At 66.1% G+C, this 57671-nt stretch carries 45 protein-coding genes, 1 tRNA gene and 1 pseudogene (2 of these 47 cut by a window edge); 15 read left to right on the top strand and 32 right to left on the bottom strand.

The genetic code is table 11. The features are described from left to right. Both ASPHE3_RS03460 and ASPHE3_RS03455 read right to left on the bottom strand, forming a co-directional pair. Positions 1–406, bottom strand: partial view of a zinc-dependent alcohol dehydrogenase gene (locus tag ASPHE3_RS03460; RefSeq protein WP_013599850.1) — the start only. The gene continues 623 nt to the left of window position 1, outside the view; 406 of the gene's 1029 nt are visible here — the first part of the coding sequence; it begins with the start codon at positions 404–406; the stop codon falls past the left edge of the window. 175 nt (positions 407–581) lie between these two features. Continuing rightward, a complete protein-coding gene (locus ASPHE3_RS03455) occupies positions 582–2291 on the bottom strand; it encodes an HNH endonuclease signature motif containing protein (RefSeq protein ID WP_013599849.1) in 1710 nt (569 codons plus the stop codon). Between the two features lie 162 nt (positions 2292–2453). On the opposite strand from ASPHE3_RS03455, the gene ASPHE3_RS03450 reads away from it, so the two are divergent. Beyond that, positions 2454–2543: transfer RNA gene (locus tag ASPHE3_RS03450), tRNA-Ser, on the top strand. 85 nt (positions 2544–2628) lie between these two features. On the opposite strand, the gene ASPHE3_RS03445 is transcribed toward ASPHE3_RS03450, so the two are convergent. The 23 genes from ASPHE3_RS03445 to ASPHE3_RS03340 form a co-directional block, all read right to left on the bottom strand. Continuing rightward, a complete protein-coding gene (locus ASPHE3_RS03445; protein ID WP_013599848.1) occupies positions 2629–6291 on the bottom strand; it encodes a GH32 C-terminal domain-containing protein in 3663 nt (1220 codons plus the stop codon). A 99-nt stretch (positions 6292–6390) separates the two neighbouring features. Next, complete coding sequence (locus ASPHE3_RS03440; RefSeq protein WP_013599847.1) at positions 6391–7959, bottom strand: glycoside hydrolase family 32 protein; 1569 nt, start codon at positions 7957–7959, stop codon at positions 6391–6393. After that, positions 7956–9041, bottom strand: coding sequence for an ATP-binding cassette domain-containing protein (locus ASPHE3_RS03435; protein WP_013599846.1), 1086 nt, complete (start codon positions 9039–9041; stop codon positions 7956–7958). Before ASPHE3_RS03435 ends, ASPHE3_RS03440 begins: the two co-directional genes overlap by 4 nt. Further along, on the bottom strand, positions 9038–10000 hold the full coding sequence (locus tag ASPHE3_RS03430) for an ABC transporter ATP-binding protein (RefSeq protein WP_013599845.1): 963 nt from the start codon (positions 9998–10000) through the stop codon (positions 9038–9040). The genes ASPHE3_RS03435 and ASPHE3_RS03430 overlap by 4 nt, the downstream gene beginning before the upstream one ends. Then, positions 9997–10935 (bottom strand): ABC transporter permease, encoded by a 939-nt coding sequence (locus ASPHE3_RS03425; protein ID WP_013599844.1) that lies wholly within the window; start codon positions 10933–10935, stop codon positions 9997–9999. Before ASPHE3_RS03425 ends, ASPHE3_RS03430 begins: the two co-directional genes overlap by 4 nt. A 32-nt stretch (positions 10936–10967) precedes the next feature. Next, positions 10968–11945 carry an ABC transporter permease gene (locus ASPHE3_RS03420; RefSeq protein ID WP_013599843.1) on the bottom strand — a complete coding sequence of 326 codons (978 nt, stop codon included), beginning with the start codon at positions 11943–11945 and terminating at the stop codon, positions 10968–10970. A gap of 133 nt (positions 11946–12078) precedes the next feature. Further along, the gene (locus ASPHE3_RS03415; RefSeq protein WP_013599842.1) at positions 12079–13752 is read right to left on the bottom strand and encodes an ABC transporter substrate-binding protein; all 1674 of its coding nucleotides are present in this window, start codon (positions 13750–13752) and stop codon (positions 12079–12081) included. A gap of 80 nt (positions 13753–13832) precedes the next feature. After that, positions 13833–14294 carry a substrate-binding domain-containing protein gene (locus ASPHE3_RS22565; protein WP_254362975.1) on the bottom strand — a complete coding sequence of 154 codons (462 nt, stop codon included), beginning with the start codon at positions 14292–14294 and terminating at the stop codon, positions 13833–13835. Beyond that, complete coding sequence (locus ASPHE3_RS22560; RefSeq protein ID WP_254362973.1) at positions 14212–14904, bottom strand: LacI family DNA-binding transcriptional regulator; 693 nt, start codon at positions 14902–14904, stop codon at positions 14212–14214. Before ASPHE3_RS22560 ends, ASPHE3_RS22565 begins: the two co-directional genes overlap by 83 nt. Before the next feature lie 234 nt (positions 14905–15138). Next, on the bottom strand, positions 15139–17412 hold the full coding sequence (locus ASPHE3_RS03405; protein WP_041652529.1) for a gluconokinase, GntK/IdnK-type: 2274 nt from the start codon (positions 17410–17412) through the stop codon (positions 15139–15141). Between the two features lie 53 nt (positions 17413–17465). Next, positions 17466–18695, bottom strand: a complete 1230-nt coding sequence (gene manD / locus ASPHE3_RS03400; RefSeq protein WP_013599838.1) for a D-mannonate dehydratase ManD — start codon at positions 18693–18695, stop codon at positions 17466–17468. A gap of 56 nt (positions 18696–18751) precedes the next feature. Continuing rightward, entirely contained in the window at positions 18752–20182 is a 1431-nt protein-coding gene (uidB, locus tag ASPHE3_RS03395; RefSeq protein ID WP_013599837.1) for a glucuronide transporter, read from the bottom strand. A gap of 301 nt (positions 20183–20483) precedes the next feature. After that, positions 20484–21833, bottom strand: a complete 1350-nt coding sequence (locus ASPHE3_RS03390; RefSeq protein ID WP_049786107.1) for a mannitol dehydrogenase family protein — start codon at positions 21831–21833, stop codon at positions 20484–20486. 74 nt (positions 21834–21907) lie between these two features. After that, entirely contained in the window at positions 21908–23314 is a 1407-nt protein-coding gene (gene uxaC, locus ASPHE3_RS03385; protein ID WP_013599835.1) for a glucuronate isomerase, read from the bottom strand. A gap of 75 nt (positions 23315–23389) precedes the next feature. Then, the gene (locus ASPHE3_RS03380; RefSeq protein WP_013599834.1) at positions 23390–24451 is read right to left on the bottom strand and encodes a LacI family DNA-binding transcriptional regulator; all 1062 of its coding nucleotides are present in this window, start codon (positions 24449–24451) and stop codon (positions 23390–23392) included. A 120-nt stretch (positions 24452–24571) separates the two neighbouring features. Beyond that, positions 24572–25738 (bottom strand): Gfo/Idh/MocA family protein, encoded by a 1167-nt coding sequence (locus tag ASPHE3_RS03375; protein ID WP_013599833.1) that lies wholly within the window; start codon positions 25736–25738, stop codon positions 24572–24574. A gap of 27 nt (positions 25739–25765) precedes the next feature. Next, on the bottom strand, positions 25766–26626 hold the full coding sequence (locus tag ASPHE3_RS03370) for a sugar phosphate isomerase/epimerase family protein (RefSeq protein WP_013599832.1): 861 nt from the start codon (positions 26624–26626) through the stop codon (positions 25766–25768). A 61-nt stretch (positions 26627–26687) separates the two neighbouring features. After that, entirely contained in the window at positions 26688–27563 is an 876-nt protein-coding gene (locus ASPHE3_RS03365) for an ATP-binding cassette domain-containing protein (protein ID WP_013599831.1), read from the bottom strand. Continuing rightward, the gene (locus tag ASPHE3_RS03360) at positions 27560–29482 is read right to left on the bottom strand and encodes a dipeptide/oligopeptide/nickel ABC transporter permease/ATP-binding protein (RefSeq protein ID WP_013599830.1); all 1923 of its coding nucleotides are present in this window, start codon (positions 29480–29482) and stop codon (positions 27560–27562) included. The genes ASPHE3_RS03365 and ASPHE3_RS03360 overlap by 4 nt, the downstream gene beginning before the upstream one ends. Continuing rightward, positions 29479–30420, bottom strand: a complete 942-nt coding sequence (locus ASPHE3_RS03355; RefSeq protein WP_013599829.1) for an ABC transporter permease — start codon at positions 30418–30420, stop codon at positions 29479–29481. Before ASPHE3_RS03355 ends, ASPHE3_RS03360 begins: the two co-directional genes overlap by 4 nt. A 6-nt stretch (positions 30421–30426) precedes the next feature. Further along, entirely contained in the window at positions 30427–31962 is a 1536-nt protein-coding gene (locus tag ASPHE3_RS03350; RefSeq protein WP_013599828.1) for an ABC transporter substrate-binding protein, read from the bottom strand. Positions 31963–32164: 202 nt separating this feature from the next. Further along, entirely contained in the window at positions 32165–33175 is a 1011-nt protein-coding gene (locus ASPHE3_RS03345) for a Gfo/Idh/MocA family protein (RefSeq protein WP_013599827.1), read from the bottom strand. Beyond that, entirely contained in the window at positions 33172–34020 is an 849-nt protein-coding gene (locus tag ASPHE3_RS03340) for a sugar phosphate isomerase/epimerase family protein (protein ID WP_013599826.1), read from the bottom strand. The genes ASPHE3_RS03345 and ASPHE3_RS03340 overlap by 4 nt, the downstream gene beginning before the upstream one ends. A 219-nt stretch (positions 34021–34239) precedes the next feature. On the opposite strand from ASPHE3_RS03340, the gene ASPHE3_RS03335 reads away from it, so the two are divergent. The 7 genes and pseudogenes from ASPHE3_RS03335 (at position 34240) to ASPHE3_RS03305 (ending at position 42970) form a co-directional block, all read left to right on the top strand. Next, positions 34240–35256: a LacI family DNA-binding transcriptional regulator gene (locus ASPHE3_RS03335; protein WP_013599825.1), complete on the top strand. Its 1017-nt coding sequence runs from the start codon at positions 34240–34242 to the stop codon at positions 35254–35256. A gap of 125 nt (positions 35257–35381) precedes the next feature. Beyond that, the gene (locus ASPHE3_RS03330; RefSeq protein WP_013599824.1) at positions 35382–36983 is read left to right on the top strand and encodes a PucR family transcriptional regulator; all 1602 of its coding nucleotides are present in this window, start codon (positions 35382–35384) and stop codon (positions 36981–36983) included. Beyond that, a pseudogene (locus ASPHE3_RS03325) lies at positions 36980–37912 on the top strand (glutaminase). Before ASPHE3_RS03330 ends, ASPHE3_RS03325 begins: the two are co-directional and overlap by 4 nt. Before the next feature lie 123 nt (positions 37913–38035). Next, entirely contained in the window at positions 38036–38794 is a 759-nt protein-coding gene (locus ASPHE3_RS03320) for a LamB/YcsF family protein (protein ID WP_013599821.1), read from the top strand. Next, positions 38791–40491 carry a 5-oxoprolinase subunit B/C family protein gene (locus ASPHE3_RS03315; protein ID WP_013599820.1) on the top strand — a complete coding sequence of 567 codons (1701 nt, stop codon included), beginning with the start codon at positions 38791–38793 and terminating at the stop codon, positions 40489–40491. Before ASPHE3_RS03320 ends, ASPHE3_RS03315 begins: the two co-directional genes overlap by 4 nt. An 11-nt stretch (positions 40492–40502) precedes the next feature. Beyond that, positions 40503–42239, top strand: a complete 1737-nt coding sequence (locus ASPHE3_RS03310) for an ATP-binding protein (protein WP_013599819.1) — start codon at positions 40503–40505, stop codon at positions 42237–42239. Positions 42240–42271: 32 nt separating this feature from the next. Then, positions 42272–42970: a GntR family transcriptional regulator gene (locus tag ASPHE3_RS03305; RefSeq protein ID WP_013599818.1), complete on the top strand. Its 699-nt coding sequence runs from the start codon at positions 42272–42274 to the stop codon at positions 42968–42970. A gap of 70 nt (positions 42971–43040) precedes the next feature. Here the strand turns inward: ASPHE3_RS03305 and ASPHE3_RS03300 are convergent, their stop codons facing one another. The 3 genes from ASPHE3_RS03300 to ASPHE3_RS03290 form a co-directional block, all read right to left on the bottom strand. After that, on the bottom strand, positions 43041–43826 hold the full coding sequence (locus ASPHE3_RS03300) for a putative hydro-lyase (RefSeq protein ID WP_013599817.1): 786 nt from the start codon (positions 43824–43826) through the stop codon (positions 43041–43043). Further along, a complete protein-coding gene (locus ASPHE3_RS03295) occupies positions 43823–45040 on the bottom strand; it encodes an NRAMP family divalent metal transporter (protein WP_013599816.1) in 1218 nt (405 codons plus the stop codon). Before ASPHE3_RS03295 ends, ASPHE3_RS03300 begins: the two co-directional genes overlap by 4 nt. 199 nt (positions 45041–45239) lie before the next feature. Further along, complete coding sequence (locus ASPHE3_RS03290; RefSeq protein WP_013599815.1) at positions 45240–45587, bottom strand: hypothetical protein; 348 nt, start codon at positions 45585–45587, stop codon at positions 45240–45242. Between the two features lie 202 nt (positions 45588–45789). Between ASPHE3_RS03290 and ASPHE3_RS03285 the strand changes: the two genes are divergently transcribed. Then, complete coding sequence (locus tag ASPHE3_RS03285; RefSeq protein WP_013599814.1) at positions 45790–46434, top strand: hypothetical protein; 645 nt, start codon at positions 45790–45792, stop codon at positions 46432–46434. A gap of 77 nt (positions 46435–46511) precedes the next feature. Then, positions 46512–47258 (top strand): YcnI family copper-binding membrane protein, encoded by a 747-nt coding sequence (locus ASPHE3_RS03280; protein WP_013599813.1) that lies wholly within the window; start codon positions 46512–46514, stop codon positions 47256–47258. A 111-nt stretch (positions 47259–47369) separates the two neighbouring features. Here ASPHE3_RS03280 and ASPHE3_RS22875 read toward each other — a convergent pair whose 3' ends face one another. Continuing rightward, positions 47370–47663 (bottom strand): hypothetical protein, encoded by a 294-nt coding sequence (locus ASPHE3_RS22875; RefSeq protein ID WP_322786501.1) that lies wholly within the window; start codon positions 47661–47663, stop codon positions 47370–47372. Between ASPHE3_RS22875 and ASPHE3_RS22870 the strand changes: the two genes are divergently transcribed. After that, entirely contained in the window at positions 47623–48006 is a 384-nt protein-coding gene (locus ASPHE3_RS22870; RefSeq protein WP_322786500.1) for a DUF4232 domain-containing protein, read from the top strand. The genes ASPHE3_RS22875 and ASPHE3_RS22870 overlap by 41 nt on opposite strands. Before the next feature lie 86 nt (positions 48007–48092). Here the strand turns inward: ASPHE3_RS22870 and ASPHE3_RS03265 are convergent, their stop codons facing one another. After that, on the bottom strand, positions 48093–48563 hold the full coding sequence (locus ASPHE3_RS03265; RefSeq protein ID WP_174266584.1) for a DUF4383 domain-containing protein: 471 nt from the start codon (positions 48561–48563) through the stop codon (positions 48093–48095). A 186-nt stretch (positions 48564–48749) separates the two neighbouring features. Here ASPHE3_RS03265 and ASPHE3_RS03260 point away from each other — a divergent pair, with 186 nt between their 5' ends. Genes ASPHE3_RS03260 through ASPHE3_RS03250 form a run of 3 tightly spaced genes read left to right on the top strand, consistent with a single transcriptional unit; the run spans position 48750 to position 56162 of the window. Next, positions 48750–50270 carry an FAD-dependent oxidoreductase gene (locus ASPHE3_RS03260; RefSeq protein WP_041651939.1) on the top strand — a complete coding sequence of 507 codons (1521 nt, stop codon included), beginning with the start codon at positions 48750–48752 and terminating at the stop codon, positions 50268–50270. A 56-nt stretch (positions 50271–50326) separates the two neighbouring features. Further along, on the top strand, positions 50327–55321 hold the full coding sequence (locus ASPHE3_RS03255; protein ID WP_013599809.1) for an ATP-dependent helicase: 4995 nt from the start codon (positions 50327–50329) through the stop codon (positions 55319–55321). Next, the gene (locus ASPHE3_RS03250; protein WP_013599808.1) at positions 55314–56162 is read left to right on the top strand and encodes a DNA-formamidopyrimidine glycosylase family protein; all 849 of its coding nucleotides are present in this window, start codon (positions 55314–55316) and stop codon (positions 56160–56162) included. The genes ASPHE3_RS03255 and ASPHE3_RS03250 overlap by 8 nt, the downstream gene beginning before the upstream one ends. Here the strand turns inward: ASPHE3_RS03250 and ASPHE3_RS03245 are convergent. Together ASPHE3_RS03245 and ASPHE3_RS03240 are read right to left on the bottom strand one after the other, a co-directional pair. Next, the gene (locus tag ASPHE3_RS03245; protein WP_013599807.1) at positions 56159–56851 is read right to left on the bottom strand and encodes an SRPBCC family protein; all 693 of its coding nucleotides are present in this window, start codon (positions 56849–56851) and stop codon (positions 56159–56161) included. The genes ASPHE3_RS03250 and ASPHE3_RS03245 overlap by 4 nt on opposite strands. Then, positions 56844–57473, bottom strand: a complete 630-nt coding sequence (locus tag ASPHE3_RS03240; RefSeq protein ID WP_013599806.1) for a winged helix-turn-helix domain-containing protein — start codon at positions 57471–57473, stop codon at positions 56844–56846. The genes ASPHE3_RS03245 and ASPHE3_RS03240 overlap by 8 nt, the downstream gene beginning before the upstream one ends. Positions 57474–57572: 99 nt before the next feature. Here ASPHE3_RS03240 and ASPHE3_RS03235 point away from each other — a divergent pair, with 99 nt between their 5' ends. Further along, positions 57573–57671 carry the 5' end (the start) of an RluA family pseudouridine synthase gene (locus tag ASPHE3_RS03235; protein WP_013599805.1) on the top strand. The gene runs 885 nt beyond the window's last position, so the window shows 99 of its 984 coding nt (coding positions 1–99); it begins with the start codon at positions 57573–57575; its stop codon lies beyond the right edge, outside the window.

The raw sequence follows: 57671 nt of genomic DNA, 5'->3' as shown, positions 1-57671 counted from the left end.
CCGTTCCGGTGAGCACTGCCCTGCGCGAAGGGACCTCGGCCGGGATCTTTGTGAGGTCAGTGACCGGCACCACGTAGCGGTCCTGGTGGGGATTCAGGCAGAAGACGCGTTGCCCGGTCCATTCTTCCGGTCCCTGTTCGACCACTCCCACAGACAGGTACCCGAACTTCACAGGTCCTGGGAACTCCCCCTCCTGATGAGGGGCCCGCATTGCGTCAGCCACCCGGGGCGGGACAGCTCCGGCGTGCACCACCATCTCCGTGCCTTTGCTGATACCGGAGTACAGGGAGCGGACCAAGGCTTCGTTGGGGCCGGGGGAAGGGACTTCCTCGTGCCGGAGTTCGCCCTGTCCCTGTGCGGTGGTCCAGTAGGCGGTTGCGTGTTTGGGACTGGATTGATTAGTCATCTTGCTGATGAATCTAGCCTTCCGGACGGGAAGGACGAAAGTTTGGCGCGCTGCACGACTGATGGCTGCTGCATGCCGGGCAGGGAAACAGCATGTAGATGCGCCGCGGGGCTGCAAAGCGCGCTGAGCCGGCGGGGACTGCTTTCCACGATAAGCCGCGGGAGCTTGCACGATCCTAAAGTGACGCGCTGGCATCGCAGGCCATGGCCCACCAGACGTCCTCGGGAAGCGGGTCTTTGGGCAGCTGGTAGGCAGGCAGGAACCAGTCAGAAAAGGTGTCCTCCGGAAGTCCCGTGTTGGGAGACTCGGGGTGAGGTGGGTCCTGTGCCAATTTCGCTAATCCAGAGGGGTCGTCAGGCACCTCCAGCGCCGCGGATGGGATAGCCGGCGGCCAGTGGGGTGGTTCCCAGTCCTGGTGTTCGCTCTTGTAATGGTGCCCGGACGGTGAGGTCCAGCCGGGTGGTTCGTTTTTGGTGGCGGGGGTGGGTTTCCAGCCGCTGGTGTGCCGGAGTTTGTGGTGTTTCGGGCAGGGTTGTCCCAGGTTGGAGATGCCGGTGGCACCGCCTTTATGCCAGGCGAGAATATGGTCTGCTTCGTTGTCCAGGGAGTGGTTGCTGCAGCCGGGGAAGGGGCATTTGCCGTCCCTCAGCCGGAGCCAGTTCCGCATCGCCTTGGTCACCCGGTAGCTGGTCCGGCCGATCTCCAGCGGCGCACCATCACGAGGATCAATGAGCACCCGGTGGAAGGAACCGGCACCGTTTGCGACCAGGTCACGGGCCATCGACGGCGGGATCGGGCCGTACCCGTCCAGCGTGGCGGGCTCGTCGGTCAGTCCCATCAGCGAGAACACCGGCACGGTGACCAGGACCTGCGCCCGGATCGACGACGAAGAGGTGGTATCTGTTCCTGCGCCTCCCCCGTCGGCACCAGCTCCCCCGTCGGCACTAGCTGCCCTGTCGCCGTGGCCGTTACCCGCCCCGTTGCCGGCGTCGTTGCCTGCATGGAGGCTGGAACTGTCACCACTCCCGCGACTGATGCCGCCGTTGGTGCCGCTGGTGAGGAGGCTTTGGGTGTAGGTGTCGGCCCGGCGTTGGGACAGGGTGCGGTCCTCCCCGGGCCCTTGCATTCCCCGGGCGAGGGCGGTGAGCCGGTTCCAGATGGCCGATGCTTTGTCCGCGGGCAGGCACGCGGCGATCCAGGCCATCCCGTCAGTGTCCTTCCAGTACTCGACCCGCCGGTCCGCTGCACCCTTGGCGTGGCGGACCTCGAGCGATTCGGGGTGGTGGCGTTCCCGCCAGGTCCTGGCCTTGGCCTTGAACCGGTACGCGGGCATTTCCCCGAGGGTGGCACCCGTGGTCCGGTCTGGGGCGTCGGGGTCCAGGAAATGGTCCTCCAAGGCCGCCGCCGCGGCCGGGTCAAGGCCGAGGGTCTGGTCCACCATGGTCCGGGCATGCGCCCACGAAATGGTCCCGGCCTGCAGGGCGGCAAGGGTCCGGGGCCGGGACGTGGCCAGGGCATGGGACTCGGCCAGCAGGGCACCGGCGGCGCGGTCGCCGATGACCAGCGCACACCCGACCTCGGCCACAAGGCTCCGGTCCTGCGCCGTTGCCTCCTGGGGTGAACGTGGCAGACCGTTCAGGGCCTGCGTGGCCGCGGCGAACACCTCCACCGCCTGCGCCTTCAACGCCGCCAGCTTCGCCTCCGACCGGGCCACCCCGGCCAAAACCTCCAAAGCCCCATCAGCAACCCGCTGCAACGGATCATCAAAGCCCGCGCCGGCAGCACAGGAACCAGCAGTACCGCCGCCAGCGAGCACCGCCGCAAAAGCAGCCACCGAAGCGTCAACCGCCGCCTCAGCCTCCGCAACTGCCACCTTCATTTCCATAAAGCCATTCTCATGGGAGGGTCTGACATTTAAGGGGCCCGGTGCACTGCGGCAAAAAGAACTTTTGAGAATCTTTTCAGGCCCTTTCGGCGGGGCGTGGGAGCCCCTCCGACCAATCCCGTTTTGGGGTTGGCCCCCTCACTCCGGTACCCTATTGAGGTTGGTGACGTGTCCGAGCGGCCGAAGGTGCAACACTCGAAATGTTGTTTGGTGTAAAAGCCAACGTGGGTTCAAATCCCACCGTCACCGCCAACTGAAAGGCCTCGCTTCCCTAACCAGGGAAGCGAGGCCTTTTGTTTTTGCCCCGGACAAAGCAGCGAAAGGCAGCACGTGCCCGCTACGGCAGCGGCGTCACCACCACGTCCTGGTATGCGGCGCGCCCGTCGAACACGTTTACTCCCACCCTGCCAGAGGACAGAGACGAGTCGGTCGCTTCGATGAGTTGTGTCCCGTCCAGGGCTACGGTGATCCTGTTTCCGCCAACGGACGCATCGAGGGCGTAGCCTACTCCGTGGCTTAGAGCAGCAGGAACACTTGCCACCACGGTAAAGGCGCCATCTACGAGTTTGAAAACCCTCACCACCCGCAGGTTTGGGTCCAGGTTCACGTAGTACGCACTGGATCCGTCTGGAGTGGACCTCAGCAGCACCGAGCCGGCCCCGCCGTATCCCTTCTCGGGCATGAGGTCCCGGTTTAGAAGCTCCCCGCCAAAAGCCCCAGTGCCGAATCGCACCGTCGCCTGCACCCGGACATTGCTGTAGGAGGAGGCGCTCAGGGCGGTTGAATCCTTGTCGAAAGTGCCCGCCAGGCCCGCGCCGGTGTTCTCCCATCTGCCGCCGGGAACCACGGAAAACTGGCCGAGGTTATGGCGGGCAGTGCCGCCAGCGGCCGGGAGGACGTCCGACGGCGGCGCTCCGGTCAGGCGCGCAGTGTCGCTGAGCTGGTGTACTTTGACGGACACCAGCCGTGCGTTCCCTCCGTCCGCGGCAAAAGACAGTCCCGTGGCGGACGGATCGGGGTAGATCAGCGAGGTGACTGCGGATGTCCCGTCACCGCCGAAGACCTCAACCGACGATGCATCCACGAGGATCCTGACTTTCACCCGGCGCTCCGACCCCACAAGCTTTGAAGGCCAGGGTGCGGTGGAATTATCGGCCTCCGAGCCGGCGAAGTAGCGGGTGAAGTCCTCCCGCCCGGCACTGCCGCGGTCCACCGTGAGGGCGGCAGCACCGGCGTCGTACTTCACCACTGTCTCCTGCCCGCCCATAGGGCCGTTCCCCTTCCGCAGCCCGAAGGTAAAGGACGAGGCCCCGCCTGACGTGGGGATTCCCACCTCGGCCTCAAGTTCAAAGGATCGCCCCGAAACCCCGGCCAGCGCATTGGCGGAGGCCGGCGTCACGGTCAGGTTGGAGTCCTGCCAAGTGGAACTCCGCAGGGACTCTGCCTCCATGACGGGAGCCTGTGTCAGGCGGAACCCTGCGCCGGGAACATCGACGAGCTTGATTTCGCGGGGAATACTGAGCTGGCCGTTCCACCGGCCCGTAGGCGGGCTGAAGGCGTAATCCCAGTTGCTCATCCACCCGATCATGATCCGCCGGTTGTCCGGGGCTCCGAAAAAGCTCATGGCAGCGTAGTAGTCGCGTCCATGGTCTGCCTGCAGCACCTGGGCCGGGCCAGTGTCAGCGCTGAAGGTCGTCCCGTTCCAGGTTCCCGTCACGTACTGCGCCGCCGATCCGTTGGTTGAGCGCACCGCACCGGTACTCCACCAAAGCACCCACCGCTTTGCCCCCGGTTTTCCCTCAACAGGGAGCTCGAAGAAGTCCGGGCATTCCCACACCCCGCCCCGGACCCACTCCCCATAGCCGAAGGAACTGGCGAAGTCCCAGTGGATGAGGTCTGGTGACGTAAAGAAACGGATATGGTCCCCGGCTGCCACCACCATCACCCATTTGTTGGTGCCTCCGTCCCACACGACCTTCGGATCGCGGAAGTCCCAGCCGCCGCCGGGGCCGCCCGGGTTCTCCACCACCGGCGCCGCCTGGACGGTCCGCCAGGTGCGGCCCTTGTCCGTGCTGTAGGCAGCGTGGATGGACTGATTGCCGTTCACGGCATCGTGGTTGAAGCTCGTGTAATAGGCAATGAGTCCTGAGCCGCCGCCAAAGAGTCCGCTGGCATCCGTGGCATCAACCACGGCTGAACCGGACCACGACTCCCCCACCGCCGTGTGGGGCAAGGCGATGGGCAGCTGCTTCCAGTGCAACAGGTCAGTGCTGACCGCGTGTGCCCACCGTCCGCGGTCCTGGTGGAAGAGGTGGTACTCGCCGTCGAAAAAGACCAGGCCGTTGGGATCAGAGCTGTTGCCCGAGTTCTGGCTGTAGTGGTAGCCCGGCTGGTAGAGCCCGTTCATGTACTGGTCCACGCTGTCCGCCCGGACGTTTTGGAACCACGCGGTTCCTGTCGCCAGCAATGCCACACCGGACCCGGCCGCCGCGGGAACTGCGCCATTTAGCACGGGCGTGCCATTTATCAGCACAGCAGCCTCAGCACCCCGGGCAGTGAACTGGACGCGGTTGGCCTGTCCTGCCTTGAAGCTTGTGTCGGGCAGCGCTCCGGACAGCAGAAGTTCGGCGCCCGCCCTGTCATAGAGAGCCGCCGAACCTCCGCCCGGGTCGATCCGTAATTCGAGACCGCCCGCGCCGTCGGCACCGCTGCGGACCACCACCGACGCGGTGGCCGGTGAGGTGACTGTCAGGTCCAAGGAGGCAACGACGTCGGACGCCGCCTCCGGGATGAACCGCGCCGCGGTGCCGGCGGCCGCAAAGGCACGAAGGCCCTTGGGGTCCGGCTCCCAGGAGCCGGAGGCGGTGCGCCAACCCTGCAGGGCGCCCTCAAGCCCGCGCAGCGTCATGCTTTGGAACACCACGGTCCCGTTGTATGCGCCAAGACCCACGTGCCCGGAGCCGGACGCCGAATCCGTTGCCGTGATGGCCGGCATGGCGCCATTGGGGTCCAGGAAGTCTGTCTGCCAGTACGCGGCCAACCGGCTGCCGATGGCTGTAACGCGCAGCCGATAGACCTTGCCCACGGCAATAGCTGTGGCATGCGTGCCCAGGGTGGCGTTATCGGCCACCCTGTAAAGGCGCAGCCGGCCCGCGTTGGGGTCCACCTCCACCGCATGCCCGGCCGTTCCGGAGGCGTTGGTCCGGAAAAGAACGGTTCCGACGCCGTACGGGGACGTCACCTGGATGTCGGTGGAAAAATCCACGTCCGTGGGCGATTGTCCGGTTGCGATGGCACGGATATTGGTGTCCTGGGGCGCTGCACCGCGGAAGCCGGTGGCCGTCGCCGACCAACCGCCTCCGTTTACCTCCCACCCGTCCACGTTCGCGTCGATCGTCCGGACGCCGGGGGCCCCGAACGCCACGGTTCCGTTGAACGCGTGCAGGCCCACCCGGCCGGACTGGTAGCGGTGGTCGGCAGCGTCAATCCTCCTGACGCTGTCAACGGCCACATGGATCCTCGCCCCGTCGAGGTGGACATCCACCGTGTAGGTCCGGCCGGTGTCCAAAGGCACGGCCACCGGGGCCACAATGTCCTGGCCGGTGGCGAGGTCGAACAACCTCACCCGGTCCAGGTTGGGGTCGATCGTGGCCGCGTATCCAGCCGCGGCGTCCGGTGTTGCCCGGAAGATGAGCGCCCCCACACCGTAGGGGCTTCCGGCGTCGACCTTAATGCCGGCCGTGTACCGGGCGGTCCCGGCCACCATCTGCTCGCTGGTTGCGGCCGCGTTCTGCCCGGAAGGCGCGACGGCGATGTAGCCGCCGTCGGCTGTCCGGCTCCAGCTGCCGCTTGTACCGGTGACGTCCGGGATGGGACTGGTGGTGCTGCCGAGCGTGACGGGCGCCGGCTCGAGGGCCACGGCAGTCTCCGTGGCGCCCGTTCCAGCAAAGCCGACACCAAGGGCTGCGGCCGTGAGGCCGGCAACTAGTCTTCTGTGCATTCAGATCGCCTTTGATCTCGTGAGAGAGCGTTCCCCGAAAAGCCCCGTTAAGTGGAGGAGGATCGCCGGGAAAGGCCCGTTAAGTGAGAGAGCGTTGGGTCAGGGGAAGAGGGTGCGGGGACCTCCCCAAATGTCTGCCATGGTCCAGGCGTCAAAGTCCAGCAGGCGCACAGTTCCTTCAGGTGCTGAAAGGGTGACCCGGCCGCCGCCCAGCGTGGGATACACCCGGGCGGTGAGGGGCTTGCCGTTCGCGAAGATCTCGACGGCGGACCGGTCCACTAAAACGCGCAGGTGCACTTTCCCGTCACGCAACGGCACGGGACCTGACTTTTCCTCCACATCCACGGCGGCTTCCCCGCCACCGGCCGGCGCCAGGCTGCTGCGGGTGCGGTCCAGGCGGAGCACGCACTGGCCTTCGCCGCCGGCGGCGCCGCCCCGTGCCCGGCTGAGCTCAATCACGGTTTCCTCGGCGCCGTCCGCCGAACCAAGCACCCCCAGCCTCAGCACGGCACCAGGCTCCAGCTGGACGTCCAGTTCGAGGTCCAGCTGGTTTCCCTGCACCCCGGTCTCCAGCAGCCCCAAACCCACCAGTACCCGGGCCGGCAGGCCCACGTGGTTCCGGCGCAGTGCTGCAAGCCCGGGAACCGGAGCGAAAGCCAGTGTTCCGTCCCCCGCCACGGTGACGACCCTGGGCAGGCTCATCACGCCCGACCACCCGGCCTCCACCATCGCAGCGTCGGACCGGCCCTCCTGGAGCCAGCCGAACATGATCCGCCGGCCGGCCACGTCCAGGAACGACTGCGGCGCATAGAAGTACCGGCCGCCGTAGTCCAGCCGGTGCAGCGCGGAGGGTTCGAAAGAGTCCCCCGCATAACGGCCGGTCCAATACAGCGGATGGCGGGTATCGCCGTCGTTCCATGCCGAGAAGACCAGCACGTCAGGTGAACCATCTGCGGGAACGGAGCCCAGCGAACCTGCACCGGCACGGAACAGGTCCACGCATTCCCACATGGTTCCGGTCCAGTCGGTCCCGGCGGGATCGCCCTGGGAAGCATCGCCGATCAGGAGCGGACCCACGTAGTCCCACGAGCGCAGGTCTGCCGACTCATACAGGAACGCCGTTCCCCCGCGGCCGCGGATCCCCGAACCCACCAGCTGGCGCCACCTGCTGCCCTCGCGCCACACGCAATGGTCGCGGTAGGCAGTGATATCGACGCCGGCCGGCGGGGCCGAGATGACAGGGTTCTGCGGCGCCTTGGTCCAGGTGGAGAGGTCCCCCGAACCTACAGCCACGCACGGCAGTTCGCGCTCATCCAGGCGGCCGGAATAGACCAGGGTGGGCGTACCGCCGTCGTCCACCAGCACCCCCGACCAGCAGCCGTCGGCGTCCGGTCCCGGCGACGGTTCCAGTGCCACGGGCTGGTCCGTCCAGGTGACCAGGTCCAGGCTGGTGGCATGGCCCCAATGGATGCGGTGGTGGAAGGCGCCCTCCGGGTTGTACTGGTAGAAGAGGTGGTACACGCCGTTCCACTGGCACACCCCGTTGGGATCGTTGAGCCACCCCGCAGGAGAGACAAAATGGAAGCGGGGCCTCAGGGGGTCGGCCTCGGCGCGGGCAACCAGCTCGTCCTGCGGGACAGTGGCGAGCGGGTGGGTCAGTTCAGTCATGCGGAGGCCTTCCTGGTTGTGGGTTCACTCGCCGTCGACGCCTCGGGAGCCAGGGCGTGGCCACCGGCTCCTGCGCGCGGACGGTACAGGTGGCAGCGGACCCAATGGCGGTTTTCGGGGCTGCCCACCCGGTGGCGGACGGGTTTGTCGGCGGAACATGCCTGGTCCGGGTCGCCGTCGAAGGCGCAGCCCGTGGAGGCCATCACGGCCTGCCGGAGTTCGGCCCGCCGGACGGGATCGTAGGAACCGGCGCGGGCAGGGTCCGGGACCGCCGAAACCAGCAACTGCGTATATGGATGTGCCGGGTTGGCCAGCAGGTCCAGGGAGTCCCCCTCTTCCACGAGCTCACCGGCAAACATGACAGCCGTCCGGTCCGCCAGGTAGCGCGCCGAGGCGAGGTCATGGGTGATGTAGAGCATCGAAATGCCCTGCTCGTCCCGGAGTTTGCCCATCAGGTTCAAAACGCCGATGCGCACTGAAACGTCCAGCATGGACGTTGGCTCGTCGGCGAGGATCACCTGCGGTTCCACCGCAAGGGCCCGGGCAATAGCAACGCGCTGGCGCTGGCCGCCGGAAAGCTCGTGCGGATAGGAGTCCAGCATGTCCGCTTGCAGGTCCACCGTGGCCATGAGCTCTTCAAGGCGTCGCCGGGTCTCCTCCTCCGAGCTCCCGCCCTTGCCGTGGATCGCCAACGAACGGCGGAGGAAGTGCCCGATCCTGTGCGCCGGGTTCAGTGAGCCGAACGGATCCTGGAACACCATTTGGAGTTGGGAACGGAACGCCCAGGACGCCTGGAAGCGGTCACGCTTGAGGACGTCCACGCCGTCCAGCAGGATGGCGCCTGCACTCGGTTTCTCGAGCCGTGCGACGCAGCGGGCCAGGGTGCTCTTGCCGGATCCGGATTCCCCTACCAGGGCCACGATTTCGCCGCGGTTGATAGTGAGGTCCACACCGTGCAAGGCACGGACCGACTGCCGCGAAAAGAGTCCGCCGATAGGGAAGGTCTTGCCGAGTCCGCGAATTTCCAGTGCGGGGGTGCTGGTGGTGGGCACAGCCGCCAGGGACGCCGGGGAGTGGCTCATCGTGCGGCTCCTGCCAGGTTTGCGGCATCAATCACTGAAGCGTCGGCACCAACCGGGGCCACGAGATGGCCGGGGGCAACTTCGGTGAGATCCGGGATGTTCCTGAACTTCACGCCGTCGGGCAGTCCTGCCAGCCGGACCCGCGGGCCGGCGAGCGGCGGGAACGCCCCCATCAAAGCCTGGGTGTACGGATGGCGCGGGTTCGCATACACGTCCTGCGCCTTGGCGGTTTCCACTATGCGTCCGCCGTACATGACGGCCATGCGGTGCGAAAGTTCCACCATGAGGGACATGTCATGGGTAATGAACAAAACGGAGAAGCCGAGTTCGCGCTGCAGTTCCTTGATCTGGGCCATGATTTCCTGCTGCACCACCACGTCCAGGGCGGTGGTGGGTTCATCGAGGATCAGCAGGGACGGCTTGAGTGCCACCGCCATGGCAATGACGGCACGCTGGCGCATGCCGCCGGAAAGCTGGTGCGGGTAGGACTTAAGCCGGGCGGGGTCGATCCGCACGAGCTCCAGCAGTTCGCCGGCCCGCCGCAGGGACTCCTTGCGCGAATAACCGGTGTGCGTGGTGAAGATGTCCGTGATCTGTTCGCCAATGGTCAGCACCGGGTTCAGTGAGTTCATGGCGGACTGGAACACCATGGCCACGTCCTGCCACCGGAAGCGCCGCAGCTCCTCCGCGCCCATGGCCAGGACGTCCTTGCCGCCAAAGGAGATGCTGCCGCCGGCGATTTTGGCCGGATCCTTGATCAGGCGCATGATCGAGTTGGCGATCGTGGACTTTCCGCAGCCCGATTCTCCTGCCAGTCCAAACACTTCCCCTGTTCCGATACTGAAGGAAACACGGTCGACGGCGGTGGTGGAGCGGGTGTCGCCGATGTACTTCACGGTGAGGTCCTTGACCTCCAGAACGGATTCGTGTGATCCGAAGGAAACTTGGGAGACGGTCATTTGGCGGCGCTCCTTTCGGTGGCTTTCGGGGTTTTGATCTTCCGCAGCCGCGGGTTGGTGACTTCGTCCACGGCGTAGTTGATGAGGGCCAGTGCGAAGGCCACCAGCGCGATGCACACACCGGACGGCACGAACACCCACCAGCTTCCGGTCAACAATGCGCCCTCGTTTCCGGCCCAGAAGAGGTTGTTGCCCCACGAAACGGTGCTGACGTCGCCCAGGCCCAGGAACTCCAGGCCCGCCTGGGCGCCAATGCCGTAGATGACGCAGGCCAGCAGGGTGCCCATGACAATCGAGGCCATGTTGGGGAGGATCTCGCGGAACATGATCCGGCCGGCCCGTTCACCGGAGACCACGGCCGCGGCCACAAAGTCCTTGGAGCGGATGGATAAGGCTTGTGAGCGCAGGACGCGGGCTGAGCCTGCCCAGCCGGTGACCACGAGGACAAGAATCACGGTGCCCAGCCCCGGGGGCAGGAACGCGGCCAGGATGACCAGCAGCGGCAGCCCGGGCAGGAGGAGGAAGACGTTGGTCACCAGGGACAGCGCCTCGTCCATGAACCTGCCGAAGTAGGCCGAGGCCAGTCCCACCAGGATGCCGATGAAGGTGGAGGCGAAACCCACGGTCAGGCCCACGAACAGGGAGCTCCGCGAACCGTGAAGGGTCAGCGCGAGCACGTCCTGGCCCTTGGCTGTGGTTCCCAGCCAGTGCTCGGCGGACGGTTCCAGTGACGCCATGGCCGTGATCCGCGATGGATCGCCCGGGAAAAGGACCGGCGCCAACAGGGCCAGCACGATGAACACGGCCATGACGGCCATACCGGTCAGTGCTTTCCTGTTGGTGGCCAGCCCGTGGATGAAACTGCGGTTGGGCTTGGGGGTGGCAGGGGTTTTGTCGGCCGTTTTGCCGGGTTGCTGCAGGATTGCGGTTGTCATGATTGGTCCCTCTGGTTGCTGCGCACGCGCGGTCAGTTGCTGCGCACGCGCGGGTCGAGGCGGACGTACAGGATGTCCACCAGGAAGTTCGCCAGCAGCACGGCGGCGGTAATGGTCAGGAAGAGCCCTTGCATGAGCGGATAGTCGAGGCCCTGGACAGCGTTGAGCAACTGGTAGCCGACGCCGGGGTAGGCGAACACCACCTCTGTGAGAAGGGCGCCGCCCACCACGAACCCGAGGCCCATGCCGAAGCTTGTCACCGATGGCAGCATCGCGTTCCGGGCTGCGTAGCGGAGCATGATGCGGCCGGGCCGCAGGCCCTTGGCCTCGGCCATGGTGATGTAGTCCTCTGAATTCGTGGCAATCATGGTGTTGCGCATCCCCAGCATCCAGCCGCCAATCGAGACCAGCACGATGGTCAGCGCCGGCAGCACGAGGTGGGCGCCGACGTCGCCGATGAACTCCCACGTAAGGCCGGGCTGCAGGCCGTCCGTAAAGGCGTGGCGGATCGGAAACCAGCCCAGGACCACGCCGAACAGGTACAGCGCGCCCATCGCCAGCCAGAAATACGGAAACGATCCGATGAACACCAGGACCGGCGGCAGCGCCGAGTCCACCGCGCCGCCCCGCCGCCAGGCCGCCAGGATGCCCAGCAGGTTGCCCACGACGGCGGCGATCACCAGCGCGGTTCCGCCCAGCAGGAGGGTCCACCCGATCTGGGATGCGATGACTTCGGTGACCGGCGCCGGAAAGCGTGAGATGGAAACTCCCATCTGGCCGGTGAAGATGTTGTGCAGGTAGTCAACGTACTGCTCCCAGAGCGGCCTGTCGTCAACGCCGAGCAGCTTGCGCAGGGCCTCGATCTGTTCGGGCTGCATTCTGTCCTGGGAGCGGGCGAACATGCGGGAAACGGGGTCGCCGGGCATGAAGCGCGGGAGCAGGAAATTCAAGGTGATGGACGCCCAGAAGGCGATCAGGTAGAAACCCAGTCGGCGCAGGATGAAGCGCACGGTTTCCCTCCAATTCGGGAGTGGTGAAGGTGTTGGGGCGCTGGCCGCCGGATGATCCGGCGGCCAGCAGATGGGTCCACGCCGCCGAGGGTTCCCTGGGCGAAGCGAAGCGAGGCCAGGGAGGCGGTGGGGATTACTTCCGCGGTTCCAGCGTGGTCAGCACCAGGACTGTTGTGGGGGCGCGGACCGAGAGGGTTGCGTACGGGTTGTCCTGCGTGGGCCAGCCGGTAAAACGGGTGTCGTTGAAGGCGCCCCACTCCGGGCCGGAGAAGAGCGGCACCAGCGGTGCGGCGTCGTTGTACTCTTCCTGCAGCTTGTTGGCAATGTCCTTCTGCCGGGCCTCGTCCGATTCGGCCGCGAACTCGGCCAGCAGGGCGTCCGCCTCCGCGTCTCCGAAGCGGTGGTAGTTGTCGAAGGTCTTGGTGCCCACGGGCTTCACGGTTGCCGTACCCATAGAGGTGTTGAAGTACTTGTACGGGCTGGGGTCGTTGGCGCTCCAGACGATGCCCGAATCGAAGTCACCGGTCTCGTAGCCGGCCACCACGGCAGCCCAGTCAGGGGAATCAACCTTTGCCGTAACACCCACTTCGGCAAGGTTCTGGGCAATCACGTTGGCCACGGACAGCCAGTCGGACGAGGTCGCACCCACGGAAATCTTGAATTCGAAGGGTTTGCCGTCCTTCAGCGTGCGCTTGCCGTCAGCACCCTTGGCGTAGCCGGCCTTGTCCAGCAGTTCGTTGGCCTTCTCGACGTCGTGCCTGGTCCAGGTGCAGTTGTCCTTGACCTCGTTGTTCTTCCACGTTTCATAGTTGCCGGACAGGCCAGTGCAGTCGGCCGGAGCGGCGTAGCCGCTCATGCCGATTTTGGTGACCTGGTCCCGGTCCACGGCCATGCTGAGCGCTTTGCGGACGTCCACGTCGTTAAACGGGGCCTTGGTGGTGTTGAGCTGCCAGTTGATCATGGAACCCGTGGGCGGGAACCAGTACTGCCGGTGCTCCTTGTCCTTGGAGATGAAGGTCTTTTCGATGTTCGGGATGTACTGCGGAGCCCAGTCCACGTCGCCGTTCACCGCGGCGAGGTTGGCGCCGTCGTTACCTGCGAAGGCGAGCATCTTGATGCCGGCGATCTTCTGCTTGTCCGGCTGCCAGTAGTTGGGGTTCTTCTTCAGCACGAAGGACTGGGCCTGGAAGCTGTCCACCTCCGTGTACGGGCCGGTGCCCACCGGTTTGGCGTTGGCGTCCTTCTCCGGGTCAGCGAGCGCGGACCAGATGTGCTTGGGCAGGATGGTGAGCTGGCCGACGTCGTACAGGGCCGGGGACCACGGCTTGTTGAAGTTGAAGGTGACCTTGTTGCCTTCGGCCGCTACCGTCTCCAGGTATTCGAAGCCGCCCTTGATCTTCTTCTGGAGCTCGAAGGTATAGGCAACGTCCTCAGCCACGAAGGGCTGGCCGTCTGACCACTTCACGCCCTCGCGAAGGGTGAAGGTGATGGACGTGCCGTCCTCGGCTGCCTCCCATTCGGTGGCCAGCCACGGCACAGTGTCGCCCTTGGCGGGATTGAAGATCAGCAGGGATTCGTAGATGGACTGCTGGACCATTGGATTGACGCTGGGCGCGAACGGGTTGAAGTTTTGCACGAACGTGCCCATGTCCTCACGCGGAATGGTGAGGAAGGCACTCGCGTTTGCTCCGGCGTCGTTGCCTGCGGGTTTGTTCACGGTGGCTGCACAGCCGGTCAGCAGCAGTGCGCCCACCGCCAGCCCGGCTGCCGTGACGCGGGCAGCCCTCAGGAATCGGGGTTGTGTCATGATGGTTATCTCTTTCCTGTCTTCATCAGCAAGGTGAAGTGGTGGGTAAGGGGTTTGCTCTTCGGAACGTGATTTCGCGGTCAGACCGAAGAGCGTTCTAGCAGCGGACAGTCGACCAATTGCTGGCCGGCAGTGATCGGCTGTCCTGCTGTAAGAGCGGCGAGCGTCTTGACTCCCAGGGCGCCCATTTTTTCGAATGGCAACGCAACCGTTGTGAGCTTGGGCCTCAGGTAGGCCGCAATCAGTTCCTGGTTGTCGAAGCCGATAACTGCGATGTCGCCGGGGATGGCCAGGCCCCGTTCCTTGATGGCGTCGTAAGCACCCATCGCCATACGGTCGTTGAGGCAGAACAACGCTGTTGGCCTGTCCTTCTCCGGGTAACGGTCCAGGATCTCGGCGGCGGCCGCATAGCCGCCATCCGCCGTCGCATTCCCGGACACCACCAGCTCCGGATCCAACTCAAGCTCGGCTCCGGCGAGCGCTTCCCGTGCACCCTCCAGCCGGCCGATTGCGGCGGGAATGTCCGGGTCCAGGTTGATCACACCGATCTTGGTGTGTCCGGCTCGGAGCAGCCGTTCCGACGGCGACCCGCCCGCCCGCCCGTTCGTCCGGGACGATGGACGGCAGGTTTCCGTCCAGGTCGAAGCAGTTGATGAGCACGGTGGGCACCTCGTTGGCGCTGCGGGGAACATGCACACCGCGGTGGTAGGTGGCCGCATACAGCAGTCCTTCCACCCGCTGTTCCAGCAGCTTTTCGATTGCCGCGTCTTCCATGCCTTGGTTCGGCCCTGCTGCATCGGCCTGGTCCGAGGGGGCGATGAGCAGGAACCGGCGGTCAAGCCAGGCCTGGTCCTGGGCTCCCTTGATGATGTCGACGGCGAACGGCGCCGTCACGATTTCAGTGACAATGCCGTACCAGTCGCTGCGCTGGGATGCCAGCGCCCGCGCTCCGGCGTTCGGGCGGTAACCCAATGCCTGGACAGCGTCGTTGATGCGGGTGCGGGTCTCCTCGGAAATGCTGGCGTTCGCCCGGTTGCTCAGCACGAAGGAGACAGCCGTCCGCGACACCCCCGCATGTTTGGCCACATCAGTCATGGTCACTCCCCGCTGGCGCGGGGCCGGAGCCTTTTGGGGCGAGGTGCTTTTCGACATTGAATGCTCCGGTGATCTTGACTAACGCGCGTTACTTGGAATGTGTGATTCAGGTTACGCGCGTTACTTCCCGGCTGTCAACCATTACTTTCCGCCGTCCTCGCGGCGTCCAGGAAGCGTCTTAAACAGCAGAGAAGCCCCAGGTTCCCAATGGAAGGGAACCTGGGGCTTTCACATCCGGGAACCGGAGCCTGCCGTCGGCCGGGACCAGGGAGCCGCGTGCCGAATCAGCGCCTAGAGCCGGGTGTCGAAGGAATCGCAGAACACGTTCTCGTTGAAGGTGCCCTGGAATTCGGACTTCCCTTGGATCTTTTCAATGGTTGCCCGGATGGCCTCGCGGGACCCTGCGTGGGCGTGGATCGCGGTCTTGACCATCGGCACGTCGATCAGGTGGTTGGGCTGGTTGAGCGACACAAACACAGTAGGAACTTCGGTGACGTACCACGGGATCTCCGCGGCCATCGGGGTTGACCACTTGATCCGGATTGCGGCCTCCTGGGCAAATCCCTTGACGTTGGCGAAGACAAAGGCGGCGTCGTACTTGTCCGCGTAGTCCCCGGTGGCTTCCTCGGAGATGACTGACATGAAGTTCACACCCGTCTCCCCTGCGGCCTCGCGCTGGTCCGCCGTCTTGAACAGGTGCACTTCAAATCCGGCGGCCTCCAGTTCTTCCTTGACGGTGTCCAGGTAGGCCAACGGATCGGCGCGGGTGAAGTCGGCCCCGCCGGAAATGCCGTACAGGCGGATCCGCGGATGCGTCGCCGGCGTGATGGGGAGGTTGTGCGCGGTGTCCTTCACCAGGGTGACGGTCTTGTCCGCGATCTCCGCCGCTATGGCCCCGTGTTCCCCGCTGCCGATCACGGCCAGCGCTTCGGCAGGAGGAACGAGCTGGTCCGCCGCCTTGCGGTGGAGGCCCAGGGACGCCTTCAACCCGAGGATCCGCCGCAGTGCATCGTGCAGGCGCTGTTCGGTGATCACCCCGGACTTGAATCCGTCCAGCATGTACTGGAAGTCCTCCGCGGGATTGCGGAAGAACAGGAACATGTCACAGCCGGCCGCGATGGTGGCCGGCACCAGGTCCTTGCGCTTCATGGCCTGGGTGAGCCCCACCATCAGCGAGGCGTCCGTCAGGACCAGGCCGTTGAAGCCCAGTTCGCCGCGGAGCAGGTCCTGCAGCAGCTCCGGGGACAGGGTGGCGGGCAGGATGTCGGCATCCGCCAGGCCCGGCCGGAAATGCCGGGACAGTTCAGGCGCACCGATGTGGCCCACCATGATGGACTGCACGCCGTGCCCGATCATCTCCCGGTACACATGCCCGTACGTCCGGTTCCACTCCTCGTAGCCAAGGGTGTTGTAGGACGTGACCACGTGCTGGTCGCGTTCGTCGATGCCGTCACCGGGGAAGTGCTTCATGGCGCACACCGTGGGAGATTCACTGATGCCGTCGAAGTACTCCTTGGCCCGCTCCACCACGATTTCCGGGGTGTTGCCGAAGGCGCGGGTGGAGATTACCGTGTTCCGCCAGTTGTAGTGGATGTCCACGATCGGCGCGAAGGCCCAGTTACAGCCCAGGGCGGCGGTTTCCACCCCGGCCACCTGCCCCATTTGCCGGGCTATGGCCTTGTCCGGATGCGAGCCGGCCTGCAGGTGCGTGGACACGAACGTTCCGTCGTCGCAGCTTCCGGCTCCCCCCATTTCCGGGTTGGAGGCCACCAGCAGCGGGATGCGCGTCTTCGACTGTGCGTACCGGATGTGCTCCTGCACCGCGGCCGAAGGGCCCGGCCGGTACCGCATGCCGCCCACGTGGTAGTTCTCCAGCACACCGTCGAGGTACTCCGGGGAGTAGTCGTTGTTGTGGTTGATGAACAGTTGGCCGATCTTTTCCTCGAGGCTCATGCCGGCAAGGGTGGATTCCACCCAGGCGACGGCGCCGTCGTCGAGATTGAACGGCGCAGCCTGGAGCTCGACGTCGAACTGCCGCGGCCGGGTGCCGGGGGCGCCGGCGGAGTCAGGGGTGGCAGTGCGGGAGCGTCCGACGGCGGTAATCCCGGTGAGTGCGTCGCGCACCACCTGCTGGACCGGCGCGGCGATGTCGACGACGACGCCCGCTTCGTCTCCCTCCAGCGGTTCCAGCGTGGCGAGCTGTGAGTCAAGGAGGGCTGGCGGCATGAAGTGCCCCGTCCTGCCTTCGGTCCGTGCCGTCAGGACCTCCCTACTGCCGTGCAGGTGCAGGAAGATGGTGTCCGGGGCCTGTTTCCGGATGGCGTCGCGGTAACTGCGGCGCAGTGCGGAGCACGCCAGGACCATGCCGCCGTCGCCCGCGTTTGCCAGCTCGCCGCCCACCGTGGCCAGCCAGGGCCAGCGGTCCTCGTCCGTCAGCGGCGTGCCGGCGGCCATCTTGGCGACGTTCTCCACGGGGTGGAGGGAGTCCCCATCCAGGAAGGGGACACCGAGTTCCCTGGCAACGAGGTCGCCGATGGTGGTCTTGCCGCAGCCGGACACGCCCATGACGATGACGCGGAGCTTTGGTTGGGCAACTGTTGTGTTGGGGTTGGAAGTGCTCACCAGTCGTGGACCGTTCCGTCGATGAGGCGGTTGTAGGGCAGGTAGGCCTGCTGGTACGGGAACGCGGCCGCGGCTTCCTCGTTGAACTCGACGCCGATGCCCGGCTCGTTGCCCGGGTGCAGGTAGCCGTCCACAAACGTCATGGACTGCTTGAAGACCTCGTTGGTCTTGTCCGAGTGCTGCATGTATTCCTGGATCCCGTAGTTGTGGATGGCCAGGCCCACGTGCAACTGCGCGGCGAATCCGACCGGGGAAATATCGGTGGGGCCGTGGAAGCCGGACTTGATCTGGTACTGCGCGGCGAAGTCCATGACCTTCTTCAGCGGGCTGATGCCGCCGAAGTGGGTGGACGCGGCGCGGACGTAGTCGATCAGCTGTTCCTTGATGATGGTCTGGTAGTCCCACACGGTGTTGAAGATTTCACCGATGGCCAGCGGGGTGGTGGTGTGCTGACGGACCAGGCGCAGCCCCTCCTGGTTTTCGGCCGGTGTGCAGTCCTCCAGCCAGAACAGGTCGTACGGTTCCAGGGCCTTGCCCAGCTTGGCGGCCTGGATGGGGGTCATCCGGTGGTGGCCGTCGTGCAGCAGCGGGATTTCCGGGCCGAACTCGTTGCGGACCGCCTCGAACACGGTGGGCAGGTGGCGCAGGTAGGCCCGGGTGTCCCAGTCCTCCTCCACCGGGAACGCGCCACGGCCGGCGGGCTCGTAGTCATACCGCTCCCCCGAAGCCTGCGCCTGCGCTGCCACCCCGTACACCGCCTTGATGCCCGGGACCGCGGTCTGGATCCGGATGGACTTGTACCCGAGTTCCAGGTGTTCCCGGACCGAATCGAACAGCGACGGCAGGTCAGCGCCCGAGGCGTGCCCGTACGCCCGCAGCCCGTTGCGGGACGCCCCGCCGAGGAGCTGGTAGACCGGCATGCCGGCAAGCTTGCCCTTGATGTCCCACAGCGCCATGTCCACCGCCGCGATCGCAGCCATGGTCACCGGACCACGGCGCCAGTACGAGGAGCGGTACAGGAACTGCCAGGTGTCCTCGATCCGGTGCGGATCCTTGCCGATCAGCAGCTGCGCGACGTGCTCCTTGAGGTAAGCGGCGACGGCGAGCTCACGGCCGTTCAAAGTGGCGTCACCAATACCGGTCACACCATCCTCGGTGGTAATGCGAAGGGTCACGAAGTTGCGGGAGGGACTGGTGACGAAGACGTCGGCGGCAATGATTTTCACAGCAGATCCAGGCTTTCTTGGTCGGGAGGAACGGGGTTCGGCGGGCTTGCGTGTGCTTAGTTAGTGGGTGTGGACAGCGGAGTGGCCGGGTACTTCGCGGCCGCGGATTCAGCAACCGCAGCAGGTCCGGCAGCATCTCCAGGGGTTGCGGCCTCCCCGTTTTCGCGGCGGGCGCGGATTTCGGTGAGGATTTCCGCGTGCAGGGCGTCAGTGAGCTTGTATTTGGTCATCACCAGGACGGCAAGGATGGTCAGGATGGCGGGCAGGGCGCCTGCAGCAACCTGGATTCCGAAGACTGCTTCGGCGCTCTGCGTGACACCGGACTTATAGCCGCCCAGCGCCAGGGCGTACGCGGCGAGGGCGCCGCCCACTGCCTGGCCCGTCTTGCGGGTGAAAGAGAACAGGGCGTAGGTGATGCCCTCGGTGCGGACCCCGGTCTTCCATTCGCCGTATTCAACGGTGTCGGCTTCCAGGGCCCAGACCACGATGTTGACTGCGAGGACGCCCACTACGCTGATGAGCAGGCCGCTGAAACCGATCCATACCTGGCTGGCGGGCGTGAAGAAGATGATGGTGCCGCCAACCACTGTCACCAGCGACGAGTAGATGTAGACGCGCTTCTTGCCGATGGCGCGGACCAACCGCGGCATGAAGGCGGCCAGGACGAAGGTCAGGATCAGCTGCGCGATGGACAGCACCGGGTACAGATCCAGGCGGCCCAGGACGTCGCGCAGGTAGTACAGCTGCACGGACGTCAGGGCGAGATAGCCGGTGAGGAAGAAGAAGGAGCTGAGGCACAGCATGAGGAGGGGCTTGTTGGTCTTGAGCGTCTCCATGCTCTGCTTCAGCGTGACGTTGGGGACGGCACGGTGGACGCGTTCCTTGGCGGTCAGCACGGTGAAGAAGTAGAGGGCAGCGCCGATCACCACGAAGACCAGGGTGATGGTGGTGAACGTTCCCTGCAGGTCAGCACCCGGCTTGATCAGGGGTGCCACAAAGATCCCGAGGGCGGAACCGACCAGGAGCGCACCCACCATGCGGGCGGAGCCCAGCTTGGCCCGTTCGCCAGGGTCCTGGGTCATGGCCCCGGCGAGGGAGCCGTAGGGGATGTTGACCAGGCTGTAGGCCAGGCCCAGGGCGGCGTAGGTGACGTAGGCGTAGAGCAGGGTGCCGGACTCGCCGAGCTGCGGTACCGAGAACGTGGCGACGCTCAGCAGGAGCAGCGGGATGGAACCGAACATGATGAACGGGCGGAACTTGCCGAACCGCTTGCTGAAGGTACGGTCCACCACGCGGCCGGCAAAAACATCCGCGAAAGCGTCAAAGATCCTGACGGACAGCAGCAGTGTTCCGGCGGCGGCGGCCGAGATGCCAGCCACGTCGGTGTAGTAGACCAGCAGGAACATGGTGGCGGTGGTGAACGCCAGGTTGTTGGCGGCGTCGCCGGCGCCGTAGCCGGCGATGCTCAGTTTGCTCAGCTTTTTCATGGTGTGGGCTCCTTTACCCGGGGCGGCCTGGGGGTGGCCGGAATGAAGCGTTAGCGGTGGGGGAAGTGGCGGTTCTTGCTGGCCCGCGGCAGGAGCATTCGGGGGTCCTATTCGCGTCGTTGCGGCGTGGCCGGAAGGGAAATTTCTGGTGTCCCGGAGGCACTCCGGGTTCTTGCTCTGCCTGTAATCCTAGTCACGTGGCAAATAAATGGCAAGCGGTTGCCAAACTTTTATTGATATTTCAAGAAAAGGGGCTGCCCGGTGCCCCGAAAGGTGCCGGACAGCCCCGCTTACAGCAGATTTACGGGGCGGCGGCGTGTCCCGCGATGGTGCCGCAGAGGCTTTCCACCAGGCCCACCACTGCATCGTCGCTGGCCAAAACCGGGTCCACGACGTTCAGCAGCGCCCGGATGCGTTCGGTTCCTGAAAGGCGGTTGGCGGCGGCCACATGGTCCCCAAGGGGGTCCTGGAACGTTGCGCCCGCGGCGGCGCTGTAGTCCATCCAGGCGGCGATCATCAAGGCCGCGGCGGCACCGGTCCTGCCCGCCGCGCGTTCGGCCTGGAGCACCGGAACGGCCCGCATCCGCAGCTTGGTGCTGCCGTCCATGGCGATCTGTGCCAGATGGTGGGCGATCCTGGCGTTGCTGAAGCGGGCCAGCAAGGCTTGCCGGTACTCAGGAATGCCCAGGTCCGGGGTGGGGAGGTTGGCCTCGGCTTCGTCCCAGAAGGCCTCCACGGCCCTAAGGCATTCCGGGTCTGCCAGGGCCTCGGCCACGGTGCTGTGGCCCCGCAGCTGTCCGGCGTAGGCCAGCAGCGAGTGTGCGCCGTTGAGCAGCCACAGCTTGCGGTTCTCGTAGGGTTCGATGTTCTCAACGAACACGGCACCGGCATCCTCCCAGCGGGGGCGTCCGGCCGGGAAATCCCCGCTCAGGACCCAGCTCGAGAATGGCTCTGCCACCACTGGCGAGTTATCACGGTAACCGCAGGCTTCCCGGACCACGGCCAGGTCCTCGTCCGTGGTCCGCGGCGTGATGCGGTCAACGGAGGTGCTGACAAAACTGACGTTGCCGTCAATCCAGTCGGCCAGCCCGGCATTCCAGGAGCCGGCAAGACCGGCGACACCCTGCCGGGCAACCGTGCCGTTGTTGGACAGGTTGTCGCAGCAGACCACGGCAATCGGGCCGGAGCCGGCATCCCGCCGGGCCGCAAGCGCCAGCACCAGCCGTCCCAGCGGCGTGGCCGGGCGCCCGCTGCCGGAACCCAACAGCGCAAGGTCGGCGGCGACGTCGGGCGCTGTGATATCCAGCGTCCCGTCGGCACCCAGCCCATAGGCAGCCTCGGTAATGGTCAGGGTGACCACGGCGGTTCCGGGCGCGGCCACCAATTCGGTGAGCCGCTTCACGTCCGCCCCGTCCACAGCCTCCACGATGCTGCCCACAACGCTGAAGGTGTCGCCCGCGTCAGCGCGCTCCACCACGGTGTACAGCCCGTCCTGTTCCGCCAGGGCTGCAGCGGCGTCGGGGCGCCGGCCGGTAAAGGATGCGATGCCCCAGTCCGCGGCGTCGGAGGCTTGCTGGGTATACCAGGCCTGGTGCGAGCGGTGGAAGGCGCCGAGGCCCAGGTGGACAATCCGGACCGGCGCCTTGGGCATCGGCCGGAGCGTCCGGTTCAGCCGCGGAAGGTCAGCCGGAGGAGCGGGCGCAGCAGCAGCATTCAGTCCGGTGCTCACAGCTTGAACACCCGCCGGGGTGAGCCGTCCACGATGTCCACGATCAGTTCGTGGGCGCGGTCCTCGCTGACGCGGTGTTCGGCCACGAGCCGGGCAAGGAAGGAGGCTTCGATCCGCCGGGAGGCGTCGTGCCGTGCCGGGATGGAGCAGAAGGCGCGGGTGTCGTCGATGAAGCCGGAGGACCGGGAGAAGCCTGCGGTTTCGGTAACGGCGGAACGGAACCGCAGCATGGCATCCGGCGCGTCCAGGAACCACCACGGGGCGCCGAGGTACACGGAAGGGTAGAAGCCGGCCAGCGGGGCAAGCTCGCGGGAGAACACGGTCTCGTCCAGCGTGAACAGCACCAGGTGGAAGTCCTTGGCGGTGCCGAAGTCCTGCAGGACAGGGCGGATGGCCTCGGTGTAGTTGATCGCGAACGGGATGTCATGGCCCGTGTCCGCGCCGAAGGTGTTGAAGGTGGGTTCGTGGTGGTTCCGGTAGGAGCCGGGGTGGATGGTCATCACCAGTCCGTCCTCCACGGACATCCGGGCCATCTGGTACATCATGTGGGCTTCGAAATCGTCCCGGTCCTGTGCGCTGGCCTTGCCGGAACGGGCGCGCTCAAAAAGCCTTGCCGCATCAGCGTCATCGAGCTTCAGCGTGGCAGGCGTTCGGACACCATGGTCTGCGGACACTGCGCCGTGCTCCACGAAATAATTACGCCGGTTCTCCAGCGCGGTGAGGTACGCACCGTAGCCCGTGCCGCCGTCACCCGCTGCCGCGATGAGCCTGTCCACATTTGCCGACCACGCAGGGTGGGCGATGTTCAGGTAGGCGTCCGGGCGGAAGGTCGGCAGGACGCGGCCATGGAACGTGGGGTCCTGGGCAATCGCCTTGTGGCTGGCCAGGGAGTCCAGGGGATCATCCGTGGTGGCAAGGACTTCGATGTTGAAATCCTTGAACAGCTCGCGGGGGCGGAAGCCCGGCTCCTGGAGCTTCGCCGCAATGGCCTCGTAGCTGGCGTCCGCCGTGGCCTCGCTCAGCTCGCCTTCCAGGCCGAAGACGTTGCGGAACTGGGTGCGGAGCCAGTAGCCGGAAGCGGTGCCCTCAAACAGCGGCCAGGCCTTGCAGAACTCTCGCCACACTGCGCGGGAGTCCGGGGCGGCGGTGTTCGATTCCCGGAGCCGGTCCAGTGGAACACCGCTCGCGTGGATCAGCCGCGTGACGTAGTGGTCCGGGCTGACCAGCAGCGCTGCCGGGTCCGGGAACGGGGTGTTCTGCTCGATGACCGCGGCGTCAACGTGCCCGTGCGGGGAAATGATGGGGAGGTCCTGGACGCGCTGCAGGAGTTCGCGCGCAATGCGGCGCGTTCCGGGGTCCGCGGGCAGGAGCCGGTCTGGGTTGGCGGCAATCGACTGTGACATACGTCAATGGTCCGGGTTGCACACCTTCTTTGTCAACCGGTTGCCAAAAATTGCCACTGCTGTTTCCGTCAGCCTTCAGCTGGGCGGCAGGAGCCGCCCGCTGGAGCCCCGGAGGACCAGTTCGGTCTCCACTCGCAGGGGTGCTGTGGGCTCCTTGCCGCCGTGCAGCACGTCAAGCAAAACGGTGGCGGCCCCCGAGCCGCACTCCCCCAGCGGCGAACGGACGGTAGTCAGTGGAGGTGTGGTGAAGTCCGCCCCGAAGATGTCGTCAAAGCCCACAATGCTGATCTGGTCCGGAACCACCATGCCGCCCGCCTGGAGTTCCTGCATCAGGCCGATCGCCAGGAGGTCGTTGTATGTCAGTACGGCCGTGGCCTTTGTGGCCAGCACGTCGCGCGCCACCTGCCGGCCGCCGTCGACCGTTGGCTTGGTGGATTCCACGCGCACGGCGTCGACGTGGGACCATTCGCAGGCCGCCTGGACCCCCTCCCAGCGCCGTGCAGACATCCAGGACCGGGCCGGGCCCGCCACGAAGGCAAGCTTCTTGTGCCCGTTGGCTGCAAGGCTGCGCACAGCCTCGCCAATGCCTTTGCGGACATCCGGGATGACGCAGGGAACGCCCTCCACCTCGCGGTTGATGACCACCACGGGCTTGTCAGCCGCCAGGGCGCGGATGTCGTCGTCGTCCATGCGCGGGCTCGCCAGGATCAGCCCGTCAGCGGTGGTCAGCATCCGCCGCGCCGCGGTTAACTCGGTTTCCGCCGATTCGGCCGATTCGGCCAGCACCAGTGTGTAGTCCCTGGCCGTGCCCGTGGTTTCGGCACCGCGGATGATGTCGAAAAAGGTGGGGTTGGTAATGTCCGCAACGATCAGCCCCATCGTGTTGGTGCGGCCGGTGGGCAGGGCGCGGGCGAACGGGTTAACCCGGTAGTTCAGTTCCGCAGCCGCGTCCTCAATCAGTTTCTGGGTCTTGGCGCTGACCCTCCCGGGCTTGCTCAGTGCCCGCGAAACGGTGGACGGGTTGACGCCCGCCACTTTGGCGATGTCGTAGATGGTGGCGTTGCCCTTGCCGTCCCGGGCCTGCTTTTTGGCAGCCCGGGTGGATACGGCAGGGCCCTGCGTCTTGGGTTCGGTCACCGCCCCATCCTAACGAGCAAGAACCCAACTGGGTCGCGCTAAGTGTCGTTTTGAGGGTCCAAAGCGACACTTAGCGCTACCTGGTTGGGCAGGAAACGCCCAGCGGTTGCCGGGCGGGAATCAGGAGCGCTCGGGGAACTTGCCTTCATCGGCGATGCGCTTGTTCAGCTCGGCCAGGAACTGGTCCTCGTCGAAGTCCAGCCCCACTTCGGAGCCGGTCCAGCTGGAGAGGTGGATGGCATTGGCCAGGCGGACGCCGTTGATGCCGTCCGAGCCCGGGGCCAGCAGCGGTGTACCGTCCAGGATGTTGGCAGCGAAGTTCTCCAGGACGCCCGAGTGCTGTGAACCCCAGGCGGACTCGAACTCGATAACCTCGGTGCTGTAATACTGCTCAGGGTTCAGCTGCCCCATAAACAGCTTCCGGACATCGTCCATGTCCATGCCATCGCTGAGTTCCCGCTCGGGCTTCTTCAGGCGCGTGACGGTGGCGGTCTTGGAGTTTTCGACGACGATCTTGCCCTGGTCGCCCAGGATCTCGAACCGGTCCGTGCCCACGATGTCATGGGTGGCGGTGACGAAGACACCGGTGGCGCCGTCGCCGTAGTCCACTACTGCCGTGACCTCGTCCTCGACAGCGATGTCCCGGCGGAAGCCGTATGCCACCTTGGCGTACACGGACTTGGGCACGCCGCAGATCCACTGCCACAGGTCCAGCTGGTGCGGCGCCTGGTTGACCAGGACGCCGCCGCCCTCGCCACCCCAGGTGGCGCGCCATTCGCTGGAGTTGTAGTACCCCTGCGGCCGCCACCAATTGGTGATGATCCAGTTGGTGCGGCGGATGGCGCCGATCTCACCGTTTTCGACGATGTCCTTCAGCTTCCGGTACAGCGGGTTGTTCCGCTGGTTGAACATGATGGCGAAGGACAGCTCAGGCTTGGAGGCCGCGAACTCATTCAGTTCCTTGACCTGTTTGGTGTAGACGCCCGCCGGCTTCTCCACCAGCGCGTGGATGTTGCGCTTGAGGGTTTCGATGCCCATTTCCGGGTGCAGGAAGTGCGGCACGCAGGTGACGACCGCGTCCACGTCGCCGCTTTCCAGCATGGCGATGTAGTCCTCGTAGAAGGGGACGCCCGGGTAAGACGCAGCCGCCGCTTCCTTCTTGGCGGGATCAACGTCGCAAATGGCGCCGATTTCCATATTGGGGACCAGGCCGTCCGTAATGAACCTGGCGTAGGCGCCGCCCTGCTGGCCCAGGCCGATAATGCCCAGGCGTACTTTCTTGCTCATGGATGAGTTCTCCGTCTCTTTCGGAATCTAGAAAAGGTCTGCGTGGCCCATGGCCACCAGGTTGTCGTAGGAGGTCTGCAGGGCGTCCCACACGGTACGGCCGTACAGCTCGTCCTGTTCCACCAGCAGGTACTTTGCCCCGGCGGCCTGGGCAGCCGGAATGATAGACGGGAAGTCCAGGTTGCCTTCGCCTACCTCGGCGAACTGCACCACATTCCGGAATTCGGCCATGAACCCGGCGAAGTCGCCGGACTCCAGGAGGCCGAAGGAGGACTCTGGCATCTGGCCGATCCGGTAGTCCTTGAGGTGCACCATCGCGGTGCGGCCGGCGTACTTTTCCAAGGTCCGGACGGGGTCCAGGCCGCCGCGCTGGACCCAGTGCACGTCGATTTCCATGCCCATGGCCGGCGAGTTCTCGGCGATGATGTCCAGCATGTACTTGCCGTCGAACTTCGCGAACTCCACGTGGTGGTTGTGGTAGTACAGGCTGATGCCGTGTTCCTGCAGCCGCTCCGCGTAGCCGTTGGCCTGGCGGGCGAACGAGACCACGGCGTCCAGCGACTTCATGGCACCGAACGGCAGCATCCCGATCCGCAGCAGCGACGTGTCAAGGCGCTTCGCATCATCCACGATCTTGTCGAAGTTGTCCGCCAGCGATTCGACGGGCATCCCCTTCCGGCCCTCCACGGCAACGGACAGCGCTGCGATGTCCATCCCCAGTTCCGAGCGCGAGCGGTCCAGCTCGGCCACATTTTCCGGGGTCATGGGGATTTGGGAGATTTCGACGGCGTTGTAACCGATCGCGTTGACCTTGCGGAGTGTTTCAAACGCCCCCACGTCAGCGAAGCTGTCCTTGAGCATCATGGCTTGTACGCCTATTTTGGCCACTGTGTTCCTCCGTGGTGTTCCGGCCGGTGAAGGCCATTTGTTGGATGCGGTACCGCGCTTCCTAGGCGGCGGCACCCGCCTGTTCAGTCTGTTGGCGCTGCGCTTCCAGCAGCCGGTGCCGGTCTGCGCGGCGCTGTTCCTGCCGGTCCGGATCCGGAACGGGCGAGGCCAGCAGCAGCCGCTGGGTATAGGGGTGTTCGGGATCGCTGGTGACAACGTCGGCCGGGCCCTGCTCCACGATTTCGCCGCGGTACATCACGGCCACGCGGTGGCTGATGTGCCGGACCACGTCCAGGTCGTGGGAGACGAACAGGTAGGAGACGCCGGTGTCCTTTTGGATCTGCAGGAACAGGTCCAGGACGCGGGCCTGGGTGGAGAGATCCAGGGCGCTGACGGGTTCGTCGCAGACGATCAGCTTCGGCGACAGGGCCAGTGCCCGGGCGATGGCCACCCGCTGCCGCTGGCCGCCGCTGAACTCTCGGGGCAGCCGGTGGATCGCATCCGAGGGAAGCCCCACCTGGTCCAGCAGTTCCTTGACGCGTTTCTTGGCGGCCGCGGCTTCCATGCCCTGCACGCCAAGCGGCTCTGCGAGGATGTCCCCGATTTCGAGTGCTGGGTTCAGGGACGTGTAGGGGTCCTGGAAGACCACCTGCAGGTCCCGGCTAAGGACCCGACGCTCCTTGCGGCTGGCGTGGCTGATGTCGTTGCCTTCGAAGACCACTTTGCCCTGGGTCACGGGTGCCAGTCCCAGGACGGCCCGGCCCAGGGTGGTCTTGCCGGAGCCGGATTCCCCCACCAGGCCAAGGGTTTCGCCCTGCCCGATGGCGATGTTGATGTCCGTCAGCGCCCGGAACGGCCTCGCCCTGAAGCGCTTGCTGGGGTACTCAACCACCAGGTTCTCCACTGACAGCAGCGGGGCGTTCTGTGGTTCGCTCATGCGACCGGTTCCTTTTCTGCGGCTGGGTTTTGTCCGGCTGGAGAAGTCCCGGCCGATTCGTGCGGGACTGGTCCCTGCGGCGGGGAAACAAGCATGGTCATGGGCTTCTTTCCTTCCAGCATGGAGCCCAACAGGGTCTGGGTGTACTGCTCTTTCGGGTTGCGGAGGATGTCGCGGACAGTTCCTTCTTCCACGAGCCTCCCGTTTTGCATGACCACCACGCGGTCACAGAGGTCAGCCACGACACCGAAGTTGTGGGTCACCAGGATGACGCCGATGTTGAGGCGCTGCTGCAGTTCGCGCAGGAGGTCCAGCACATCGGCCTGCACAGTAACGTCCAGGGCGGTAGTGGGCTCATCCGCGATGACCAGGTCCGGTTCGCAGCTGATGGCGCCGGCGATCAGCACACGCTGGGCCATGCCGCCGGAGACTTCGTGCGGGTAGGCCTCGAAGGTCCGTTCCGGGTTGGCGATTCCGACGTCGGAGAGCAGCTTGAGTGCCCGCTGCCGGGCTTCGGCCTTCGGGATCCCGAGGACGCGGACCATGGGCGTCACCAGCTGATAGCCGATGGTGAACGCCGGGTCGAGGTTGCTCATCGGTTCCTGGGGGATATAGGAGATCCGCTTGCCCCGGAGCTTGGAGAGGCGCTCCTGGTTCACGCGGTCCTCCCCCGGAGCCACCGTGTAGTTGCCGTCGAACTGGATTGAACCGGCCACGATGCGGGCATTGTCCGGGAGCAGTCCCAGGATGGAAAAGGCCGTCTGGGACTTGCCCGATCCCGATTCGCCCACGATGCCCAGGATCTCACCGCGGTCCACGTGGAAGGACACGTCGTCCACCACCTTCTTGACGGAACCGTCCGCCTGCGGATATCCGACGCCGAGATGCGTCACCTTCACGAGGTGGTGCTCCGTTCCGCTTTCGACGGCGGCCACGGACTTGCGTGACGGGCGCGCCTTGGCGGGCTCCGCCGTCGTACTGCCTGCGGGGGTACCCGCACTGGATGTGCGCCTGCGGCGGTGCTTGATCTTTTCACCGTCTTCCAGGGCGTCCCGGATGGCATTGCCCAGGAGGACCAGGCCGCCGATTGTCAGTGCCATGGCGAGGGCGGGCCAGAGAAGCAGCGTGGGGGTCAGATAGACATTCTTGAAGCCCTCGGAGAGCATGACGCCCCAGGTGGCCTTGGTGGGGTCGCCCAGGCCCAGGAATTCGAGCCCGGACTGGATGGCAATCGCCACACCGGCGATGGCTGCGGTCTGGATGATGATGGGGGCGCGGACCACCGAGAAGATGTGGCGCGCGATGATGCTCAGGTCGGACAGGCCGGAAACGCGGGCCGCGTCAACGTAGAGCTCGTTCCGCACCGACTGCACCGCTGTGCGGGTGAGGCGGAAGTAGGACGGACTGATCAGGATGCCGAAGGCGATCATGGAGATCCAGACCGACGGGCCGAAAGCGGCGCGGATGGTAAGGAGCACGATCAGGCCGGGCAGGCTCATCAGGATGCTGACCACCCAGTTGGAGACGGCTTCGAATTTGCCTGCATAGTAACCGGCGATGAGGCCGGCGGGGAGGCCGATGGCAATGGCGACGCCGGCACACAGCAGCGCGGACAGCAGCGTCAACTGCGCGCCGAAGAGCAGTCGGCTCCAGGTGTCACGGCCTGCGCTGTCAGTGCCCAGGATGTTGACCGAATCCGGTGCCGCGAGGGTCTTGGCGATATTCGCGAAGTTCTCCTCGAACGGTGCCAGCACCGGGGCGAAGATGGCCAGCAGCGCGATGCTTCCCAGGATCACCAGGGATGCAATGCCCAGGGGATTCCTGAGGAGCCGACGCATCACACTCGAACGGACCACGGTGCCGCTCTGGCCTGTCAGGGCCGGCGCGGCCACGGCCGCTGTTTCTACGGAATCACTCATGACACACGCACTTTCGGATTGAGCCAACCATTGAGGATGTCTACCAGGAGGTTCACAACGATGACCACCACTACGGTGTACATGACTACTCCCATGACGACGGGCAGGTCAGTCTGGCTGGTGGCGGCGACCGCCAGGGGTCCCATGCCAGGGAGGGCGAAGATCTGTTCGATGATCACCACACCGCCCAGCATGCCGATCAGCTGGAGGCTCAAAACAGTGAGGCCCGCAGGGGCGGCGCTGCGCAGCACGTGCTTGAAGAGGATTTCCCGCTCTCCGATGCCCCGGCTGCGCAGCGTCCGGACGTAGTCACGTTCGAGCTGCTTGATCACGGCACTGCGGATCTGCTGTGCACCGCCGGTCACGCCGTTGACCAGCAGCGCAATCACGGGAAGGGTCATGGAGTAGACCCAGGCCTCCGGCCCAACTCCCGGAGAGATGGTGCTGGTGGCCGGGAACAAGCCCAGCTGGATGGCCAGGACGGTCACAAGGAACACGCCGATCACATACCCCGGGACGGAGTCGCCAACGATCGCGCCCACCTGGACCACCCTGTCCACCCAGCCGCGCTTGACGGCTGCGGCAACACCGATCAGTGCTGCGCAAATGGCGATCAGGATCATTGCGGTGAAAACCATGGTCATGGTCACCGGGATGCGGGTGGCCAGGGAACTGGCCACCGGCTCCGAGGTGAACCAGGAAACTCCAAGGTTTCCGGTCAGGGCATCACCCAACCAGGCGAAGTAACGGACCACAAGAGGCTGGTCGAGCCCAAGCTCCTGTTCCTTCAAGGCAACCTGTTCAGAGGTGGCCTGGTCGCCAAGGATGTTCCGGGCGATGCTTCCGCTGGACGTGTAGAGCAAGGTGAAGGTGAGCGCCGAGACCACGAACAACACCACCAGACCGCTGCCCAGCCTTTTCGCAATGAACTTGATCATGGGTTCCTACTTGGCAGGCGAGTAGTTGTAGATGGACGGGACTGCCTGCTGGACCTGCGGCGTGACGTTAACTTTGTCGTTGTGGTAGTACATCTGGTTCACGCGGAAGAGCGGAGCGAACCATGCCTGTTCCACCACGTACTTGTTAACCTCCTGGGCCAACTTTCCGGCATCTTCACCGCCCGTGCGCACGGCCTGGATCTTGGCCTCGAGCTCCGGGGTGGTGTTCTTGAAGGGGTTGTACAGGGCCTTGGTGGAAACGATCTGGTCGATGGCCACGGTGGGCTCGCCCTGGAAGAGGTTGAAGAACATTGCGTGGTACTTCTGGGCAGCAACGTCAGCCGTGAAGGTGTTGGTGATCGCTGCACCCGGGTTAAGGGTGATTCCCACATCTGCGAGCTGCTGCTTGAGGACGGAGATCAGCGTTTCAGCACCCGGCAGGGTGGGGACATCGATACTCACGTTGCCCTCGAAGCCGGATTCCTTCAGGAGCTGCTTGGCCTTGGCGGGGTCATAGCTGTAGTAGTTCTCCAGCTCTTCAGTCCAGGCGCCGCTGTCCTTGCCGAATGGCTGGGAGGTGGGCGTTCCCTGACCCAGCATGACCTGGTCCAGGATGGTTTTCCGGTCGAAGGCGTGGTTGATGGCCTGGCGCACCTTGAGGTTTGCGAGCGCCGGGTTCTTGGTGCCGTCGCGGTCCAGCAGGAGCAAACCGGACCAGTCAACCTGGCTGGCTTCAAGCTTCATTTTGGCACCCTCGGCCTGCTTGCCGTTCTTCGGATCCAAGAGGGTGGCATCCACCTGGCCGGAGACCAGGGCGTTGGTCCGGGCGGTGGGATCAGTGAGGATCTTGAGGGTCAGCTTCTGGTACTTCTGGAGATCTTTGTTCCAGTAGTCCTTCCGCGCGGTGAAGACGGTTTGACTGTCCTTGACTGTTGCAGCCTTGTCCATCACGTACGGGCCGGAGCCCACCGGCTCAGTCTTGATGGCGTCGGTTCCCAGAGCCTTGGGGCTTCCCATCAGGCCTGCGGCCTGGCTCAGGAAGTATTCCAGCGCAGGCTCTGCCGCACTGAGGTTGAGCTCGATGGTGTCAGCGTCCACCACGGCAACGTCCGATACTGAGCCCAGCTGGGCCATCTGCGGGCCGTTCGCCTTCTTGAAGTGGTCCAGGTTGGCCTTTGCAGCCTCGGCATCGAATTTGGCACCGTCGCTGAACGTGACGTCGGTCCGGAGGTCCAAGGTCAGTTTGGTGTTGGTGTCGTTGTACTTCCAGTCGGTGGCCAGCATTGGGCTGAGCTTGCCGTCCGGTTCCCGCAGGATCAGGGTGTCGTAGGCTGCCTGGTAGGGCTGGAGGGCATGGCCCACGTGGGCCTGGGCGGGATCCCATGAAGTGATGTCCCGGAGTGTGCCGAGGGTCAAGGCCGTGACGGTGGTGCCGCCGGCGGCAGTGGAACCTGCACCGGCGCCGCCGCCGCCGCATGCGGTGAGTGCCAGGGAGGCACTCAGTACGAGGGCGGCAGCTGCCGCTTTGGGACCTAACTTCATTGTCGGCTCCTTGAGTTTTCGCCTAAGGGGAGATGGAAGGGTGACTGTGGCGTAGACCACAGTGGCCTTGTTGATCCAGCGTACGCATTGGAGCGTCGCTTGGCAACCGGTTGTCTAACTTTTTGCAATATTTCTGGAATGCACTGAATATGCGCGCGTAAATCAGCGTGTTTTGCGCTAACAATCGGTTGCCTGACGGAAGCTACGAGACTTTTGAGACCGCGTCTGGGTAGCTCTGGCGGTAGACATCCTTGATGATTCGGAGCGACTTTTCGGCCTCCGCAGGGCTGATCCAGAAAGGTTCCGCCTCATCCAGCCGGCTGTAGAAGTCGCTGATCAGCAGCTCATGCGAGACGCCCCAGTAGGACCTGCCGCCCGTGTCACTCGCGCGTTCGGGAATGACGTCCACGCGCCCGTCCCCGTAAGTGACCGTGAGATCACCGCGCAAGCTCAGGACGGCCTTCTCCGTAACCACCTCGAGGGTCACGGGCGCGTTCCAAGCGTGGCCGAGGGTTGCATAGAAAACGCTTCTGGCGCCGTTCGCGTGGTCAGCAACGAATTCTGCAGTGTCTTCCACTTCGATCGTCCCGCCAAGGAAACGTGTGGCGGCGCTGCCGCGCACTGCTGCAACATCCCCTACCAGCCATTGGAGCAGGTCCACCGTATGGATGGCCTGGTTCATCATCAGTCCGCCACCGCCGCCTTCCCAGGAACCGCGCCACGGCCTGCTGGCATAGTACTCCGGGGAGCGATGCCACATCACGCTTGCGGCAGCCCCCAGCACAGGTCCCAGCTCACCGCTGGCCAACAGTGCGTGCATGGCCTGAGATGTGGCGTTGTAACGGTTCTGGAAGCAAACCGCGATTTTCGCGGTGCTCTTCTCCGCAGCATCCACGAGGCGCCGGCCTTCCGCCAGGGTGTGGGCCAGCGGCTTTTCGACGATGACGTGCACGCCGCCTTCGAGGCAGTCGACGGCAATGGAGGCGTGCTGGTCATGGGGTGTGCAGACGTGCACCACATCGGGCCGAACGGCTTCGAGAAGGCTTTTATGGTCGGCGAAGCCCGGAACGCCGTACAGTTCCGTGGCGGCTGCCAACCGCAGCGGATCGGGATCGCACACGCCCACCAGCGTGGCGCCGTCGAGCTTTGCCACCGCTTCAAAGTGGACCGTGGAGACGTCACCGCAGCCGATCACGGCGGCCCGGATGCTCACGCGAGCTCAACCCCGTTCTTTGCGGCCAGGGCGGCGAAGGCCCGGGCTGCCCTGCCAAAAGCCACGGGTCCGGAGAAGCCGCCCAGTTCGTGCGCGCTGGCAAGGTGCGGTTCCAGGGAAGCAAAGCCGCTGTACCCGTCAGCCTTGAGTGCAGCGATGGTGGCGTCCAGTTCACCGTCACCCTCCCCGGCCGGAACAACCTCCCCGGTGGTGGACAGCGCATCCTTTACCTGGAAGTACTCCAGGTAGGGACGCAGCATGGCGTACCCGTCCGTGTAGGGCTTCACGCCCACCTGCACAAAGTTGGCATTGTCCCAGGCCACCCTCAGTGCCGGGGAGTTGACGGACTCCATGATGTCCAGAACCCGCTGAGGGGTGTCACCGTAGATGTCCTTCTCGTTTTCATGCAGGAGCACGACGCCGGACTCCTCGGCAAGGTCCGCAAGGGCCCGCATGCGGGCGAGGACGTCCTCGCGGATATCCTCGGCGCCTTGGTCCTCGCCGCGGTAGAACGAGAAGATCCGCACGTATTCTGTATCAAGACCCTTGGCTGCCGAGATGATTTGACGGAGCCGTTCCAGCTCGTGCTCAACCGGAAGGCTGACGTCGACCTTGCCGATGGGGCTGGCGACAGCGGAGACCTTCAGGCCCTTGGCATCCAGGATCTCCTTGAGGTCAGCGACCTGGGAGGGCGCCAGTTCGGAGACGTTGGTTCCCCAGGCACTCCTGACCTCGATGTGGCTGGCTCCGAGGGCCAGAAGCACTGACGCCTGGACAGCGGGATCGGGATCGATTTCATCCCCAAATCCGGAGAGCTGCCAGGTCGTTTGCGTTGCGTGGGTCAATGGAAGCTCCTTGCTAAACCCCACGGCAGGGCAGCCTTCGGTTCCAGCTACGGCGCGTGGGTGGCTCAATTCACAGAATGGTACCCGGCAAGTCTAGGCATTCTGCCACTTTTTGACAACCGGTTGCCAAAAATGGCGCAGTAGTGCATCCTTAGGTGGTGCAGCTGTGGCAGTAGTCACAGCCTCCCGTCATTCCGTTCAGAGAGGAGCGCCATGGCGATGCAAACGGCTGGAACCGACCGCCCTGCCACCATCCACGATATCGCCGCCCTGTGCGGTGTTGCCGCGTCCACCGTGTCGCGCGCCCTTTCCACGCCTGACCGGGTAAACATCCGTACCCGGCAGCGAATCCAAGCAGCGGCCGCAGAGCTGAACTACATGCCGAACAGCCAGGCAAAGGCGCTCAGTTCGGGACGCACCGGAGCGGTCGGAGTACTTGTTCCCGATATCACAAACCCCTTCTACTTTGACCTCATCCGCGGCACCCAGCTCCAGCTCAAGGCGGCCGGCTACACGCAGCTGCTGGTGGACACGGAGGAATCGGACGAGGTGGAGGCCAGCACTTTGGAGCAGCTGCGGAAGACTGCAGACGGCGTAATCGTGGCCGCCTCCCGCCTCACCGATGATGCATTGCTGGCAGCAGCCGGCAAGGCTCCGCTGGTCACCATAAACCGTGACGTTGAGGGTGTTCCGGCCGTGATCATCGATACCCCTTCCGCCACCAGCCAGGCGCTTGACCATCTGGTCTCACTGGGTCATACGCAGGTTGCCTATATCGCCGGGCCGCTGACATCCCAGTCGAGTGAACGGCGATGGACGGCCCTTTCCGATGCTGCTCGGGAACGTGGCGTGGAGGTCCGCAGCCTGGGTCCGTTTGCCCCGAAGACCCAATCAGGCGCAGCAGCAGCGGACGCCGCCGTCCACAGTGGCGTGACGGCATGCATCGCCTTCAACGACCTCATCGCCATCGGCATGCTCCAGCGCCTGCGCGAACGCGGGATCCGGGTGCCGGAGGAAATGAGCATCGTGGGCTGTGATGACATCTTCGGCGCGGACTTCTGCAATCCTCCGTTGACCACCATGGCCTCCCCGATTGAACAGGCAGGCCGGGTTGCAGTGTCCATGCTCCTCGCGAAGCTCAATCCTCTGGCCGGTGGCGGCATCCGCAACCGCTCTGTCATGCCCACGCACCTGACAGTCCGCGGTTCCACGGCCGCGGCCCCCGCCAGTTCCTGACTTGGTCCATAGGCTGGAAATAACGCTTCAGTTTTGGATCTCCTCACATATTTCTGCCACTCCCTGCTCGCTACCATGAGTTGACCGGACAGAGCCGTCCGGCGGATCAAGGCAGAAGGAAACTCATGGCTGCGGTGACGGTGGACGACATCCTTTCGGATCTCCCCCTGGGTTTCGCCAGCCTCATGCTGCGCCCTGTCCCGGCTGACGCGGCCATCGAGCGGTTCCTGATTGTTGACGCCGATGATGAAGCACCCGACGGGTCGGCTGCCTTTGTCCTCCTGATTGGGGTCCGCGGCCGGTCGGCCCTTCCTGCCCTGCGACGGCTTCTGAAGAACACTCCCCTGCCCGTGGTCGCTGTCAAAGGCACCCGGGCGGAACTCTCTGAAGCAGAGGAACTGCTCAGCGCCGCGGGCACCGGCCTGCTGGTCGTTGATCCGGGCGCGGACTGGGACCGGCTGCTCTCCATTGCCAAGGACCGGATCCAGCCGCGCAGCTACCAGAGCGAAGTACTGACGCTCCTGGAGGAGGACCTCTTCGCCATCGCGCAGACCACGGCCAGGCTCACCTCCAGCCACGTGGTCATCGAGGATGCTGCCAACAAGGTCCTGGCATACTCCACCGTGTCCAACGACATCGACGAACTGCGTAAGGCGTCCATCCTGGCCCGGCGCGGCCCGCGGAAATACGAGCTGCTGCTCAAGGACCTCGGCGCCTACCGCGAGCTGCACCAGACGCGGCTTCCCGTCCGGGTACCCGCGCGCCCACAGGACGGGCTGCGCGAACGGGTTGCCATCACCCTCTTCGCCGGAGACCGGATCATGGGCTACATTTGGCTCCAGGAAACCGGCGCAGGATTCGGTCCGGACGTGGACCATGTCCTGAAGGGTTCTGCCGCCCGCACCGCGGCCGAGCTGATCCGCTACCGCAACCAGCAGTCCGTCCATATGCGGGAAGACCGTGTTGCCCGGATCCTTTCAGGGCCGGCCGAGGCGGCAGCAAGCGCCCACAGCGAGAAGATCTCCGCCGACCGGCCCGCAGCGCTGATCCTGATCGGGATGTCGGACGCGGAGGCGCAGGCCGACGACGCAGCGTTGAAGCACGGCGAACTTGCCAACCTCGCGGCGATCCACGCTGCGGCTTACAAGGCATCCGCCGTCGTGGGCCAATTCAAAGGCGACACCGCCGTCATCGTCCCCGGCCTGAAGTCCAGCACGTGGGAGCCCGGGCTTAAAGGCCTGGCCGAGTCGATTGTGCGTGATGCAGGCAAGCACCTTGGCATCAGCCCCTTTGCGGCCGTCGGCCCGGTGGCCCCGGACCTGTTGTCCCTCCACTCGATCACCCGGATCACGGAGGCGCTGCTGGGCTGCGTGGGCAGGGCTTCCCGAACATCCGTGGCAACCGTGGACGACTTCGAAGGCGAAATCCTTGTCCGCGAAGCAGTCCGGAACTTCTCCTCCTCAACCTTCCGCCACCGCAGCCTCTCAGCTCTCTTGCAGCAGGACGCCGAGCTGGCGGAAACCCTGCGTGTGTACTTCGACGCCTCACTGGATGTTGCCGAGTGCGCCAAGCAGATGATGCTGCACAAAAACACTGTCTACTACCGGATCAGCAAGGCGTCGCGGGTGACAGGCCTTGACTTTGGAAATCCGCGGGACTCCCTGGTGGCCCTGCTCCATATCCAGGAATGGACCGGCACTTCACCTCGTACGGCGGGCAGGAAATGACCACAGCACTCGAGGCGCCACCGCTCCGCCCACTCCTTGACGACCTCGTCTGCAGCCACAGGCCGGAGCGGGAAACAGGATCGGTCCCTGCGAACATCCCGTTCCTGTCAGAAGTTCCCTTCGACAGGTTCGGCATAGCTGTTGCCACCACGTCCGGTGAGGTGTTCAGCTCCGGTGACGCCCACGTCCCGTTCTCCATCCAGAGCATTTCCAAGGTGTTTACACTGGCAATGGCACTCCAGCGCGACACCACGGGAACGTTGTGGTCCCGGGTACTGCGGGAACCCTCCGGAACCGCGTTCAACTCCCTGGTCCAGCTGGAGGCTGAACACGGGATCCCGCGGAACCCCTTCATCAACGCCGGCGCCCTGGTGGTCACGGACCACCTCATGGAGGAAACGTCCGACGCCGCCACCTGGCTTCTGCGGTTCCTCACCGCGGAGGCGGGCAGCAGCGGGCCGTTCATCGACGAGGCCGCGGCGGCCAGTGAGCTTTCAGGCAGCAGCCGCAACCTGGCGCTGGCGCACTTCCTCAAGGACTTCGGGAACCTGCGGCCGACCGCGGAATCCGTGGTGGAAAACTACGTCCGCCAGTGCTCCATCATGATGACCTGCGCCGAGCTCGCCAAAGCGGCGCTCTTCCTGGCACGGGAAGGCCGGGGAACACTCGGTCCGGTCCTGACCCCCAGCGATGCAAAACGCATCGGCTCCATCATGCTGACCTGCGGCATGTACGACGCCGCCGGAGAATTCGCCTACCGCGTGGGCCTGCCCGGCAAGAGCGGTGTTGGCGGAGGAATCCTGGTCATCGTTCCCGGTAAGTGCGCCATCTGAGTCTGGAGTCCCCGGTTGGACAGCAAAGGAAATTCCCTTGCCGGCACAGCCGCCCTCGCCGACCTCTCCGACCGGACCGGCTGGTCGGTCTTCTAGTCCAGCTGCCGTATACACGCCGCTGCAGACTTTTCCAGGAAGCTCCAACTCCCGAAAAATTGTTGAACAATCTGTGATTCTCGTGCATGCTAAAGAGACCACCTCAACGAGACGAGAATCACTATGGCCTTCATTGACCTCAACAGCGACGTCGGCGAATCCTTCGGCAACTGGACCATGGGCGACGATGCGGCGATCTTCCGCTCCGTCTCAAGTGCGAACGTTGCCTGTGGTTTCCATGCCGGGGACCCCTCCACGATCGCCGGGACCTGCCGTGAAGCCGTCGCGGCAGGGATCAGCATCGGCGCCCACGTTGGCTACCGGGACCTCGCAGGGTTTGGCCGGCGGTTCCTGGACTGCTCCCCCACCGAACTGGCAGACGACGTCCTTTACCAGCTGGGCGCCCTCGAGGCGATCGCCCGGGCAGCCGGCGGCCGGATCCGCTACGTCAAGCCGCACGGCGCGCTGTACAACACCATCGTGACCCATGAGGTGCAGGCCAAGGCCGTGGTTGACGCGGTCATGGCCTTCGGCGGGGACCTGCCGCTCCTGCTGCTGCCGGGCTCTGTGGCGCTGGCGGCCGCCGAGTCAGCCGGGCTGCGCGGAGTGGCCGAGGCCTTCGCAGACCGCGCCTACAATCCTGACGGGACCCTCGTATCCCGCCGGGAACGCGGTGCCGTGCTCCATGACGAGGATGTGGTGGCGGCCAACATGGTCCGTCTGGCCACCGAGGGCACCATCATCGCCCGGGACGGCTCCACCATCCGGACTTCCGCGGAAAGCATCTGCCTTCACGGGGACACGGACGGCGCCGTTTCCATGGCTGCAGCCGTGCGCCGGGAACTGGAAGCGGCGGGCGTGGGCATCCGGAGCTTTGCATGACCGCGCCCGGCATCCGCTGGGCAGGGCCGCGGGCTCTCCTCGTCGAACTGGATTCCCTCGAGGCGGTCCTGGCCCTGCACGCCCGCCTGGTCGAGAACCCGGCCCCGGGGCAGGTTGATGTCCTCGCGGCCGCGCAGACGGTCCTGGCTGTTTTCGATTCCCGGGCCAATGCCCGCGCGGCCCGTGAGCTTATAACCCGCCTCGATGCCGAGCCTGCCCGCGCTGCCGCGACGCCGTCCGCGCCCGTCCAGATCGAGGTGGTGTACGACGGCGAGGACCTCGCCGAGGTCGCCAGGCTCACCGGGATGGGCACCGACAGCGTGGTGGCCGCCCACACGGGCCAGTTGTGGACGGCGGCCTTCGGCGGCTTCGCGCCCGGTTTCGCTTACCTGGTGGGCGAGACTGACGCGCTTAACGTACCCCGGCGGGGCACGCCGCGTACTGCCGTACCGGCCGGCTCGGTAGCCTTGGCCGGCAACTTTTCGGCCGTGTATCCCCGCCGCTCGCCCGGCGGATGGCAACTGATCGGACACACCGCCGCGCGGATGTGGGACCTTGAGCGGGAACAGCCTGCGCTGGTCCGTCCCGGGACCAGGGTCCAGTACGTTGCCGTGCGTGAGCTCGTGGACATCAGCTCCGCAGGCGGAGGGCTGTCCGGCGGCCGGCTCCTGGAAGGCCGGCAGCAGGACGGCAAGCACCACGTGGCCCCCTCGCAGCACAAAGCCGCCATATCCGCGGGGCACTCCCTCGAAGTCCTGGCGCCGGGTCCGCAGGCCCTGATCCAGGACCTTGGGCGTCCCGGCCTGGGCGATCTGGGGGTGTCCCGCGCCGGAGCCGCGGACACGGCGAGCGCCCGGCAGGCCAACCGGCTGGTGGGAAACCTGCCCACAGATGCCGTGATCGAAAACGTCCTCGGCGGCCTGGCCGTCCGGGCGAAGGGCGAAGTGACGGCGGCCCTCAGCGGCGCTGCGACCGAGGCCGAAATCCGCAGCCAGGACGGCACCAGGCCAGCGCCCATGTATGCCCCCTTCCCCCTCCATGACGGCGAAAGCCTGCACCTGGGTACGCCTGAGTCAGGGCTGCGCACCTACCTTGCGGTCCGCGGCGGCATCGATGTTCCCCCCGTCCTCGGAAGCCGCTCCACCGACTTGATGTCCGGGATCGGGCCCGCCCCGCTGGCCGCGGGTACGGTGCTGCCTATCGGCGCTGTAGACACCGCCCGCGCCGTGGGCCAGCCGGAACCGCCAACCCTGCCCAAGGAACTCGGGTCCGCGGCGGCCGGGAAACCTGTAGTCCTGCGCATCACCACCGGCCCCCGCCACGACTGGTTCACCCCGGAATCCCGCCAGGCACTCACCGGGCAGGAGTGGACGGTAACCGCCGAATCCAACCGCATCGGCGTCCGGCTGGACGTCGGCAGTGACGGGTCCGGAGCCCCAGGCAAGGCCCTGGAACGGGCCCGGACCGGCGAACTTCCCAGCGAAGGCGTGGTGGCCGGCTCACTGCAGGTCCCGCCGTCGGGCCTTCCCGTCCTGTTCCTGGCCGACCATCCGGTGACCGGAGGCTATCCGGTGATCGGCGCGGTCATCCCCGAAGACCTTCCTGCCGCCGCGCAGCTTCCCCCCGGCACCGCGGTGCGGTTCGTTGACGTGGATCCCGAAACGCTGCAGCCCCTGGCCCCTCCTCCCAGCACGTGAAAGAAGCAACCATGAAAAAAGTCCTGATTGCCAACCGCGGTGAAATTGCCGTCCGGATCGCCCGCGCCTGCGCCGATGCGGAACTGGTGTCCGTGGCCGTGTACTCGGACCCCGATGCCGACGCCCTGCATGTCCGCCTCAGCGACGAGGCCTATGCCCTGGGCGGATCGGCCGGCTCGGAGACCTACCTGGACATCCAGAAGCTCCTGGACATTGCCCGCCGGTCCGGCGCAGACGCCGTCCATCCCGGGTACGGCTTCCTTTCCGAGAACGCAGACTTTGCGCAGGCAGTCCTCGACGCCGGACTCACCTGGGTGGGCCCCTCCCCCGACGCGATCCGCAGCCTCGGCAACAAGGTCACCGCGCGCGAAATAGCCGTCCGGGCCGGCGCGCCCCTGGTCCCCGGCTCGGACGGGCCGGTGCCCGACGCCGACGCGGTGCGCGCCTTCGCCTCGGAGTTCGGCGTCCCGGTAGCCATCAAGGCGGCCTTCGGTGGCGGCGGCCGGGGCCTGAAGATTGCGCACCGGATGGAGGACATCGACGACGCCTTCGACTCCGCCGTCCGCGAGGCAACCGTTGCCTTCGGCCGGGGCGAATGCTTCGTGGAGCGCTTCCTGGACCGGCCCCGGCACGTCGAGGCCCAGGTCCTGGCCGATACCCACGGGAACGTGGTGGTGGTGGGTACCCGTGACTGTTCCCTGCAGCGGCGCAACCAGAAACTCGTTGAGGAAGCACCGGCCCCCTTCCTTACCCCGGAACAGCGCAGCCGCATCCATGAGTCCGCGCGCGCCATCTGCCGGGAGGCGGGGTACACCGGTGCCGGAACAGTGGAGTACCTGGTGGCTCCCGACGGTGTGATTTCGTTCCTGGAAGTGAACACCCGCCTGCAGGTGGAGCACCCGGTCACCGAGATGACGTCCGGGCTGGACCTGGTGCGCGAACAGTTCCGGATCGCTGCCGGGCTCCCGGTCTCCGTCACCGAGGATCCGGCGCCCTCCGGCCACGCCATCGAATTCCGGCTCAACGCCGAGGACGCAGGCAGGGGCTTCCTGCCCTCCCCCGGCACCGTGGAGGTCTTCGAGGCCCCCACCGGAGCGGGGATCCGGGTGGACTCCGGTGTCCGTTCAGGCTCCGTCATTCCGGCGGAATACGATTCCCTGATGGCCAAGCTGATTGTCCACGGCGAGGACCGGGCACAGGCGTTGCGCCGGGCCCGTGCTGCATTGGACGAACTCCGGATCGAGGGTGTTCCCACTGTGGTTCCCTTCCACCGGGCTGTGGTGCGGGACGCGGATTTCACCGCTTCGGACCAGCTGGGCGTCTACACCACCTGGATCGAAACGGAGTTCGGCGGACGCCTCGACGCGTCCCTTAAAAGCGGTGCCCTGGGCCCCGTGGCCCGGCGTGAAACCATCACCGTGGAAATCGACGGCAAGGCCGTCCAGCTCGGACTGCCGGCACAGGTGTTCAACGCGCTGCTCCACGGCGGCGGCGCCGCCGTCGGGCATGCACCAGCCGGGGAGCAGGCGGATGCCGACGGCGAAGTGACGGCTCCCATGGGCGGAAACCTGGTCAAGTGGGTAGCCGCCGACGGAGCCGGGATTGGTGCCGGAGAGCCGGTGGCCGTCCTGGAGGCGATGAAGATGGAAACCGTGGTGGTGGCTTCCGGTACCGGCATCTTCCGCCGGGGCGGGCAGGAACCGGGTACCGCGGTGGCCCGCGGTGAGGTGCTGGGCACCGTCAGCTAGCATCGTTAGTCGACGGGAAATGGGGGAAACCAATGAACACTCCGGCAGACGGCACAGCCGAACACGCCCACACCACGGCGTGGATCGCCTCGGTGCTGCGCAGCCGCATTGCGGCAGGTGAGCTGACCCCGGGTTCCAAGCTGTCCGAGGAGCCGCTCTGCGCAGCGCTGGGCGTTTCCCGGAACACGCTGCGCCAGGCCTTCACCACACTCGCTGGCGAATCCATCGTGACGCGTATCCCCAACAGGGGCGTTTTCGTCGCTTCGCCGGGAGTGGAGGAAGTGCGCGAAATCTACCGGGTGCGGCGGATGATCGAGCCTGCGGCCGTGCTGTGGGGCGAGCTGACGCCCGGGGTGCTCGACGAATTGGAAGCCATTGTGCAGCGGGCGCAGCAGGCAAAGGACAGCGGATCGGTACCTGACATGGCAGACGCCAACCAGGCACTGCACGGTGCGGTGGTGGCCCTGACCGGCAGCGCTTCCCTGCAGGAGCTGATGGACCGGGTGCTGGCCGAAATGCGGCTGGTGTTTTACACCATGGCTTCGGCGCCGGACTTCCACAGCCACTACGTAGACCGCAACGTGATGCTGGTGAAGCACCTGCGCGCCGGGGAACGGCAGGAGGCGGCCGAAGGGCTGCGCGCCTACCTGGACGAGGCGGAGGCGGAGCTGCTGGCGCACCTGGGCGCCGGGCGGGACAGCCATTCCGGGATACGGCAGCAGGCCGGATAGGCCAGGCACGGACACGCCAAAAGGGTGTGGGGCAGGAGTTTCCTCCTGCCCCACACCCTTTTGTTTGTGCCTAGGGGACTACGTAAACGCTGTCCCGTGCGTCGGTGATCAGCATGTGGCCGGGTGCATGGCCAATGGCCAGTGGAGGCCGGGACTGCATGACCGCCGCCTGGGGTGTGACGCCGCAGGCCCAGAACACCGGCAGGTGGCCGTCCGGTATCTTCACTGCATCCCCGAAGTCCGGCCGGGACAGGTCGCTGATGCCCAGTTCGTGCGGGTTGCCCACATGGACGGGAGCGCCGTGGACAGCCGGGTAGCGGGAAGTGATGCGTACGGCGTCGGCTACTTGCGCCGCGGGAACCGGGCGCATGGAAACCACCAGCGGCCCGGACATTGAACCGGCCGGATCACACTGCCGGTTGGTCCGGTACATGGGCACGTTCACGCCCTGGTCAATGTGGGCGATCGGGATGCCCCCGTCCTGCAGCGCTGCCTCAAAGGTGAAGGAGCAGCCGATCAGGAACGTGACCAGGTCATCGCGCCAGTACCCGCTAATGTCGGTGGGCTCGTCCACCTTCACGCCGTCATGGTAGACGGTGTACTTGGGGACGTCCGTCCGGATGTCCCCGCCGGCAAGCAGCGGCCCGGTGGTCTCACCCGCGTCCAGGACCCCCAGGATGGGGCATGGCTTGGGGTTGCGCTGGGCGAAGAGCAGCAGGTCGAAGGCATGCTCCCGCGGGATGGACAGGACATTGGCCTGCGCATAGCCGCGGGACCATCCCGACGTCGGCTCCACCAGGCCGGCGCGGAAGGCCTCGCGGGCCTCGGCGGGAAGCAGGGACGCGCGGCCGGTCATGACCACAGCTTCGCGAGGCCCATGACGGAGTTCCACCCCAGGAACAACGTCAGGAACCAGGTGAGGACGCCGACGATCAGCAGCCACTTGGGGTACACGTAGCCGTGCAGCAGGTCCCGGCGCCGCCAGGCTACCCAGAGGAGCACGGCGAAGCCGACCGGCAGGATCAGCCCGTTGAAGGCGCCGGCGAAGATCAGCAGCTGCTGCGGTGCCTGGCCGAGGAACGCGTACACGATGGCGCAGCCGGCGATGAAGGCAACGGTGATGAGGTTGCGCTTACGCTCCGAGGTGCGGGAAGAGGTAATAAAGGAAACCGAGGTGAAGGCTGCGCCGATCACGGAGGTGATGGCGGCGGCCCAGAGAACGATGCCGAACATCCGGAGGCCGATTTCGCCGGCTGCGGCGCCAAAGGCCTCGGCCGCCATGTTGTTGCTGGTAAGCACGGTCCCGCCGGCCACGACGCCCAGGATGGCCAGGAAGAGCAGGACCCGCATGAGGCCCGTGACCATAATGCCCAGGACGGAGCTGCGGGTGATCTCCTTGACGTGCCTGACGCCGGTGGCCCCGGAATCCAGCATGCGGTGGGCGCCGGCGTACGTGATGTAGCCGCCCACGGTTCCACCCACCAGGGTGGTGATGATGAGGAAGTCCACCGTCTCGGGCAGGAAGGTGTTCTTCAAAGCCTCACCCAGGGGCGGGGCGGCCACCACGGCCACGTAGATCATCAGCAGGATCATGAGCGCGCCGAGCAGGACCACGATCCGGTCCAGCGCCATGCCGGCCTTCTTGCTGAGGAAGATCAGGATGGCGACGACGGCTGAAACGATGCCGCCCACTTTCGGGTCAACACCCATCATGGCGTTCGCGCCCAGGCCAGTTCCGGCGATGTTGCCGATGTTGAAGACGATGCCGCCAAGGAAGACGAGTCCGGCCAGGAACCAGCCGATGCCGGGGATTACCTTGTTGCCGAGTTCCTGGGCGCGGAGTCCGGAGACGCCGATAACGCGCCACACGTTCATCTGCACAGCGATGTCGATGAGGATCGAGGCCAGGATCGCGAACGCGAACGAGGCACCAATCTGCGCGGTGAAGACCGTGGTCTGTGTGATGAAGCCGGGGCCGATGGCGCTGGTGGCCATCAGGAACATGGCTCCCATTAGGGCCGTTCGGCGGGCGGAAGAGCTCATACTCAGTTTGATGCCGGTGTCTGCCATGGATCTGTCCAATACCTAGGGTGACTGGAGTCACAGTGATCGTCCCGAACGACGATACAGGTTGTTGAACAATCTCCGCAAGGTATTGTTCAACAATTCTCGGGCTGGGTTCCCCCGCCCGGGAAGACAGCAGAAGGCCGGTACCCAGGGATACCAGCCTTCTCCCGCACTTATGCGCCCTGCCAATCAGGACTGGACGCTACAACCGGTCGGTCCGGTCCTCGCCGCCCTTGTGCCCGGCACCGCGCAGGTTCTCCTGCACCTTGCCGAACAGGTCCTTGATGGTGGATTCCGCATTCGAGATGACGTCCACCGGCACGTAGACATCGTGCGTGAACGGCAGGTCGTACTCGTCCTTCAGGTGCGTGCCGTTGCCTACGCCCTGCAGGGACAGGTAAACCATCGCCTCCGTGCGGGCGATGCCGGCCAGCTTTCCAAAAACCACGGTGAAGTCGTTGGGCTGGAAGCTGATGGTTTGGCCGATGTGGCTGCGGCCAAGTTCACCAGCAGGAACAACTTTCTCTGACTGGCTTCCGGTGTAGTCCATGAACTTCTCCTCAAGATCGCCGACACATACGCTGGCAGTCTAACGCGGCCCTGAAGAGCCGGTACATAGCTTCCGCCGGCTGTGCCCCGGCGTCCCGCATCACAGCAGAAGCGCTGCAGCCACCGGTAGAATCTGGACCAGACCATCATTTTGACCGGCGGCGCCCGTGCCGGCCGTTCCATCACCGGGAAGGGGCCGCCCCGTGCACATGCACCGTCCGCGGACGCCCTTCCACTTCCTCCGGGCGTCAGCCCTGTCCACGGCTGTCCTGGCCCTTGCCGGCGGGGCGCACCTTGCCGCAGGCGGAGTCCTTCCCGCGCCCAGCCTCCTGCTGGCGGTGCTGGCACTGACTGCGCTCGGCGCCACTGCCGCCACCCGCCTGCGGCTGGGCTTTCCCGTGCTGGCGGCGCTCCTGGGCGGCGCGCAACTGGTGCTGCATGAGGTATTCGCGGCCTTCACGGTGACCGGGGCCCGCAGCGCAGCAACGGGAACCGCGTCCCATGGCGGCCACGGTGGGTGGCCTGCCGCCCCCGCGCCCGTCCTGGACCACCTCTACGGAGCAGACCCTCTTTACGGATCCGGCACTGAGTCCGGACTGATGATGCTGGCGGCCCACGTCCTGGCAACGGCGGGGTCCGCATTCCTCCTGGCCAAAGGCGAGGACGCCCTCTGGGCCCTCGCTGCCTGGCTGCGGCCGCTGGTTGAGCTTCCCCGGCCGGCAGTTTTCGACGACGGGCCGGCACCCTCGGCGCCCGCCACCCCCGCCGCCGTACCCCTGCGCCCCTGGCGCAACCTCCGTCAGGACAGCCGGCGCGGCCCGCCTTCCGCCGTCGTACTTTCCTCCTGACCCGCACGCACCCTGCCGTCGGGCCCCACAACACTTACGCACTCCGGCGTCTCCGGCGTGCGCCAGAAAGGCAACCCATGAACACCACCTTCCCTCGCCGTGCCCTGCAAACGTCCGCCGCAACCGGCGCTGCTGCCGTACTCCTGCTGGCAGGTGCCGGCGGCGCCGCCGCGCACGTGGGCGTGACGCCGGACAAAACTTCGGCCAATTCCTACGCGCTGCTCACCTTCGCCGTACCCCACGGCTGCGAAGAGTCACCCACCACCAAAGTGGCCATCTCGCTGCCGCCGGAGCTGAACGACGCCCAGCCCACGGTCAACCCCAACTGGAGCGTGGAGAAGGTGACCGAGCAGCTGGCCGAGCCGAAGAAACTTGCCGACGGAACATCCGTCACCAAGCGGACCAGCCAGATCGTCTACACCGCCAAAACTCCGCTGGAACACGAGCTCAGGGATACCCTGGTCCTCTCGGTGAAACTGCCGGACGCGGCGGGAACAACGCTCCACTTCCCAACCCTCCAAACCTGCGAGGAAGGCCAGACTGACTGGTCCGAAATCGCGGGCGACGGGCAGGACCCCCACTCGCTGGCAGCCCCGGCCCCGTCCTTTACGGTGACCGGGGCGGCAGGCACGGACGCCCACGGGGCAGCCTCCGCCGCTGCCTCCCACGGCGCCGGGCAGGCTGCGGCAGTTACCGACGGCGGCGCGGACGCACGCAGCTGGGCGGGCCTCGCAGCCGGGGCCGCAGGCCTGGCCCTGGGGGGCGCCGCCTTCGCCCGGGGCGCAGCCCGGCGGAACGGCACTGCCGGCCCGGCAAAGAAGTAAAGCGGCCGCTTTGATGCCCGGATCATCACGATCCGGGCATCAAAATGCCCGCCCGCCTCGTGGCTCCGTTGACGGGGGCACCTGCTCCCGCGAAGGTGGTGCCATGAGGTCTCAGCAAATATTCCAGGGGTTGGCCATGACGACGGCGGCCGCGGCGGCAGCACTGATGCTTACCGCGTGCGGACCAAGCCAGCCGCAATCGCAAACGACGACGGCACCGGGCACCGGCTCAGCCAGCCCGAACGCTACGTCCGCGCCGCCCTCCACGCCCGCGCCGCCGTCGTCCGCCGGTACGTCACCCAGCACGGCTGCGCCGGAGCCGGGGACGCCCGACCTCTGCAAGGCGGCGGGGCTCTCGGCAGCAATGGATGCCAGCGGCGGCGGGGCGGCCGGCAGTGTGTACATGAAGCTCAACCTCACCAACACGGGCTCGGAGCCGTGCATCCTGCGCGGCTTCGCCGGCGTTTCCCTGGCGGCGAACGGTGCCGGCGCGCCCATCGGCGCTCCTGCCACCCGCGATGAAGCCGTGGCACCCACCGACGTCCTCCTGGCCCCGGGGCAGACCGGCTCGGCGGTACTGCGCTACACCCAGGCGGGGAACTACCCGGACTGCGCCATGGTGGATGCCGCCGGTTACCGGATCTACCCGCCCGAAGACACCGCATCCCTCTTCCTGCCCCAGCCCACCAAGGCCTGCAGCAACGCCGGCATCACCCTGCTAAGCATCGGCGCGTTCCAGCCGGCCTAGTTCCCACAAACCAAAAAAGCAGGCGGTCCGGCACAATGCCGGACCGCCTGCCGTATTAGGTGGGTATTGGTGTCAGTGCTGTGTTCCTAGTGGGCTGTGGTGGTGCGCCCGGCGCGGGCCGTACCCCTGGACAGGGCAAATCCCAGGCCCAGCATGCCCACGCCAAGGACAAAATGCAGCCAGTCGTCCGCCACGTTCACAGGGACGAAGTTGGCTGCGGAGTCCTTGGCGATCAGGAGGCCGTAGATCCACAGGACCAGGTAGATGGCGCCACCGACGATGAGGTAGTTCCTGGACTGCGCGGCGCTCCGGGCCATGGCGATGCCGGCTGCACCGAAGAGCAGGTGGACGATGTTGTGCAGGATCGACACCTGGAAGATGCCCAGCAGCAGCGCCTCGGACTCATGTCCGGCGAAACCCAGTGTCTCGTAGTTGCTGGTGATGCCGGGAATGAAGCCCAGGACACCCACCAGGAGGAAGACAGCACCTACTGCAAGGGCTGCTTTTTGGATATTGGTCCGGCCCACTGCTCGGCCGTCGGAACTCATGCTTGTCATGATTTCTCCTGCTGTTTGTCGTTATGTTCACATCATGGCTGCCGGGCTGCCACCTGACCATAGACTTAAACCCCGACATCGTAAGTATACTTAGCAAATCCGCCGCGGATAGATGCAGGTCTATAACAGACCCATTACAAAACCGGCCCCATCAGGGCCTTCAGACCGGAGGCAGGTTGAACTGGCATGACGTCACTTTGGTTGGACGGCAGCGAATCCTTCACTTCTGACCCGTTCGAGCCGGGAAGCAGCTATGACACAGTGGTGGCCGGCGCAGGCCTCACCGGACTGGTGACCGCGCTGCTGCTGGCCCGCTCGGGGCAGAACGTCCTTGTCCTGGAAGCCCGGCACCCGGGCGCCGTGACCACCGGGAACACCACGGCCAAGGTGACGCTCCTGCAGGGGACGTTCCTGTCACAGCTCTCCCGCCAGTACTCGCAGAAGCAGGTGCAGGCATACGTGGACGCCAACCGCGAAGGCCAGGCCTGGCTGCTGCGGTACCTCGAGGAACAGGGCGTGCCGTACCAGCGCCGGGACGCCTACACCTACGCCGCGTCCGCCCAGGGGACGGAAAAGCTCCGTGAAGAGGTCAGCGCCGGCACCACGGCAGGGCTGGAGATGGAGTACGTGCGCGACGCCGGACTGCCGTTCCCTGTCCACGGCGCGGTCCGCCTCGCGGACCAGGCGCAGATCCACCCCATGCAGGTCCTGAATGCGCTGGTGGCCGACATCCGCAGCCGCGGCGGCTCGGTGGTTGGCGGGGTGCGCGTGCAGGACCACTCCGGCACCCGGCCCGCAACGCTGCACACCAACCGCGGAACAGTCACGGCCAACGAGGTAGTCCTGGCCACCGGCATCCCGGTGCTGGACCGCGGGCTCTACTTCGCCAAGCTCAAGCCAAGCCGCTCCTATGCCGCTGCCCTGCAGCTGCAGGAGGACCAGGCCCCTCCGCCGGGCATGTACATCTCGGTCGAGCAGCCCACGCACTCGCTGCGGGACTATGAGCTGGATGGCCGCCGGCTGCTCCTGGTGGGCGGGCACGGGCACCATGTAGGCCGGGCGCGGTCCGAGAAGCACCATCTCGGCAGCCTCCTGGACTGGGCCGGACAACACTACCCCGGGGCAGTGGCCACCCACACCTGGTCCGCACAGGATTACCTGCCCACCAACCTGATGCCCTTCTTCGGGAAGTTCCCGCGGGGCGGGGGCCACGTCTACTTCGGCACCGGTTACAACAAGTGGGGCATGACCAATGCCGTGGCGGCCGCCGTCGGTATATCCGCGGACATCCTGGGCGGAAACGTGCCCTGGGCGGACACCATCCACCACCGCGTCACATCGCCCTCCGGGGCCTTGTCCGCCGTCGCCCTGAACGCCGGCGTAGCCGCCAAGCTGGCATCCGGCTGGGGGCAGGTGGCCGCCGAAGGCCTGCGGAAGGACAAGAAGCATCCGGCCCCGGCCCCGGCGGCCCCGGCCGAAGGCGAAGGCAAGGTCTACCGCGAAGGGACAAAGCCGGTAGCCGTCTCCACTGTTGCCGGCACCACCTGCAAACTCTCGGCCGTCTGCACCCACATGGGCGGAATCCTGCACTGGAACGACAGCGAACTGACGTGGGACTGCCCGCTGCACGGCTCCCGCTTCACCAACGAAGGGAAGCTCCTGGAAGGTCCGGCCACCAAGGACCTCCCGGCAGCAGGAAAAGCCTGAACCGGGACAGCGGGCGGGCCGGCTCTACTGTCGGTGGTCTGGGGCATGATGGAGGCATGAACCCGGAACAGCCCGCCGGGCCCATGGCCCAGTTCAGCCGGCCCACGCGCGACTGGTTCCTTGGCGCCTTCACCGAACCTACTCCGGCACAGGAGGGCGCCTGGCGGGCGATTTCCTCCGGCGCCCATGCCCTGGTGGTGGCTCCCACCGGTTCCGGAAAGACGCTGGCCGCGTTCCTGTGGGCGTTGGACCGGCTTCTTATTTCAGCTGCGGAAGCGCCGGACGTGCAGCAGCCGGACTCGAATGCCCCAGCCAAGGGCAGGCGGGTCCGGAGGCCCAAGCGCGCCACCCGCGTCCTCTACATCTCCCCCTTGAAGGCCCTGGGCGTGGACGTGGAACGGAACCTGCGCTCGCCGCTGATCGGCATCACCCAGACCGCCAAGCGGCTCGGGCTGCCGGCACCCCTCATCACCGTGGGCGTGCGCTCCGGCGACACCACCGCGGCGGACCGGCGCGCCCTGCTGAGCAACCCGCCGGACATCCTCATCACCACCCCCGAATCGCTGTTCCTGATGCTCACCTCAAAAGCCCGGGAGACCCTGGCCGGGGTGGACACCATCATCATCGATGAAGTCCACGCAGTGGCCGGCACCAAGCGCGGCGCCCACCTGGCCGTCTCACTCGAACGGCTGGATGCCCTGCTGCCCGCGCCGGCCCAGCGCATCGGCCTGTCCGCAACCGTGGAACCCAAGGACCTCGTGGCACAGTTCCTGGCCGGTTCGGCCCCGGTGGAGATCGTTGCCCCGCCCGCAAAAAAGAACTGGGACCTGACGGTCTCGGTCCCGGTGGAGGACATGTCCGATCTCCAGGGCGCAGCCGGCGCCTTCGACTCCGGCCCGGCTTCCGGGCTGCAGCCGCAGGCCTCCATCTGGCCGCACGTGGAAGAGAAGATCGTGGACCTGGTGCTCGCCAACCAGTCCACCATCGTGTTTGCCAACTCCCGCCGCCTGTCCGAGCGGCTCACGGCACGGCTCAATGAAATCTATGCGGAACGGCAGCTGGTGGCTGTGGGCGGTGGCTGGGACGATCCGGTCCCGGGAGGGCTGGAAGCTGCAGCCGCCCCGGGACCGGGCGTGCCGCCACCGGGAGTTCCCGCGTCCACAGCCACGCCCGCGCACATGATGGCGCAGGCAGGAAGTTCGGCGGGCGCGGATCCCGTACTCGCGCGGGCGCACCACGGCTCTGTCTCGAAGGACCAGCGGGCGCTGATCGAGGACGACCTGAAATCCGGCCGGCTGCGGTGCGTGGTGGCCACTTCGTCCCTGGAACTTGGCATCGACATGGGCGCCGTGGACCTGGTGGTGCAGGTGGAGTCGCCGCCGTCCGTGGCCAGCGGCCTCCAGCGGGTGGGCCGGGCGGGGCACCAGGTGGGGGAAGTCTCCCAGGGCGTGCTCTTCCCCAAGCACCGCGCGGACCTGGTGCATACCGCCATCACGGTGGAACGGATGCTGGACGGCAAGATCGAGCGGCTCAGCATCCCTGCCAACCCCCTGGACATCCTGGCCCAGCAGACTGTCGCTGCCACCGCTTTGGGCAGCATCGACGTTGAGGAATGGTTCGCCACCGTGCGGCGTTCCGCCCCCTTCGCCTCGCTCCCCCGCTCAGCGTTCGAAGCGACCCTTGACCTGCTGGCCGGCCGCTACCCGTCCGACGAATTCGCCGAGCTCCGGCCCCGCATCATCTGGGACCGCAATGCGGGCACCATCGAAGGCAGGCCAGGCGCCCAGCGCCTGGCCGTGACCTCCGGCGGCACCATACCGGACCGCGGCCTGTTCGGCGTCTATATCATCGGCACGGAAGTGGAGGGGTCCTCGTCCCCGTCCGCGGACGGCAAGCCCTCCCCTGCCCCCAAGGGCGGACGGCGCGTGGGCGAGCTGGACGAGGAAATGGTGTACGAATCCCGGGTGGGGGACGTCTTTGCCCTGGGCGCCACCAGCTGGAAAATCGAGGACATCACGCACGACCGCGTGCTGGTCTCCCCCGCGTTCGGCCAGCCGGGGAAGCTTCCCTTCTGGAAGGGCGATTCGCTGGGCCGCCCCGTGGACCTGGGGCGCGCCCTGGGCGCCTTTGTCCGCGAACTGTCAGCGTCCGACGTCGGCCCTGCCACCGAACGTTGCAAAGCCAGCGGGCTGGACGAGTTCGCAGCCAACAACCTCATCCAGTACCTCAGCGAACAAAAACTCGCCACCGAGGTGGTTCCCAGCGACACCACCCTGGTGGTGGAGAGGTTCCATGATGAGCTGGGCGACTGGCGGGTGATCCTGCACAGCCCCTTCGGCATGCCGGTGCACGCACCCTGGGCACTCGCCGTGGGGCAGCGGCTCCACCAGCGGTATGGGCTGGACGGCTCCGCCATGGCCGCCGACGACGGGATTGTCCTCCGCGTGCCCATGATGGAGGACGAGCCACCGGGAGCCGAGCTTTTCCTGTTCGACCCCGAGGAACTGGAGCAGATCGTCACCGCGGAAGTGGGCGGCAGTGCGCTGTTCGCGTCACGGTTCCGGGAGTGCGCCGCCCGCGCCCTGCTGCTGCCGCGCCAGACACCCGGCAAGCGGCAGCCGCTGTGGCAGCAACGGCAGCGTTCGGCGCAGCTGCTGGACGTCGCACGGAAGTACCCTACGTTTCCCATCGTGCTCGAAACGGTCCGCGAGTGCCTGCAGGATGTCTACGACCTCCCTGCGCTAAAAGACATCGCAGCGTCCGTGGAACGGCGCGAATTGAGGATCGTGCAGACCACTACGTCCCAGCCGTCCCCGTTCGCCAAGTCCCTCCTGTTCGGGTACGTGGCGCAGTTCCTGTACGAGGGCGATTCCCCGCTGGCGGAGCGCCGGGCTGCCGCGCTTGCCCTGGATTCCACCCTCCTCAACGAGCTGCTGGGGCGCGTTGAACTGCGTGAACTGCTGGACGCCAAGGTCATCGAAGCCACCGAGCGCGAACTGCAGCGCCTGGCGCCGGACCGGCGGGTGCGTGGAGTGGAGGGGGTCGCCGACCTGCTCCGGCTCCTGGGCCCCTTGGCACCGGAGGAGGTGGCGGAACGGCTCGAACCAGCCGCGGCGCCTGAACCGGGACCGGTGGTTGAGCCTGTGGAAACCGAGCCCGTGCACGAAACGCACGCCGAACCTGCCCAAGCCGAAGCCCACCTCGTCGCACTGCAGCGCGCCAACCGCGCCATCAAGGTCAACATCGGCGGGGCCGAACGGTTTGCGGCTGTTGAGGACGCCGCGCGGCTCCGCGACGCCATCGGCGTACCCTTGCCCATGGGCGTCCCGCTCGCCTTCATCGAACCCGTGGCGGACCCCTTGGACGACCTGGTTTCGCGCTACGCAAGGACCCATGGGCCCTTCACTGCCGCCGAAGCAGCAGCGCGGCTTGGCCTGGGCGTGGCGGTGGTGGGCACGGCCCTCAAGCGGCTGGCGGCGGACGGGCGCGTGGTGGAGGGCGAGTTCCGTCCGCATCCGGCGCCTCCGGAAACCGGAAGCAGCGCCGAAGACGGTACCCAGCCGGCGGCGGCAGAGCCGCCGGCCAACCTGCCCCAGCACGCGCTGGCCAGCGAATGGTGCGACGCCGAAGTCCTGCGCAAGCTCCGCCGTCGTTCGCTTGCAGCCCTGCGGGCCGAAGTGGAGCCCGTCGACGCGGCCGCCTATGGCCGGTTCCTGCCGGCCTGGCAGCATGTCAGGACTCCTGGCGGCGGGCGCGGGCAGCCCTCCCTGCGCGGGCTCGACGGCATCATCACTGCCGTGGACCAGCTCTCCGGTGTCCCTATTCCGGCGTCGGCCTGGGAGCCGTTGGTCCTGGCCGGACGGGTTTCGAACTACCAGCCGGCCATGCTGGACGAACTCATGGCCGCCGGAGAGGTGCTCTGGTCCGGTGCCGGAGCCCTGCCCGGGAATGACGGCTGGATCAGCCTGCACCTTGCCGATTCCGCGGAGCTGACCCTGAACCCCGCCATCGACTATGAACCCGGGGATGCCCAGGAGCGGCTGCTGGACCATTTGCGGACCAACGGCGGCGGCTACTTCTTCCGGCAGCTCACCGAGGTGGCCGGCGGCATGGACTCGGTCCTCAGCGACCAGGAAGTGGTCACCGCCCTGTGGGACCTGGCCTGGGCGGGCCGGATCACCGGCGATACTTTTGCGCCGGTCCGTGCGCTGATCGCCGGCGGACACACGGCACACCGGCAGGTGGCGAGGGCCCCGCGGGCGAGGGCTCCGCGGTTGAGCAGGCTGGGCCGTTCCCACGGGACCGGGCTCATGGGATCGCCGGGGCTGGCGGGCGGCCGATACGGCGCATCGGGAGGTGCTGCGGCCACTCCCCCGATGGCCGCCGGCCGCTGGTCCGCCTTGCCCCAGCCGGAACTGGACCCCACCATTCATGCCCGCGCCACCGCCGAGTTGCTGCTGGACCGCTATGGCGTGGTCACCAGGGGCTCCGTCATGGCGGAACAAATCCTGGGCGGTTTTGGCCTGATGTACAAAGTCCTCGCCCGGCTGGAGGAGGCAGGGCGTTGCCGCCGCGGCTACTTCATCGAGCACCTGGGCGCGGCGCAGTTCGCTGTTCCGGCCACCGTTGACCGGCTCCGGTCCTACTCGGAGGACGCCCAGCTGGCCAAACCGGAACCCGTTGCCCTTGCCCTCGCCGCCACGGACCCGGCCAACCCGTACGGCGCCGCCCTCCCCTGGCCCGCACTCCAGGACGACGCCGGCACCGGGCACCGACCCGGCCGGAAAGCAGGTGCCCTGGTGGTACTGGTGGACGGTGCGCTGGTCCTCTACGTGGAGCGGGGCGGCAAGACACTGCTGGCATTCAGCGACGACCAGGCCGTCCTCGCGGCAGCGGGCACGGCCCTGGTGGGCGTGGTGACCCGCGGCGCGGTGGACAAGCTCATCATGGAAAAGGTGAACGGCCACGGAATTCTTGACACCCCCGTGGCTGCGGCGCTCAGCTCCGCCGGCGCCTACTCCACCCCGAAAGGACTGAGGATCCGTGCCTGAGGGGGATTCCGTCTGGCGCGCGGCCAACCAGCTGCACCAGGCCCTGGCAGGGCAGAAACTGGTCGCTTCCGATTTCCGTGTCCCCCGGTTCGCCACCCTGAACCTGGCCGGCTGGACGGTGGCCGAGGTGGTTCCTTGCGGCAAGCACCTGCTGATGCGCGTGGTGGGGCCTGACGGGAAGAAACTCACCATCCACTCCCACCTGAAGATGGAGGGGACCTGGCAGGTCTACCCGCCGGGCGGGAGGTGGCGGAAACCGGGATTCACCGCCCGGTGCGTGCTGCGCACGCCGGTGGCGGACGCCGTCGGATTCTCCCTGGGCCTCGTGGAAGTGGTGGCAACCGCGGACGAGGATTCCATTGTGGGCTTCCTGGGCCCGGACCTGCTGGGACCGGACTGGGACCTGGACGAGGCGGAACGCCGGGTCCGCGCCGCCCCGGAGGTTCCCGTGGGCGTGGCATTGCTGGACCAGCGCAACCTCGCCGGGATCGGCAACATCTACCGGTGCGAGGCCTGCTTCCTGTCCGGGGTCCACCCCGCCTCGCCCGTGTCCGCCGTCCCCGACCTGCGGACCATGATGACCGACGCCAAGCAGTTGCTGGAGGTCAACCTTGGTCCCGGCCGCCGCGTCACCATCCTCAACGCCCGCGGCCTGCCGGTGGGGAGAATGGCAGGCCGGCCCGGCTACTGGGTGTACCGCCGCGAACACCAGCCATGCCTCAAGTGCGGGACACCCATCCGGCGCGGAGTCCTGGGCAAGTCCAATGGTGACGAGGAACGGGACATCTACTTCTGCCCCACGTGCCAGCCGCTCCTTGCGGACACCGGCAGCCAGGCTTAGGCGTACACCCGCGAAAGGAAGCCGCCCCACGCCTTCGCAGTGGTTTCGGAGTCTCCGGCGCCGCTGAAGTCGTGCACGGTCATCCCCACCGGAGCGCCCCAGGCGTTCCGGCCAAAGAACCGGTACATCGCATCGGCGGTGCGCACGCCCAGGAAGTTCTCATTCGAGAAGTCCACCTCACCTGCCAGCCGCCCCACGCCGTCGAGCTCTACGTCCACCTGCGAACCCTGCCCCGCGGACTCCAAACCCAAAGCCGCGCGGAGCCGTGTGAAGCCGTCTGGCGCCTGGGACGCGTCCGGGCCCTGGATGTCTGTGAACACTACAGGTTTGCCGTCGAAATGTTGCAGGTACTGGCCCAGCGTGTGGAGGTAGAACTCTGTGTGGCGGCATGCGCCGTCGTACTGCTCGTCCCAGTTGTCCGCGAAGATGCCGCTGTGGACGTAGTGCAGGCGGGCGCGGCCGCCGTCGAGCGGCTCCAGCACGTGCTCGAGCTGGTTGAACCAGCCGTCCGGTCCCTCCATCCGGGACACCAGGTGCGTGGGGTATTCCTGGACGGTTTTGACGTCCGGCCACTGGTCCGTGGGAAACATCCACCCGGGGGTTCCGGTGGTGACCGCCTCCCACACCCGCTCGGGAGTGCCCGGCAGCTCGGTGTCGTAGACGATTTCGAAGTTGCGGTTTTCAATCATTGTCCTGCTCCTTGCCTGGAGGGTTTTTCGTGGTTTCCTTGCCTGTTTTGAGGGCGGGGTGCAGCGCCACCACCAGCCGGTGCCGGCGCCCGCGCGGCGCCCCGCCGTCGTGGTATTTGTCAACCAGCCGGGTGACTTCCACGCCGAGCTCTTCCGCGAAAGCCGCACGGTCAGCGGCGCTCCGGAAGGTGACCTCGCCGTCCACGGCGAACGTGGCCAGCTTCTGGCGGGCAGCCACCGCACCGGCGATCAGTTTTCCCAGCTCCTGGACCATCCGGCCGGCAAGCGCCAGCAGCCAGAAGGCTGAGAAATGGTTGGAAAACCGGCCGGGATCGGGTGACACCGAGGCCAGCGCCTGGGGCGAGATGAGGTAGGAGGAAGCGGTGGCCTGGAGGATGCGCTCGGTGACGTTGCCCTTGCGCCGCTCCTCCACCAGCTCCACCAGGCCGTGGTTTTCCAGGGCCTTGAGGTGGTAATTGACCTTCTGCCGGGGCAACCCCAACCGCACGGCGAGCTGGGTGGCCGATCCCGGATGGACCAGTTCCCGCAGGATCTGCGTGCGGATCGGGTCCAGCGAAACCTCCGCCGTGGCCGCATCCTCGATGACCGCTATTTCCAACATGGATCCAGTATCACTACCGACAAATTTTATTGTCAAGAACTTTTTTATCGTCGGACGACCGGCAGGCCGGGCCGTCCCCGCCGGTAGGATGGAGGCGTGATGCAATCCCCCCTTCCCGTGCGCGACGGCGTGAACGCCACCCGGCTGCGCCTTCCGGAGGAGGGCCCGTGGGACACCGCGATGGATTACATGATGCAC

The organism is Pseudarthrobacter phenanthrenivorans Sphe3 (assembly GCF_000189535.1).
Classification (GTDB): domain Bacteria; phylum Actinomycetota; class Actinomycetes; order Actinomycetales; family Micrococcaceae; genus Arthrobacter; species Arthrobacter phenanthrenivorans.
This window is presented reverse-complemented; position numbering and strand designations above follow the sequence as displayed.

What these genes read in the sequence shown, in the direction of transcription:
- ASPHE3_RS03415 (WP_013599842.1), bottom strand. Translation starts at nt 13,752, where the DNA reads ATGACACAACCCCGATTCCTGAGGGCTGCCCGCGTCACGGCAGCCGGG.
- ASPHE3_RS03280 (WP_013599813.1), top strand. Translation starts at nt 46,512, where the DNA reads ATGAACACCACCTTCCCTCGCCGTGCCCTGCAAACGTCCGCCGCAACC.
- ASPHE3_RS03425 (WP_013599844.1), bottom strand. Translation starts at nt 10,935, where the DNA reads ATGACAACCGCAATCCTGCAGCAACCCGGCAAAACGGCCGACAAAACC.
- uidB (WP_013599837.1), bottom strand. Translation starts at nt 20,182, where the DNA reads ATGAAAAAGCTGAGCAAACTGAGCATCGCCGGCTACGGCGCCGGCGAC.
- ASPHE3_RS03455 (WP_013599849.1), bottom strand. Translation starts at nt 2,291, where the DNA reads ATGGAAATGAAGGTGGCAGTTGCGGAGGCTGAGGCGGCGGTTGACGCT.
- uxaC (WP_013599835.1), bottom strand. Translation starts at nt 23,314, where the DNA reads ATGTCACAGTCGATTGCCGCCAACCCAGACCGGCTCCTGCCCGCGGAC.
- ASPHE3_RS03290 (WP_013599815.1), bottom strand. Translation starts at nt 45,587, where the DNA reads ATGGACTACACCGGAAGCCAGTCAGAGAAAGTTGTTCCTGCTGGTGAA.
- ASPHE3_RS03360 (WP_013599830.1), bottom strand. Translation starts at nt 29,482, where the DNA reads ATGAGTGATTCCGTAGAAACAGCGGCCGTGGCCGCGCCGGCCCTGACA.
- ASPHE3_RS03390 (WP_049786107.1), bottom strand. Translation starts at nt 21,833, where the DNA reads ATGCCCAAGGCGCCGGTCCGGATTGTCCACCTGGGCCTCGGCGCCTTC.
- ASPHE3_RS03440 (WP_013599847.1), bottom strand. Translation starts at nt 7,959, where the DNA reads ATGACTGAACTGACCCACCCGCTCGCCACTGTCCCGCAGGACGAGCTG.
- ASPHE3_RS03445 (WP_013599848.1), bottom strand. Translation starts at nt 6,291, where the DNA reads ATGCACAGAAGACTAGTTGCCGGCCTCACGGCCGCAGCCCTTGGTGTC.
- ASPHE3_RS03305 (WP_013599818.1), top strand. Translation starts at nt 42,272, where the DNA reads ATGAACACTCCGGCAGACGGCACAGCCGAACACGCCCACACCACGGCG.
- ASPHE3_RS03355 (WP_013599829.1), bottom strand. Translation starts at nt 30,420, where the DNA reads ATGATCAAGTTCATTGCGAAAAGGCTGGGCAGCGGTCTGGTGGTGTTG.
- ASPHE3_RS03335 (WP_013599825.1), top strand. Translation starts at nt 34,240, where the DNA reads ATGCAAACGGCTGGAACCGACCGCCCTGCCACCATCCACGATATCGCC.
- ASPHE3_RS03315 (WP_013599820.1), top strand. Translation starts at nt 38,791, where the DNA reads ATGACCGCGCCCGGCATCCGCTGGGCAGGGCCGCGGGCTCTCCTCGTC.
- ASPHE3_RS03265 (WP_174266584.1), bottom strand. Translation starts at nt 48,563, where the DNA reads ATGACAAGCATGAGTTCCGACGGCCGAGCAGTGGGCCGGACCAATATC.
- ASPHE3_RS03405 (WP_041652529.1), bottom strand. Translation starts at nt 17,412, where the DNA reads ATGGGCGTGTCCGGCTGCGGCAAGACCACCATCGGCGACCTCGTTGCC.
- ASPHE3_RS03350 (WP_013599828.1), bottom strand. Translation starts at nt 31,962, where the DNA reads ATGAAGTTAGGTCCCAAAGCGGCAGCTGCCGCCCTCGTACTGAGTGCC.
- ASPHE3_RS03320 (WP_013599821.1), top strand. Translation starts at nt 38,036, where the DNA reads ATGGCCTTCATTGACCTCAACAGCGACGTCGGCGAATCCTTCGGCAAC.
- ASPHE3_RS03295 (WP_013599816.1), bottom strand. Translation starts at nt 45,040, where the DNA reads ATGGCAGACACCGGCATCAAACTGAGTATGAGCTCTTCCGCCCGCCGA.
- ASPHE3_RS03430 (WP_013599845.1), bottom strand. Translation starts at nt 10,000, where the DNA reads ATGACCGTCTCCCAAGTTTCCTTCGGATCACACGAATCCGTTCTGGAG.
- ASPHE3_RS03375 (WP_013599833.1), bottom strand. Translation starts at nt 25,738, where the DNA reads ATGAGCAAGAAAGTACGCCTGGGCATTATCGGCCTGGGCCAGCAGGGC.
- ASPHE3_RS03330 (WP_013599824.1), top strand. Translation starts at nt 35,382, where the DNA reads ATGGCTGCGGTGACGGTGGACGACATCCTTTCGGATCTCCCCCTGGGT.
- ASPHE3_RS22870 (WP_322786500.1), top strand. Translation starts at nt 47,623, where the DNA reads ATGGATGCCAGCGGCGGCGGGGCGGCCGGCAGTGTGTACATGAAGCTC.
- ASPHE3_RS03260 (WP_041651939.1), top strand. Translation starts at nt 48,750, where the DNA reads ATGACGTCACTTTGGTTGGACGGCAGCGAATCCTTCACTTCTGACCCG.
- ASPHE3_RS03255 (WP_013599809.1), top strand. Translation starts at nt 50,327, where the DNA reads ATGAACCCGGAACAGCCCGCCGGGCCCATGGCCCAGTTCAGCCGGCCC.
- ASPHE3_RS03365 (WP_013599831.1), bottom strand. Translation starts at nt 27,563, where the DNA reads ATGAGCGAACCACAGAACGCCCCGCTGCTGTCAGTGGAGAACCTGGTG.
- ASPHE3_RS03245 (WP_013599807.1), bottom strand. Translation starts at nt 56,851, where the DNA reads ATGATTGAAAACCGCAACTTCGAAATCGTCTACGACACCGAGCTGCCG.
- ASPHE3_RS22560 (WP_254362973.1), bottom strand. Translation starts at nt 14,904, where the DNA reads ATGTCGAAAAGCACCTCGCCCCAAAAGGCTCCGGCCCCGCGCCAGCGG.
- ASPHE3_RS22875 (WP_322786501.1), bottom strand. Translation starts at nt 47,663, where the DNA reads ATGTACACACTGCCGGCCGCCCCGCCGCCGCTGGCATCCATTGCTGCC.
- ASPHE3_RS03300 (WP_013599817.1), bottom strand. Translation starts at nt 43,826, where the DNA reads ATGACCGGCCGCGCGTCCCTGCTTCCCGCCGAGGCCCGCGAGGCCTTC.
- ASPHE3_RS03435 (WP_013599846.1), bottom strand. Translation starts at nt 9,041, where the DNA reads ATGAGCCACTCCCCGGCGTCCCTGGCGGCTGTGCCCACCACCAGCACC.
- ASPHE3_RS03310 (WP_013599819.1), top strand. Translation starts at nt 40,503, where the DNA reads ATGAAAAAAGTCCTGATTGCCAACCGCGGTGAAATTGCCGTCCGGATC.
- ASPHE3_RS03240 (WP_013599806.1), bottom strand. Translation starts at nt 57,473, where the DNA reads ATGTTGGAAATAGCGGTCATCGAGGATGCGGCCACGGCGGAGGTTTCG.